Origin of the sequence: Tatumella terrea (assembly GCF_039523755.1) — a bacterium.
In the GTDB taxonomy this organism is placed as follows: domain Bacteria; phylum Pseudomonadota; class Gammaproteobacteria; order Enterobacterales; family Enterobacteriaceae; genus Tatumella; species Tatumella terrea.
The window spans coordinates 1-57,093 of sequence record NZ_BAAAFX010000025.1 but is presented as its reverse complement, the minus strand read 5'-3'; the positions used below and the strand labels follow the sequence as shown (position 1 = coordinate 57,093).

Below are 57,093 nucleotides of genomic sequence, written 5' to 3'. Positions count from 1 at the left end.
GCAAATGCAAAGTCTTTTCCTTCCGGCTTATTCAGGAAACCGGACTGGCCGGCAGCAGACATCACCAGGGTCGCATCCAGCCGCCCTGCTACCATATCGTTATAGACCTGGTTCTGATCCTGATAAGAGATAACGTTGACACCCTGAGTTTCCCAGTGTTTTTTGGCGTACGCTTCCTGAATCGATCCCTGTAATACGCCAATATTTTTCCCTTTAAGCCCCTCCGCGGTGACCTGCAGATCCTGATCTTTACGGGCGACCAGCATGCTTGGAATACGGTAAACCGGCACCGTAAAATCAATGACTTTTCCCCGCTGTGCGGTGATATTCATTGCCGAGTTGATGGCATCAAACTTTTTGGCTTCAAGCGCCGGGATCAGGGCATCAAAACTGCTCTCTACCCACTGACACTTCAGGTGTGCGGCCTGACATACCGCATTCCCTAAATCAATATCGAATCCGACCGGTTGTCCCTGCGTGTTCCGGCTTTCAAAAGGCGGGTACTGAGATTCCAGGCCAAAACGTAACGTATCCGCGGCGAATACCTGAAATGCGGAACACAGCCCTGCGGCTATCCATACTGCTTTTATTTTTTTTTGCATGTTATCTCACCTGAATGTCACTGTTATGAGGGGATTTGCCGGGGGGCTTCCCCCGGCCCCCGCAGACTGTTGCTCTGCTCCGGTCGGGGTCAGACAGTAAAGCGGCATAATGCCTCTGCACCGGCCTGTAGCGTTGTATCATCTTTTGAAAAAGAGAGACGAATAAATTTATTATCTGTGCCGTCGGTATAAAACGCAGACAGCGGGATCGTCGCTACGCCGCACTCCGTAATCAGCCGCTTCACAATTTCACTGTCGGATTGCTGGCTGAGATGTCCGTAACCGGCCAGCATAAAGAATGAACCGGCTGAGGGCTGTAAACGGAAGGGCGAGTCAGCCAGTAATGTTGCCAACCGGTCCCGCTTCTGCTGGTAGAACGCCGATAATCCAAGATAATGCTGCGGATGACGTAAGTATTCTGCAAATGCCCACTGCATGGGGGTGTCTGCGGCATACATCATAAACTGATGAATGCCGATAATTTCTTCCATGATGGCTGCCGGCGCCAGGCAATACCCTACCCGCCAGCCGGTCACGTGAAAGGTTTTGCCGAACGAAGAGACGATCACACTGCGTTCCGCCAGCAATGGTTCTGTCGCCATACTCAGGTGTTGCCGGCCATCAAAGATCACATGCTCATAGACTTCATCCGACAGGATCACGATATCCGTGTTTTTCGTCAGTCTGACCAGTTGCTGCAGATCATCAGCGCTCAGGACCTGTGCTCCGGGATTGTGCGGGCTGTTCAGAATGATCATCCGGGTTTTGGGGGTGATCGCCGCCGCCACCGCCAGCCAGTCGATGGTAAATGCCGGAACATTCAGCTTAATCCCGACCGGGGTCGCGCCCTGCAAACGAACGACCGGTGCATAGCTGTCAAACGCGGGTTCAAAGAAGATCACTTCATCACCGCGATGAACCAGCGCCGAGATCGCCATAAACAGCCCCTGGCTGGCGCTGCCGGTGACCAGTATTTCGCTCGCCGGATCATACTGCTGGCCATACAGCTGCCGGACCTTGCCAGCAATGGCTTCCCTCAGCGGGAGTAATCCAGCCATCGGCGCATACTGGTTATGACCGTTTTGCATCGCACGGGTCACTGAGTCGATCAGAGCCGGGTCGCAGGGGAAATCAGGTGCCCCTTGTGACAGGTTGATGGCCTGGTGTTTAGCGGAAAGCTCACCAATGACACTGAAGATAGTGGTTCCGACATCCGGAAGTTTCGAGGGTAAAGCCACTGAAGAATGGATAGACATCACTGCCCCTGAGCGTAAGTGTATAAATAATTCATTGAACTGTGGTTTATTCAACGGCGGGGGGCATAGGAGAACAATCGAAATGTTGTCATAATAGCCATGACTTTTACGCATAGCTGGGGGATATATGGCGCGACGTGATTTACCGGTCAATGGACTACAGACGTTTCTGGTGACCGCACGGCACCTGAGTCTGACCCATGCAGCCACCGAACTCTGTATCACTCAGGGGGCAGTAAGCCGTCAGATTCAGGCACTGGAAGCCTGGTTCGGGTTCCCGTTATTTCGCCGCCATGCCCGCGGACTTTCCCTGACCCCGCGTGCGGAACAACTGTTACCGGACCTCCGTCTGCAACTGGAACAACTCTACCACCTGACAGAAAGGATCCGCCAAAGTCCGGACCAGTTGCGCCTGAAAGCCCCCAGCTGTGCAATGCGCTGGCTGGTCCCCAGGCTGGTCGCGTTTGAACAGCATGCCCCCGATGTGCATGTCGCCCTGACGACCACACTGGACCACCGGCGTCAGCTGGAAGATTTTGATGCTGCCATTGTTTACGGTACCGCAGATTCAGGCGGAGAAACGCTTTTTGATGAAGAGCTGATCCCGGTCATGGCCAGTCATCTGCCCCGGCCGTCAGAGATGAGTGACCTGCAACATTACACCTTTCTGCACCCCACACCCGATACGAAAGACTGGCTTTTATGGCTGAACCAGCATGATTTACCGCTTATCCGGGGACGTAACCAGCATTTTGCGACCATGGATTTGGCACTCAATGCTGCGGTACAGGGGTTCGGGATCACCGTCGCGGATATTCACCTCGCGGCGGAGGAAATTGCCCGGGGCAGGCTGGTAGTCCCCTTTCACCTTACCGTCAAAACCGGCGCCGCCTACCGTTTATTACATCGCGCCGATAATCTTCCGGAAAGCGCATTACACTCACTGATCAACTGGTTACACCGGCCTGATCCGCCGATACCCAGCGCCGGATAATATTTCGGGTCGCGTCCACCTGCACCGGGTGACCGGGGACAGTCAGTCCGGCCCATACCTCGTTATGGTGGCAGATTAATTGCTGTGCGCTGACAAATGTTCTCTCTGCCGTGGTGTGAGCATCTCCGGCCACGGTGATGTCATATCCCAGACTGGCACCGGCTTTAATGGTGGTATCTACACAATAATCCGTTGCACAGCCACATACCGTAAAAGCACGTTCGCCACAGGCGTTCAGTTCACGGGCAAGGGTGGTCTGAAAGAAGCCATCACAGGCGGTCTTACTGACATAACGTGCATTTTCCGGCTGAATGATTGCCGGAGCAATTTGCCAGGCCAACGTGCCAGGCTGCATCTCCCCTTCGCAGTGCCGGATAAAAATGACCTCATCGGCGGCGTCAATAAGCTGGTTAATCAATGCGATTTTTTCGTTAACCTGAAACCGCTCCACGGCCAGTACTCCGGACTGCATATCGATCACCACCAGTACATTTTTCATCAGTGCTCCTGTCAGCAGAATTGTCTGTCATGACAGTAGCCTGTTTCCGTCCAGGGGTCAGCCCTATTTTTCCGGCAGCACGTCCCGGGAAACAGGGTAACTGCTTGCAGAAATCGCAGAGAGCCTGAACGAGTCAGTAAAGCTCTCTGTGTTTCATAAGCCGTGGCCGTTTAACGCACCACAAAACCCGCGTACCCAACGCTTTCTCAGTAACTTCCGCGGTTAGCATAAAAAAGGCCCCCGATGCTTTTCAGCAGGCGGGGGCCTTGCGTTATCTCAGAACCGATTACGGGTGGAAGGCATTATTCAGGATAATCGAGGTAATAACCCCGGTCGCCACCGCTACCAGCACATAATTGCCGTCGATGTAGGACCAGCGCTGACCATACGGCGGCGCCGGCAGACCCCGTCGATGCCAGTCGTCTACACGATAGCGTGGCCCGTGGAAATCATGCGGAAAGCGCTGACCAGGCTCAAAACGGTGTCCCTGCCAGGCGAATGAATTACCTCTGCCAGGTCCGGGGCCACCAGGGCCTGGTCCGTAAGACTGATAACCGCCATGAGGGCCACCGTGAGGGCCTTCCGGTCCGCCGTGTGGACCCGGGCCTCCCGGGCCTCCGGGACCACCACGGCCAGGTCCTTCCTGATGACCGCCGCCATGCGGCTGCCACGGACCATGATCATCTGCGCGGACGGCAACTGAAGATACCAGGCTGCCCAACAGAACAGCAGAAATCAGGTATGTCATCCGTGTTTTTTTCATCTTGTTCCTCCGGAAAACCGATACCGGTTAAAATTTCCCGTTTAGCGGGATAATGCACTGTTCATAATGATTGACGTGATAATACCGGTGGTCGCCGCCATTAATACGTAATTACCGTTGATGGCTGCCCAGTAATGGCCCTGTGGTGGCTGAGACAGTCCACGGGCACGCCAGTCATTGACGCGGTATTTATCACCGCGGAAATTTTTCGGTGCCGCATGGCCTCTGCGGAAATCGTTGCCATGATAAGCGAAGCGCTCAGCCTGCTGACCATGAGGTTCACCACGTCCACGATCCCCCCCCTGCTGACGGTGAGGTTCATCATGTCCGCCACGGTTCCCCCCCTGCTGAGGACGATTCTGACCGTTCCCCTGGTGGTCAGGTCCATTGCCTGGACCCTGTTGCGGGCCATGCCCCTGAGGCTGACCATTCTGCGGATGAGGGATCACCTGCCCGCCCTGGTTATCACCAGGGGCCGCCATCGCAGAGGACGCTGCAAACCCGTTGGCAATCAGTAAAGTCGTTAATAATGTTATCGCGGTACGTTTCATAGTTATGTTCCTCACAGGAAATATATGCCTGTAACTATGGCGAATAATCATAAATATTTAACGAAGATTATTCCTGGTTTAAGACCGCAGAGTGTGAGCAGTCATTGCATCGGTTATTTTCTTTAACGTAATCCTTACACTACTGTGTAATTGGCGGAATTTTATGCACAGTCCGGAATAAATAACCTACTGTTAAATCATGAGGAAATAGCTGAAATTGGTCACCGGTTTGCCCGGCGCACGTTCCCGGGGAACGGATTTTCATATCAATAAACGGTCCTGAAAAACATAATTCAGTGCTGCTTATCTGTTAAGCACTGCTCCGTAAACCCGCTACCGGCTTGCCTTGTCCGGTGAAAGATACAGTGATCTGATCCGGCACCTGACAATACTGACACATTTATCCGTTAGGAATATCTCCCCGTTCAGGCAGACAGATAGCGAGGCTGAAGGTGCAGAACCTTTCCGGGGCGGTGCTCATCCGCGAAGTATTCCGCCGCAGGCTGCCTGCGTGGCATAAAACGACATTTTATCTGCGGGGATACGATGCTGAGGATCCCCGCAGACAGAGAGAGTACAGGCGGGAAGCAGGAAGAGACCGGGGGCGCCACCGAACGAAAATGAGCCGGCAATGCCTCTGGCCGGCTCATCAATTCCCTTTCAGTCTGAAGTCACAGAGGCCCGTTGAGTGGCATCATGCACGCAGTGTATCGTCACCCCAGGCCACCCACTTATAGGTAGTCAGGGCTTCGAGCCCCATCGGGCCACGGGCATGCAACTTCTGCGTACTGACCGCTACCTCAGCGCCCAGTCCGAACTGTGCGCCATCGGTAAAGCGGGTGCTGGCATTGACATAGACCGCGGACGAATCCACTTTATTGATGAAGTCTTGTGCGTTTTTCAGGCTGCGGCTAAGGATCCCGTCGGAATGCTGTGTGCCATGTTCACGAATATGCGCGACCGCGTCATCCAGAGAAGCTACCGCTTTGACATTCAGGTCCAGAGACAGCCATTCATCATCGTACTCACCGTCTGCAACAGGCTGCACATCCGCCTGATAACGGCGTAACTCAGCGATAATATTCTCATCGGCATGGATGATGATCCCTTCGCGGGACATCCGTTGACAGAACTGAGGCAAAAACGCCGCCATGATATTTTCATGAATCAGCAGAGTTTCCAGAGAATTACAGGCGCTCGGCCGCTGCTTTTTCGCATTGACGATCACGTCCAATGCGGCTTCTGTTTCCATCGTCTCATCGACAAACAGATGACAGACCCCGATCCCGCCGGTGATCACCGGGATGGTGGACTGCTCACGGCAGAGTTTATGTAAGCCCGCCCCGCCGCGCGGGATCAACATATCAATGTAGCGATCCATCTTTAGCATTTCAGCCACCAGCTGACGATCCGGATTATCAATCGACTGGATAGCCCCCGCCGGTATACCATGCCGGGCCAGTGCCTGCTGAATAACACCGACGGTTGCCGCATTCGTTTTACAGGTTTCTTTGCCGCCACGTAAAATGACGGCATTCCCGGTTTTCAGGCACAGCGAGGCCACATCGACCGTGACATTCGGACGGGCTTCGTAAATAACGCCCACCACACCAAGCGGTACACGGCGGCGCTCAATACGCAACCCGCTGTCCAGTAAGCCACCGTCTATTAACTGCCCGACCGGATCGGCCAGACGGCAAACCTGACGCACATCCTCCGCAATTCCTTTCAGACGTTCCGGGGTCAGTGTCAGACGATCGAGCAGGGCTTCACCCATCCCGTTCTCACGGGCAGTGGCCACATCCAGGGCATTGGCTTCAAGAATTACCGCAGACTCTTCTTCAAGGCGGCTGGCAATGGCCAGCAATACCTGATTTTTTTGTTCCGTGCTTAATGTTGATAACTGATATGAGGCAGCCCGTGCTGCTTTACCCATCATTTCCAGCATGACTGCTCCTTAGCTGACAATCATATCGTCGCGATGAACAGCGACAGAACCGTATTCATACCCCAGTATTTCACTGATCTGCTGGCTGTGATGCCCGGCAATCATGCGAAGGGCATCGCTATTATATCGTGAAACACCGTGTGCGAGATCCCGCCCTTGCTGACTGCGGATAGAGATCACCTCACCCCGCGAGAAATCTCCCTGTACATGGGTGATCCCTTTAGGTAACAGCGAACTGCCCCGCTCCAGCAATGCGGCCTGAGCACCGTCATCGATGGTGACCGCGCCAGCCGGAGGTGCACCGAAAATCCAGTGCTTACGGTTTTCCAGCCGGTTTTTCTGGGCATGAAACAGGGTACCTGCCGGTTTCCCGTTCAGAACTTCATTGATAAGTTCCGGCTCATTACCGCTGGCTATGATGACATCAATACCGGCCCGGCACGCAACATCGGCCGCCTGCAATTTGGTGGCCATCCCGCCTGTCCCCAGCCCGGAAACACTGCCACCGGCGATCATCCGCAGTTCGTCATCAATCACATGCACATCAGTGATCAACTCTGCCTGTGGATTGCTCCGGGGATCCGTACTGAACAGCCCGCGCTGATCGGTCAGTAATAATAGTTTGTCCGCACCGGAAAGAATGGCAGCCAGTGCCGAAAGGTTATCGTTATCCCCCACCTTAATTTCGGCGGTGGCAACGGCATCATTTTCATTAATGACAGGGATGATCCGGTTATCGAGCAATGCATGCAGCATGTCGTGCGCATTGAGGAAACGTTCACGATCTTCCATATCGGCACGGGTCAGCAGCATTTGTCCGACATGGAGTCCGTAAATGCCGAACAGCTGTTCCCATACCCGAATCAGCTGACTTTGCCCCACAGCGGCCAGCAGCTGTTTTGAGGCGATGGTGGGGGGCAGTTCGGGGTATCCCAGATGCTCCCGCCCGGCAGCAATCGCGCCTGAGGTCACAATAACTATCCGGTGGCCGGCGTTGATCGCCTGTGAACACTGCCGGACCAGTTCAAGGATATGTGCACGATCTAACCGGCGAGATCCTCCGGTGAGCACGCTGGTTCCCAATTTGACCACAAGGGTCTGACTGCCACTCATATTTCCTGCCATTTATACATTAAACAAACTTCCCTTTTATCAGGTGTCGCCGCGGAATCCAACCCTTTATCTGCGCTTATCTGCAGATAACATCGGTCCATCGATAAAATCACTCTTTTCATTTTTTTTCACTAATTAACGGTATGTCATAAATCGTTCACCGTTCTGCAGTAAAACGTGGCTGCGCTTTCAGAGTTTTTGAAAAACAACATTTGATAACCGGGATACCGAACAATGAAAAAGAGCACCTTAGCACTCTTATTATGCGGCCTGACATCCGTCAGCCATGCTGCTGAAGTTTATAATAAAGACGGCAATCAGCTGGATTTTTATGGCAAGGTAAAAGCGGAACATTATATCACGGACAATACCAGTGCTGACGGAGATCAGTCATATGCCAGGCTTGGCTTTAAAGGGGTCACCCGGATTAATGATCAACTGTCCGGTTATGGACAGTGGGAATATCAGTACAGTCTGAAGAATTCAGAAGGCAGTGATGCCAGCAACGGTAACAAAACCCGTCTCGGTTTCGCCGGTCTGCGTAACCCGACCCTGGGTTCTATTGATTATGGCCGGAACTATGGTGTGTTATATGACGTGGAAGCCTGGACCGATATGTTCCCGGAATTCGGTGGTGACGGCACAGCACGTGCGGATAACTATATGACGCAGCGCTCCACCGGCCTGCTGACCTGGAGAAATAATGATTTCTTCGGTCTGGTGAACGGATTACGTTTCGCCGTTCAGTATCAGGGTAAAAATGATGATAATACCGCGAACTCCCGCACCGATATTACCCGCCAGAACGGCGATGGTGTCGGTGCCTCGCTCGGGTACCGGATTGCGGACACCGGCATCAGTCTGATGGGAGCCGCCACCAGTTCTGACCGCACACAAAGTCAGGAAGCAGCCAGCTATGGTCACGGTGATAAAGCGACCTCCTGGGGTACCGGTATCAAATATGATGCGAACCAGATTTATCTGGCCGCTATCTATACCCAGACCAGCAATATGACCCCCATCAGCGGTACTAACCGTCTGACCGGGACGAAGGTCACCGGTGCTGCGAACACCGCACAAAACATTGAGCTGGTAGCACAGTATCAGTTCGAAAACGGCCTGCGTCCTTCACTAGGGTACGTGCAGACGAAAGGGAAAAATATCGAGAACGGGATCGGTGATGCGGATTTAGTCAAATACATCGATGCCGGAGCCACTTACTACTTCAACAAGAATATGTCTGCGTTTGTGGACTATAAAATTAACCGCCTGAATAATGATAATCGCCTGTCATTGAATACCGATGACATTGTGGCCTTAGGCCTGACATACCAGTTCTGACGGTAAGGTAAGTACACAAAGGGACAGGCTATCGCACTGTCCCTTTATCTTGTCCGCTTGTTTGTCAGACCGGCTTTACCACCCCTTCCGCCGGTTGCAGGGTAATATCCTGCTGGGCCAGCTGGGCTTCCAGTCGCTGAAAGAACGCCTGCAAGGTTTTTTCAACGCTGGCTTTATCTTCGTCCTTTTTGATCGGCATTTCCTGCCAGTGACCTTCTTTATCAAACAGTCCGAACGCATATTGATAAGAAAAATGCGTTTCTTTTGCATCCAGCGTCAGCCACCATCCCCAAAACTCTCTTTTTTCCGGGGCCGGTTTGACATTGACGCAAACAGCCAGACAGTCAAAAAAGAAACGCTCAGTACCACACTTATCCTCTCTCAGATAAGGGCCTAACTCATGCAAACGCTTCAAAATGCGTCCCCTGGAATGTCCGCCAGGTAATGTCATAACTGATCCTCCTTAATAAGATAGGTTAATTTTTAACAAACCTGACAATAATCGCAACTTATCTTTTAAGTTGTTTTTCGAGCCAGTCACTGATTTGCTGCAGGCTGTCCACCAGCGACTTCATAGCCGGTAACGCCGGTATACGCAGTAGTTTGCCCTGCACGGATGAATTAACGATTAACTGAGATTCTTCTTCCGGACTGTAGAAGTCATTTTTACGGAAGGCCGATAACATCGGTACCGGGGTCCGTCTTCCCAGTAAGCCCTGATTCTTTAAGGAATAAGCACTGATTTCCGCCGCCAGTGTAGGATAATCCAGGGTGTTTTTCCCCATCCTGCTGGCCAGGATGTCCAGAAACATATCCGGCACCCGGTGTTGCAGTGATTCTTCAGTCAGCAGACTATGGACGACAGGCGAATGGCAGGCCACCGCACGGAGTAACCCGCTTTCGAGATACGCCAGCCGCACCGCCACGTTGGCACCGAAACGCTGCCCCCATAATCCTACCCGGCGATGATCTATCCACGGCACATCCGCCAGTTGTTTGAGTACCTGTTGATGTAACATGCTGGTATCCTGCGTCAGTCGCCAGCGGGCGCTGTAACCTACCGACGGCATATCCATGGTTAACATCGCAATCCCCCTCGGGGCCAGATAGTCATGGAACAACCGGAAATAGTCGAGCTGTAATGTGTCCAGCCCTCCGCAGACCAGCACGGTAGGAAAAGGAGCGTTACCCTGCTCCGGCAGATGCAGAAAGGCATCGACCGTTTTACCGTCATCCATACGGAATTTTAACGGCCGGAGTTCACCTCTCAGGCAGGTTGTCGCTTGTTCATACGCGCGGTACGCCAGTACCCGGGCCTGGTCCGCGAGCTCATCTTCGTTAAGATGCGGATAGGCGGCGATGCTGAACAGATTCGCCGCATGCAGCCAGGACTCACCTGCCAGGGCTCCCGTCTTTGACTTCGCCTTCTCCTGCCATCGGGCGGCCTGTACCGACCACTCATAAATCCAGTTGCCGTTACGATAGCCCCGCACGGTATCCAGTAACTGTTCATTGCTGCGGGCCAGCGGACTGGCAGCAATGCGCGACAACACCTCATTAATTTCTATCGGTGAGATACCGCGCCAGCTCCAGAGCAGAGGCGTTAACGTCCGGTACCAGCAATGGGGCGATCGGTTATCAGCGAATGATCCGGACCCGGGGGGGCAACCGGCGATACGGCGGACTAATGCGGAGGTTTCAGGGTGTTCAAAGCGGGGTTTAAACAGTTCTTCACTCAGATTTTTTGTCTGCATGCTCATAACTCCGGAACCGGAAGATGATGAGAGAGTGTACCTGAAGGACGATAACGAGGGGAAAGGAAAGTAGCATCCTGTGAGACGGATGCTACTTAAAGATTAATCAGTCTTTGACGATAGGCGGAACGTAAGCCACACCCATATCCCAGGGTTGTTCGATCCAGGTGTCCTGAGGAATATCAATTACATAGTCATCTACTAACGGACGGCCTGCCGGCTTGGCAAAAATGGTCACAAAATGTGCCTTGGAATACATTTCACGGATAGCCTTCGCGGTACCGCCGGTATCCACCAGATCATCAATGACGATGAACCCTTCTCCGTCACCTTCGGCACGTTTGACGACTTTCATCTCACGCTGATGATCATGGTCGTAACTGGAAATACAGACCGTATCGACATAACGGATCCCCAGTTCACGCGCCAGCAGGGCTGCAGGAACCAGACCACCACGGCTGACGGCAATGATACCTGTCCACTGTTCTACCGGCAGTAAACGCCTGGCGAGGGTACGGGCATGGATCTGTAACATGTCCCAGGTGACAACGTATTTTTCGCTCATTTTTTAGGAATCCCGGCCAATCAAAAAGCCTAATTTAAGTGCAAGGTGAAAAAGTTTGCGCGGGATTATAAGGATATGATGAGCTAAAAACCAGCATCCGCTGCATCCTGAGGCTTTTTTTCCTGCCCTGTTCCTCCCCCGGCCGGTAAACAGTGGTATTCTGGAGGTATGCCGAAAGCCTCTGTTTTCGCTTTTCTTAACCCTTTTTCCTGCCGGATCTTTCTTTGCCGGCGTCAGCACAGGAGACTGAATCATGTCAGATCTGTCTAAGCTCACCCCGCAGCCTTTGTGGGATATTTTTGCAACCATCTGTTCTATCCCGCATCCGTCTTACCATGAAGAAGCGCTGGCACAACATATTCTGGCCTGGGCTGATGAACGTGGTCTGTGGAATGAACGTGATGCCGTAGGCAATATCCTTATTCGTAAAGCGGCCACGCCGGGCATGGAGAACCGTACCCCGGTGGCACTGCAGGCACACCTCGATATGGTGCCACAAAAAAATAATGATACCGTCCACGACTTCACGACAGATCCTATCCGCCCTTATATCGACGGTGAGTGGCTGAAAGCCCGGGGAACCACCCTGGGCGCCGATAATGGCATTGGTATGGCTTCGGCTCTGGCCGTGCTGGCCGATGACAGCGTTGCCCATGGCCCGCTGGAAGTGCTGCTGACCATGACCGAGGAAGCCGGTATGGAAGGCGCCTTCGGACTGCAGGCCAACTGGCTTCAGGCCGATATCCTGATCAATACCGACTCTGAAGAAGAAGGTGAGATCTATATGGGGTGTGCCGGTGGGATTGATGCCGTCACGACCTTACCTGTGCAGCGTGAACCCCTGGCGGAAGGCAGTGTCCGGGTAACCCTGACGCTGAAAGGACTGCGTGGCGGTCATTCCGGTGCCAATATTCATATGGGCCTGGGCAACGCAAACAAATTGCTGGCCCGTGTTCTGGTCACCCTGTCAAAAAGCGTTGATTTCCAGCTGCTCGGCTTTAACGGCGGTACTCTGCGTAATGCCATTCCGCGTGAAGCGGTCGCTACTGTGGCGTTCAGTCCGTCACAACAGGCAGAGTTTGAACAGGCCGTGAATGCCGCCCGTCAGTTACTGAAAAATGAAGCCGGTCCGAAGGATGAAAATGTCGTCCTGCTGACAGAAACGACCGACAGTGAGCACACAGCGCTGACCCGCAACAGCCGTGATACATTTCTGCGATTACTGAATGCCACGCCAAACGGTGTTGTCCGTTTTTCTGATGTCGTGCCGGGCGTCGTCGAGACCTCGCTTAACGTCGGGATCGTCAGTCTGAATGACTCGCATGCTGAGATACTGAGCCTGATCCGTTCACTGATTGATAGCGGAAAAGAGTACGTTGTCGATACGCTGACATCGCTGGGGGATCTGGCCGGCGCCACGACCGAGGCCTCAGGCAGCTACCCGGGCTGGGAACCGGATAAGGATTCACCGATCATGGCCAGAACCCGTGAAATTTATCAGTCTCTGTTCGGTAAAATGCCTGATATCCAGGTGATCCATGCCGGTCTGGAATGCGGATTATTTAAAAAACCGTACCCGCATTTGGATATGGTGTCTATCGGGCCAACCATCACCGGGCCTCACTCCCCGGATGAGCAGGTACATATCGGTAGCGTTGATCTTTACTGGAAGTTACTGACCGGACTTCTGAAAGAAGTGCCTGTCAAATAACTCTCCCCTTTCCCCTCAAAACCAGAGCCTCGTCTCTGGTTTTTTTTCATCCCTGCTCCTCACTTACCCCGGGCATAGCGTAACGGATTAAGTGTAAGCTCAAGGCAGAATGACAGCACTTATCGCTACCTAAAGATTCTCACACAATGTTTTCTACCACCACACCGGCTGAGGCAGGTGATTTCGACTTATATCACCGGACTTCTGGATGGCTAAATGTCTTTTGTGATAGTTTATGCCCCCTGCCTGCCCGATGATAAGGGCGACAGAAGTCCCAGGGAACTTTCCGTAGCAATAACTAACCAGGTAGTGACATAACTATGGCTGAAGTTCATCGCCTCGAGATGCGCAATATCTCGATTAATTTTGCCGGGTTCGCCGCACTGGATAATGTCGATTTTTCCATTGAAGGTCATTCAGTGCATGCTCTCACCGGCGCTAACGGTGCCGGAAAATCGACCCTGATGGCGGTGTTATCCGGTGCTCATCACCATTACCAGGGTGAAATCCTGATGGACGGGCAGCCGCTGAATATCCGCAGTCCGCGTCAGGCGAAAAGTGCCGGTATTCACCTGGTTCAGCAGGAAGTGGATAACGGATTAGTGCCTGCGCTCAGTGTGGCTGAAAACATCATGCTGGACAGCATGGCGGATACCGGTCATCTCTATCGCCGAAAGGACGTCTATCGTCAGGCCGCAGCATTGCTGGAACAACTGAATGTTACGCTCGATCTGCGTCAGCCGGTCGAACGGTGTACGCTGGCAGAAAAACAGCAGATTTTACTGGCCAGAGCGCTCTCTCATGATTGCCGTTTCCTGATCCTGGATGAACCTACGGCACCGCTGGATCAGCATGAAAGTGAGCAGTTATTCCGGGTTGTGCGTCATCTGCAACAACAGGGGATCGGTATCGTTTTTATTTCTCACCGTATCCACGAACTGAAAAGTATCTGTGACCAGCTGACGGTGCTGCGGGACGGACAATTAATCGAAACCTGTCCGATGAATGCCCTGAGCGGGGAACAGATCGTCGAGAAGATGATCGGCCATACCCTGACCGACCTGTACCCTCCCCGTCGTCCGCCCCACGCCGCCGAAGAGTTACTCAGGGTCGAAGGCTTACATGACCACGGTTTATTACAGGATATCGACCTGACGTTACATAAAGGCGAGATTCTGGGGATCGCGGGGCTGGCCGGGGCCGGTAAAACTGAGCTTTGTAAAGCGTTGTTCGGGGCCAGTAAAAGCCGCCTGAAAAACGGCCGCCTGCATGGCAAGCCCTGGAAACCCAAATCTCCTTACCATTCCGTCACGGCTGGGATCGCGCTGGTTCCCGAAGAACGCCGCAAGGAAGGTATCTTTATTGACGAAACGATTGCCATGAACCTCTCGGTCAGTGCCGATGACCGTTTTTCCCGGTATGGCTTTTTCAGCGTCGGTCAGTCGGTGAAATGGGCACAGGAGATCATTGGTAAATTATCGGTCCGCAGCCGCGGCCCTGAACAGGTATTACGTCGCCTTTCCGGCGGTAATCAGCAAAAAGTCGCTATCGGGAAATGGCTGGCCAGCGAATCCGACCTTTTAATTTTCGATGAGCCGACCAAAGGTGTCGACGTCAAAGCGAAATCCGATCTCTTCCTGCTGGTGGATGAACTCGCCCGGGAAGGCAAAGGCATTATCTATGCGTCCGGTGAGTTTGCCGAACTGGTCGGGCTGTGTGACCGTATCTGTGTTTTATGGGATGGCAGGATTGTGGCCGAAATTGACGGCAGACAGGCCAGCGAAGAATTATTATTGCTTTATTCAACCGGAGGTACCCCTGCGTGAGCAGCAACCCTAACTCATTAACTTCATCCCGGGCCTGGCATCACCGGTTATTCGATTTCCTGTATAAATGGGGCATGCTGCTGACTGTCGTGCTGCTTCTGGCCGGATTCGGACTGACCGCCGATGGCTTTCTGGAACCCGACAACCTGCTGAACATCCTGCGCTCTATCGCTATCGTGACGGTGATCGCGATGGCAGTGGCCATCTCGCTGACCGTCGGTGGCTTTGACCTTTCCGTGGGCTCCACGGCATCACTGGCTAATGCGCTGGTGATCTCCATGTTCGTCTGGCATGGCTATGGCACTGCGACGGCAATCATTATCACCCTGGCGCTTTGTCTGCTGGTCGGACTGTTCAACAGCTTTCTGATCGTCGTTCTGCGTATTCCGGATATGCTGGCCACGCTGGCGACCCTGTTTGTGGTTCAGGGTGTGGCGATGACCTACAGCTTTGGCGGTTCGATCACCCAGAATATGGTGATGCCAAGCGGAGATATGGCAGAAGGGATCATCCCGGCGAATTTTAACTGGCTGGGCGAAATCCCGGGCATCGTTATTATCATGCTGGTGGTGACGGTACTGACACAGATTGGTCTGTCCCTGACTAAGCACGGGCGCAGAATGTATGCGCTCGGCGGAAACCCCGAAGCCGCCCGCCTGTCCGGTATCCGTACCACCCGCTATCGGGTGATCGCCTATCTGCTGGCGTCATTACTGGCCGGATTAGGCGGGATACTGCTGGCATCAAGGATCGGTTCCTCACAGGTCAATGCCGGCAGTGGTTATCTGATGGATGCGGTAGCGGCCGCCTGGATTGGCCTGTCACTGGCAGGATCCGGTAAGCCTAACGCGCTGGGGACGCTGATCGGTGCGATTATCCTGGGCGTATTACAGAATGGCCTGGTGATGCTGTCCGTACCTTACTACGCCATGGATATCATTAAAGGCCTGGTGCTAGCCCTGGCTCTGGCGCTGACCTACTTCCGGGGAAGGCAGGCCTGATCCCCCGCCGGGAGCATATTCTGTCTTCCCGGCCTCCCGCCGGATGTGCCGCCCCGCGGCCGTCCGGCGTGTTTTATTCTGCGGTGACAGTCCCGGCCCTTAACACGGTTTGTCCCGATCACACCCGATACAGAACTGGCTTCGGCAGTGACCGGTTGCCGTCACAACGTTAGCTGTAATTGCCGCGCGGTATCCGGATCCGGCAGGGTCACATGTAACCCCACCAGCCTCACTCCTCGTCCTGCCCGGCGTTGCTGCCAGGTCTCATGAGCGATCATCAGTAAATCCTCTTTATTCAGAACAGACCAGATATGCTCACGGGTGGTTTGCTGAAAATCGGAAAAACGTAGCTTGACGCCCTGACGCAATATTCGAAGATCCGGCCGGACATTCCGCAGTCGTCTTTCCAGCTCCGGATAGAGTCTTTCAAGCACCTCAAGACATTGCTCCCACTGATCAATATCCTGCGCGAGGGTGGTTTCAACACCGACCGATTTACGTAACCGGTCAACCACGATTTCGCGTTCATCTATACCGTGGCTTCGTTCCCATAACACCCTGCCAAACTTACCGAACCTTTTCAGAAGTAAGGACAAATCCGTCTGCCGGACATCAGCACAACTCTTCAGCCCCATATCGGCCAGCTTTCTGGCTGAGACCTGACCGACGCCCGGTATTTTTTCAAGGGCCAGCCGATGGACAAAATTATCCATTTCCGCCGGTGTTATCACATATTGACCGTCCGGCTTATTCAGGTCGGAGGCGATTTTCGCCAGAAATTTGACCGGGGCGATGCCGGCGGATGCGGTCAGTTTCAATTCCTGACGGATAGCCTGACGAATATCCTCCGCAATCAGCGTGGCTGACCCGCGAAAATGGGTGCAATGGGTGACATCCAGATAAGCCTCATCAAGCGAGAGCGGTTCAATCAGCGAGGTATAGCGTGAAAAAATCTGCCGGATATGGCCGGACACTTCCTTATAGACCTCAAAGCGACCAGGGACCAGGGTCAGAGAAGGACAAAGTTTAAGTGCGGTCGCGGTCGGCATGGCACTGCGGACGCCGTATTGCCTGGCAAGATAGTTTGCCGTGCTGATCACCCCCCGCCGCTCACGACTGCCGCCGATGGCCAGTGGGATGTCGCGTAACGACGGATTGTCACGCATTTCGACCGCAGCATAAAAACAGTCCATATCGACATGAATGATTTTACGCATCGATGACAGCTCCGCAGAAAGAAACCTCAACACTGTATAAATAATCAGTGCAAAGATCAATCACCGGAACATGATCGTGACAGATGATCCCTGTTTTGTGCGGGCGTTCACTATCACTGAGCGTAACGGATAAATATCTTCACCGCTCTCTTGCTAAAAAGACAGACAATGCTAAGGTTGCGCTAAGCCTTCGCCGTGCGGTGGATATCCGCACGATAAACGAAGTTACGTTCTTTTCCACCCTCATTTTCAAGGTATTTGCAGCATGCGTAAAATCGCACTCTTACTTGCGATGTTTTTACTCCCGGCATATTGTCTGGCCGCGTCTCAGAACTCAGTCAGCCTGTTGCCCCCCGTGAGTAAACAGCTCAGTCAGCAGTTACCGGGGCTGCCGGTATTTATTCAGATCTTTAAGGAAGAACGGACACTCGATTTATACGGTAAAGTCGGCAACGAATACCGTTTACTGAACAGTTTCAAAATCTGCAAGTTTTCGGGCGGACTCGGCCCGAAGCGTGTGGAGGGTGATTTCAAAAGTCCGGAAGGGTTTTACTCTGTAAAACTGAATCAGCTGAATCCCGACAGCCATTTTTACCGGGCCATCAACATCGGCTTTCCGAACGAGTATGATCGCGACAATGGTTACAGCGGGAACTACCTGATGATCCATGGCAACTGCGTGTCCATTGGCTGTTATGCCATGACCAACGCCTATATGGACCAGATTTATACCTTTGTGAATGCTGCCCTGCGTAACGGACAGTCAGAAGTGGAAGTCGATATTTTTCCGTTCCGTATGACAGCACAGAACATGCAGCGGCATCAGGATTCCGCCTATTACAGTTTCTGGAAACAACTGAAACCGGGTTACGACTATTTTCTGCAAAATAAACAGCCGCCTGCGGTCTCAGTAGAAAACGGCCAGTATGTGCTCCGCAAAAATCCGTTCAGCGGTAACAGCGAGACTCCCTCAAAGACCTTCCTGACGCTCACCAAGACAGAATAACACCCACTCTCCTGGCACAATCCTGTGCCAGGTTTCATTACCGGTTAACGGCTGTGTCGCCACCACACTGACGATGTCCTGAGGCGTCGTGTGCTGCTGGAAATCGATTTCAACATCCTGATCCAGCAATGTGGCTTTACCAAAGGGCGCACGCCGGGTGATCCAGTGAAGATGGGTGGAACAATAGGCCATCAGGTAACGGCCATCCGACAGCAGCATATTGAATACCCCCTTCTCCCGCAGTTCCGCCGCCAGTGTCGCGATATAACTAAACATCGCCGGCCAGTCTTCCGGGGGGGCCGGATACCGGGTGGCCAGTTTATGCAGGATCCAGCAAAAAGCTTTTTCACTGTCGGTTTCCCCGACCGGGCGGAAGGACCCCGTATCCAGGTCCTCATAATCACTGAGTTGCCCGTTATGGGCATAGGTCCAGTGACGTCCCCAGAGCTCACGGGTGAAAGGATGAGTATTTTCCAGCGAGACATTGCCGCGGTTTGCCTGCCGGATATGGGCCACCACGGAATGTGACTTGATGGGATATTCCTGGACCAGTCTGGCTATCGGCGAGTGGATACTGGGAAGCGGGTCTTTAAAAGTACGGCATCCTTTACCTTCATAAAAGGTGATGCCCCAGCCATCTTTGTGCGGCCCAGTGCCTCCCCCGCGCTGAACCAGCCCGGAAAAACTGAAACAGATATCAGTCGGTATGTTGGCGCTCATCCCGAGCAATTCACACATCAGTTATAACCTCTCACAATCCCACGGTCCGGCGTTTTTAGCCGTGATAACCGAAAGAAATAACACGCGGTCGGCGGTCTGGCAAGTCACCATCGCCTGCCCGCCCGCGTATTTTTCGTGAAAGTCATACTCTGATTATTTTTCCATCTCTTTTTCGATCAGTAAAATCAAAATATGAATGATTTTAATGTGTATTTCCTGAATACGGTCAGCAAAACCAAAATGCGGTACCCGGATTTCCACATCGGCACTGCCGGCCATTTTGCCGCCATCTTTTCCGGTCAGGGTGATCACTTTCATCCCCTGGCGGCGGGCAGCCTCAATGGCTTTAATAATATTAGCGGAGTTTCCGGAGGTGGAAATACCTAACAGCACATCCCCCTGACGGCCGACCGCTTCGGTATAGCGGGAGAAGACATAGTCATAGCCGAAGTCATTACTGACGCAGGAAATATGGCTGACATCCGAAATCGCGATCGCCGGATATCCCGGACGGTTCTCACGGTAGCGTCCGGTCAGTTCCTCCGCGAAATGCATAGCATCACAGTGAGACCCGCCATTGCCGCAAGAAAGTACCTTTCCGCCCGCTTTGAAACTGTCCGCCAGCAACGTCGCCGCCTGCTGAATGGCATGAATATTGTTTTCATCTTTCAGGAAGGCATTAAGCGTTTCTGCGGCTTCATTCAGTTCTGAACGAATAATATCCTGGTACATAGGGGATGTCCTTACATCGGAAAATTAACGCCGCCAGTGTAGCCCAATCGTCGGGCAGCGCAAGCCTCTGTCACAGGATCCTGCACACTGTGCTACAGGGATCCCGTCTTAACCCTGAAATATTACTCATGGACAGCCCCACTGTGGTCTTTTTTTTGGGGGGACCTTACCTTGTCCGGTCACCAGGGCGACAGATAAGCTGACGGGTGCCCTATGACGGCGTTATCATGATGGGATGACGTGCAGGTATATAAAGGCTGTTACGTCAGACGCATCCACGTCTATGAGCGCATTCCGGCCGCAAGTCATGCCACGAGTGTGGCATGACTTGCTGATCAGGCCACCTGACGGATTCGGGCGACGAGGGATTCGGCATCACTGATATGGCCGGCGGCCAGAATCAGAGTACGTCCCAGTGTGATGGCATGACGCAGACAATCAGTACGCATCATATCGTCGGCAATGCTACTGATATCGGCAACATGAGACATGCCGACCGTACGGCGGATCAATTCCGTCCCGCAGAACCCGATCGCGTCGCACCAGACTTTCTGCAGAAACTTCTGTGCATATCCCGGCACTGCCAGCGCAACATCCCGGGTGGACTGTTCGCTGCGTGTCAGGAATTCATCACTGAAGGTCTGCCACAACGTAATGATCTCAGCGAGACGCTGGTCGCGGGCTTCTGCCGCTTCTCTCGGGGCCAGCAGACCGGGGACGCCGCAGTAGTTCAGCAGTAAATTCCCCATCGCGGTGCCAAGGTCAAAGCCCATCGGACCGTAATAACCGAATTCCGCATCGATGGCTTTCAGCCCGCTGTCGGTTACAAAAACCGATCCGGTATGAATATCGCCGTGCAGCAGGGCTTCAGCATGGGTCAGAAAACGGTGTTTCAGTTCCGCGACGGCAATACGCAATTCAGCATCTTCACGCAGTGAGGCGACTAATGGCTCCAGGGCCGGCGGATAATCATTACGCGGATGCTCAATGTAAGGGTCGTTAAAGAACAAATCCTCGGTAATTTCGCACATCTCGGTATTGATAAAGCGAGCCACCTGCGCCTTCTTTTCGTGAGGGTGCAGGGCGAAATCAGAGGTAGAAAACAGAACACTGGCCAGGTAATGGCCCAGTTGACGGGCAGCCTGCGGATAGGATTTTCCCGACACCAGCTCTCCCCGCCAGATTTTATACTCAGAGAGGTCTTCCATCACCATCACCGCCAGGCTGGCATCAAGATGGGTCACATGAACCGTATGCTCCGGGCTATATTTATAATGCTCAATCAGCGTTTCAGCTTCCAGACGGGCCCGGTCAAGCGTCAGCGGCCAGGACTCACCGACACAGCGCACATAAGGGAGGGCCTGTTTAACAATGACACGACTTTTACCTTGCTGATCCAGAATTTTAAACACCAGATTCAGATTACCGTCACCCACTTCCAGCGCCTGTGTCAGTTGTTGCGGGTTTTCCAGCCCGGAAAACTGCCTGGCGTATTCCACAGCATCTGTGGCGGTGAAGGTTCGGTATTGTGACATTGCCTTTTCCTCTCTTATTATTCTCTGCGCCTGAGCCTTTCAGACGTCTACACTTCTATTCTGCCCCGCATATTGGCATACTATTCCTCAGTGAAGCAACCCGGAAATAATATTGATGCAAACTCTGCAAACGACCAGCCTGAAAATTACCGATAACCAGCTCTGGATCCTTGACCAGCAGGCCCTTCCGCAACAAAAAAACTGGCTCAGTGCCGGCAATACCGACGCACTTGTCGGCCATATCCATGCCTTACGTGTCAGGGGAGCGCCACTGATTGGCCTTTCGGCTTCACTCCTGCTGGCCCTGCAGGCTGAGCAGGGAATGTCACGAGCCGATCTTCAGGATTCATTACTCACGCTGCGCGCCGCCCGTCCGACGGCCGTGAATCTGATGAATAATCTGGACAGAATGCAGGAAGCGCTGGCGGCAGAAGACTATGTCACCGCACTGGTCCGTGAGGCATTGCGTCTGGTCGATGAAGACAGGCAGCTCTGTGACAATATTGCGCTGGCCGGCACGCCGCTGATCACCGCGGGCAGCCGTATTCTGACGCACTGTAACACCGGGGGGCTGGCAACCGCGGGCGTCGGTACCGCACTCGGAGTAATAACCCGCGGCTGGCAACAGGGGAAAGTGGCCCATGTCTGGGTAGGTGAAACCCGCCCTCTGCTGCAGGGCGGACGTCTGACCGCCTGGGAACTGTCGGAATCCGGCATTCCCTGCCAGCTGATCACCGACAGCATGGCTGCGGCACTGATGGCCGACGGACAGGTCGATGCTATCTGGGTCGGTGCAGACCGGATTGCGGCAAACGGCGATGTAGCCAATAAAATAGGCACTTACAGCCTGGCGGTACTGGCCCGCTATCATGAGATCCCGTTTTACGTGGCAGCCCCGCACACCACTCTGGATCGTCACTGTCCGTCAGGAAAAGATATTCCGATAGAGCAGAGGGCGGCCGGGGAAGTGACCGGTGTCGCAGGGAGTTTCGGGGCCGTACAATGGGCCCCGGAAAACATCCGGGTCCATAATCCGGCCTTCGATGTCACGCCTGCAGCGCTGATCAGTGGCTGGGTACTGGATACGGGGCTTATCACGCCGGAGCAGGTGGCCGAAGGTATTTTCCGGCCACAGACGAACTAAACCTTGTCAGGCGAGGCGGGGATAATTTTCGGCAATCGGATCGCCGGTAAAGCGGGCGATCCAGCCTTCCGGATTATCAAAAATACGGATAGCCGTGAAGTTAGGTTCCGATCCCATATCGAACCAGTGGGCCGTGCCGGCAGGGACCGAGATCAGATCATTTTTCTCACACAGGATCTGATACACCTGTCCGCCCAGATGCAGGCAAAACAACCCCGCCCCTTCGACGAAAAAGCGGACCTCGTCCTCACCGTGGGTGTGCTCCGAAAGAAACTTTTCGCGTAATGCCTGTTTCTCCGGATGACTGGCACGCATGCTGATCACATCCCAGCTCTGGTAACCTTTTTCTGCCACCAGTTTATCAATCGCATGCTGATAGGCTTCAAGCACCGTCTCCGGCGTCGGATCGGCCCCCAGATCACGGTCGGCCGCCCAGCGTTCAAAACGAACATCCTGTTGCGCCAGTTTTTCACGGATCTGCGCTGCATCTTCACTCTGCCAGACCGGCTGGCTGGCGTCCTGATCACTAAAAATCGTTAATGCACTCATTTCAGAAGGTCTCCGGTGTAATCTGTTCAAAACTGCTCACCGCCGGATGCACGCTTTCCGGGTCAGCCTCGCCACGGATCAGCTGAACGGTTTTCCAGCCTGCAGCACGCGCGGCATCCAGCTCCTGATGAATATCCGATAAAAAGAGTAAGGCTTCGCCCGGCAGCCCCAGCTTACCGGCAATATTGCGGTAGGACTGCTCTTCCCGCTTGGCCCCGACATGGGTATCAAAATAGTCGCTGAAGACCCCGGTAATATCCCCGGCATCGCTGTAACCGAACAGCAGTTTCTGTGCAGCCACGGATCCCGAGGAATAGACGCACAGGGTCAGCCCCTGAGTCTGCCATTGTTTCAGGGCCGGTAAGACATCCGGATAGAGGTGTCCGGTAAAACTCCCGTTGACGTAGCCATCCCGCCAGATCATGCCCTGCAGGGCTTTCAGCGCGGTTGATTTACGGTCTTCATCCATAAACCGGTATAACGCTTCGATCAGCTGATCCGTCGTCGCCTCCGGCTGCGCCAGCTCGTGGCGTAAACTCTCCAGCGCCTGAGACACTGCCGGTGCCTGAGCGTTTTCACGGATATAGCTTTCCAGATGCTGACGTGCATAAGGAAACAGCACCTGGTGTACAAAGCGGATATCACTGGTCGTGCCCTCGATATCCGTCACAATTGCTCGAATCATTCTACCTCCGCAGCACAGCTGCCTGATATTTGCAGGAAAAACATTATTATTTCAGGATCTGCCGGCTGTTTTTCTGTTTAGCCATCTAAGTGTCTTGATTGCCAAATATTACCATCCTGTTTATAGTGGCATCAATAAAGGCTTTGGTCACACACACGATTTATCTCTTAATACAGATAGCCGTCGATAAGGCAGAGTAATAATGACGCAGCATACTTTCACTCCCGACAGTAAACTTCCGGCCCTGGGCACCACTATCTTCAGTCAGATGAGTGCTCTGGCACAAGAATATCAGGCAATTAATCTGTCACAAGGCTTCCCTGACTTTGATGGTCCGGAATACCTGCAACAGCAACTAGCCTGGCATGTCAGTCAGGGGGCCAACCAGTATGCGCCAATGACCGGGGTTCAGCCCCTTCGCGAAGCTATCGCTGAAAAAACACAGCGTTGCTATGATTACACGCCGGATGTGAACACCGATATCACCGTCACCGCAGGGGCCACCGAGGCACTGTTTGCGGCCATCACGGCGCTGGTCAGGCCGGGTGATGAAGTGATCTGCTTTGACCCGAGTTATGACAGTTATGCACCTGCCGTGGCACTGTCCGGTGGCGTGCTGAAACGTATTGCCCTTCAGCCCCCGGCCTTTCGCCCTGACTGGCAGGCCTTTTCTGAATTACTGTCTGATAAAACGCGCCTGGTGATCCTCAACACGCCACATAACCCGACCGCAACCGTCTGGCAGGCTGCCGATTTTGATGCACTCTGGCAGGCTATCGGCCAGCAGGAAACCTATGTCCTGAGTGATGAAGTCTATGAACACATCTGTTTTGCTGAGGGAGGACATTTCAGTATTCTGCAGCATCCGCAATTGCGCGAGCGAGGGGTTGCCGTTTCCTCCTTCGGAAAAACGTATCATATGACCGGCTGGAAAGTGGGTTACTGTGTGGCACCGGCGGCGATCTCTGCCGAAATCCGTAAGGTTCACCAGTACCTGACCTTTGCCGTCAATACCCCGGCACAGCTGGCGCTGGCAGATATGCTGCGTAAAGAACCGGAGCATTATCTCGATCTGCCGGCATTCTACCGGCAACGTCGTGACTTCCTGATCAATGCCTTACAGGAGAGCCGTTTCCGGGTCCTGCCTTGTGAAGGCACCTACTTCCTGTTACTGGATTACAGTGCAATTTCAGATCTGGATGATGTCAGCTTCTGTCAGTGGCTGACCAAAGAAGTCGGTGTGGCAGCGATCCCGTTGTCCGTGTTTTGTGACGGTGAGTTTCCGCATAAACTGATCCGTCTCTGTTTTGCGAAACAGGAGCCGACTCTGCAGGCTGCCGCGGAGCGCTTATGCCGGATTTAAAGATTAGCCTGCTTCAGCAGCCTCTGGTCTGGATGGACGGGGAGGCCAATTTACGTCATTTCGGGCAGGTACTGGAGACCGTTCCTGACAGTGATCTGATCCTGTTACCGGAGATGTTTACCACCGGTTTTGCGATGGAGGCCGCCCGGTCTTCTCTGCCGGAATCCGTCGTCATTGAATGGCTGGCGGCTCAGGCGAAAAAGTATGACGCACTGGCCGGTGGCAGTGTGGCACTGCAAACGGATCAGGGCGCGGTCAACCGCTTTCTGCTGGTCACCCCCGCAGGAGACATCCATCGTTACGATAAACGCCATCTGTTCAGAATGGGTGAAGAGCATCACCATTACGAGGCGGGCCGTGAGCGGGTCATTATCGAATGGCGGGGATGGCGAATTCTTCCGCAGATCTGCTATGACCTGCGCTTTCCGGTCTTTTCGCGTAACCGGAATGATTACGACCTGGCGCTGTATATCGCCAGCTGGCCTGCGGCACGCAGCGCACACTGGCAGGCACTCCTGCTGGCCAGAGCGATTGAAAACCAGACGTATATCGCGGGATGTAATCGCGTCGGCCAGGACGCTAACGCATTGAGCTACAGTGGTGATAGCCGCATTATCAGTCCGACCGGCGAACTGCTGGCGACCGCAGCTGCCGATACGCCGGAAGTGATCTCAGCCACACTCTCTCTGCAGGAACTTCAGGCTTACCGTCAGCGCTTCCCGGCCTGGCGTGATGCGGACAGCTTTACGCTGGAATAACCGCCATGATGGCGGGCGGTGTAACCGTCCGCCATCACCGCCGCCGGGTTAACTTCCCCGATAGGTCGACCAGGACCAGGGGGTGATCAGAAACGGCAGATGGTAGTGACTGCCGGCTTCCGGGATCACAAAATCGATCTGCGCCGTCAGATACAGCGACTGCCGCCCGGATATTGCAAAATAATCCCCGATTTCCGCCGTCAGCCGGTAATGACCAGGAGTCACCGGTTCCGGTGTCAGGGTTTTCAGACGCCCGTCATCGTCCGTCTTACCCTGCGCCAGTTCAGCCCAGCCTTCTGTCGATTGCTGCTCCAGCGTAATGCGGACGTCACGGGCAGGTTTACCCAGCGCCGTATCCAGAATATGTGTGGTGATGGTACTCATGACAATACCTCCTGTAATCGCAATAACGTGATTTCACGCAATTGCGCCAGGGTCTCCCCCAGCTCTTCACGGTCATCATTATGCAAACGCCGGCGGAGTTGCTCCAGAATCTCCTGTGGCATACGCCCTTTGGCACGGATCAGGAAAATCCGGCCAAAACGTGCTTCGTAAGCCTGATTCCCCTCGGCTATTGCCTGCCGGACCTGACTGTCAGCCGTCAGTACCGCCGCCTGTTCACTGCGGGAAGCCTGCTGATGTGCCCGCTGCCCTGAGGCTCTTTCACCAATCCGCGGGTGGGCACTGAATGCCTGCGCTAATTCAGTCTGCTGCCACTGCCGGGATAAACCATCCGCATAGTCCAGCGCCTGTTGTACCGACAGGAAAGGACGCGCAGCCACCAGTTGCTGTTGCCACGCAGGAATAGCCACACAGCTTTCGATCGCCGCCCTCGCCTCTGCAGGCGGCAGCTGATTAAACTGTTCGATATCCATCAGACGTTCTCCGCATTACGTGAGTTCACGCTACCGGCCGACTCCGCCACCTTAATAATAGCCTGTAAATAGGCCTGTATCGCCAGCGACACATCCGCCGTGGTCACTGATTCCGCCGGATGATGGCTAATCCCCCCGGCACAACGGACGAATAACATCGCCACTGGCCAGCATTCCGCGATAGCAATGGCATCATGTCCGGCTCCGCTGGGTAACAGGAGCGACTGCCCCTGAACCTCAGTGACCGCTTCACTGAAAGCATTACGCAGTGCCGGATCGCAGGTCGTTGCCTGAATGCCATAATACTCTTCTGCACGAAAGGACAGCCCGCGCCGTGCCGCAATCTGATCAGCTTCCTGCAACAGCGTGGCCAGCAGTTTTGCCAGCGGGTCATCTTCCGGCCCGCGAATATCCAGAGAAAGCCTGACCTCGCCCGGGATCACATTGACCGCTCCCGGTTCACAGGTCAGGGTCCCGACCGTTGCGACTAATAACGGGTCGGCCTCGCACGTAGCCTTTTCAATAAAGACCATCCACTCCGCCGCTGCGGCCAGGGCATCTTTCCGGTGGGTCATCGGCACCGTACCGGCATGGCCCGCCATTCCGGTAAAGGAGCAGTTCAGACGTCGTGCGCCGTTGATCGCAGTCACCACCCCCAGCGCCAGTCCGGCCTGTTCCAGACAGGGACCCTGTTCGATATGTAATTCAAGGTAAGCGATAAACGCGTCCCGGCGCCTGGCGGCCCGGGCAATATTCTCCGCCTGCAGGCCGACAGACTGCATCGCCTGCGCGACGGTGATCCCTTCTCCGTCGGGTTGTGCCGGCCAGCACGCGGGCCAGCGTCCGGTGATGCCTTTACTGCCCAGCAACGTGATCCCGAAACGTGTCCCTTCTTCATCGGCAAAGCCGATAATCTCGATAGCGACCGGCAGGCGGATTTGCTGCGCATTCAGCCAGCTGACGGTTTCTATCGCCGTCAGTACGCCCAGCGGGCCGTCGTATTTTCCCGCATTACGCACGCTGTCCAGATGAGAGCCCAGTAAGATGGCGGGGGCATCCGGTGTCTGCGCTTCGTAACGCCCGCAAATATTCCCGACCTCATCCTGCCAGACGTTCATACCGGCTTCTTTCATCCACTGACCGGTCAGATGATTAGCCCGGAGATGTTCAGCCGAGAGATACACCCGGGTCAGCTGCCCTTCGGTTTCACTGATCATCGCCAGAGAATCACAGCGGGCCATCGCCCGCTCTCCGGCCTGTTGCGCCTGCAGGACGCTCATTTTATTCTGCATGAGGTGCTTCCGTCAGATAGTGATCCCACGCGGCCTGCATCGCGGCCCCCTGACGGGTGATAAAGCCGAGGCGATTCAGCACCGCTTCCAGCGCCGTCAGGGTTTGCAGAACGCACTGCTTACGCGCGTTATATCCCATGGTGCCGATACGCCAGACTTTGCCATGCAACGGTCCGAATGAGGTGCCTATCTCGATCCCGAAGTCGTTCAGCATCATGCTTCGCACCTGATCGCCATTGACCTGTGCAGGGATCATGACGCCCAGCACATTATTCATTTTATGACGGACATCGCCAAAGACCGTCAGCCCCATGGCCCGGATCCCTTGCAGCATCGCATCACCATGCAGCTTATGCCGGGCAATCCCTTCGCTGATCCCTTCCTGCAGAAGGATCCGCGCACATTCGCGGGCGGCAAACAATGCACTGGTCGCTTCCGTATGATGGTTCAACCGTTCTGCCCCCCAGTAATCCATGATCATGCCAAGATCGAAATAGTTGGAATAGATCATTTCATCCTCTCCGTCCTGGTGAGCGTCCGTCCGGATCCCCTGCTCAACACGCTTGCGCCGTCTGATCACCTCTTCCATTTGTGCGCTGAGAGTCACCGGGGACGTGCCCGAAGGCCCGCCCAGGCATTTCTGCATCCCGGCCGACACCGCATCCAGCCCCCAGGCATCCGTTTCCAGCGCATTTCCACCCAGCGAGGCGGTCGCATCCGTATAGAACAACACACCATAACGCCGACAGATCTCACCGAGTTCCGCCAGCGGCTGTAACATCGTGGTCGATGTGTCACCCTGGACCGTCAGTAACAGACGCGGTTTAATGCGGCGGATGGCATCTTCAATCTGATCTGCCGTGAACACCTCTCCCCACGGGACGTCAATGGTATGTACTTCTGCACGGCAGCGGTGGGCGATTTCACACAACAGGTGTCCGAAACGCCCGAACACAGGCACCAGCACTTTGTCGCCAGGTTTAATGGCGGATAACAGAATCGCTTCAATTCCGGCACGCGACGTCCCGTTAACCAGCAGTGTCCACTGGTTTTGAGTGCAAAAGACCCCACGGTACAGCGCCATCACCTCATTCATGTAACCGGTCATGGCGGGATCGTATTGTCCGATCAGCTGACTGGACATCGCCCGCAGTACCCGTGGGTCGGCATTGATTGGACCGGGGCCCATCAGTAATCGTTGAGGCGGATTGATGGAAGAAATCTGACTGAGATCCATAATGCGTTCCTTAAAAGAAGTGATTACAAACGAACCGTAGAGATAAACTGTTTAAGTTCTGCTGTCTGCGGATGCGTAAAGAAGGTTTTGCTGTCCCCCTGCTCGCGGACTTTCCCCTGATGCATAAACACCACCCGATCCCCGACTTCTCTCGCAAAGTTCATTTCATGGGTCACCAGGATCAGGGTCATGCCATCAGCAGCCAGTTGTTCCAGCACCCGTAACACCTCCCCGACCAGTTCGGGATCCAGCGCTGAAGTAATTTCGTCACACAGCAGCACCTTCGGTTGCATCGCCAGTGCTCTGGCAATAGCAACACGCTGCTGTTGCCCGCCGGAAAGGCTGGCGGGGGAATAGTTCAGCCGCTCTCCCAGCCCGACCTTCTCCAGCATACGGGCGGCCAGATCGCGGCTTTCCGCACGACTCTTTTTCAGCACCAGTCGCGGAGCCAGCATGACATTTTCCAGCGCTGTCATATGGGGGAACAGGTTAAAGCTCTGGAAAACCATACCAATGGACTGGCTGATGGTTTTGGCCTGACTGTCACTGGAGGTGATCGTCATGCCGCCCAGTTTAATACTGCCTTCCTGATAGCTCTCAAGGCCGTTAATACAGCGTAACAAGGTGCTTTTTCCTGAACCGCTACGCCCGATGATAGAGACCACTTCACCGGCATCAATATCGAGATCGATCCCTTTCAGAACATGGTTATCACCGTAGAATTTCTGCATCTGATTAATGGTGATGAGAGGCATCGAATTTCTTCTCCAGATAGAGGCTGTAACGGGACAGCGGATAACACAAAATAAAATACCCCAGGGCGACCAAAGCAAAGACCCTGAACGGCTCAAAAGTGACGTTAGTCAGCATGGTGCCGGCTTTGGTCAGTTCGACGAAGCCGATAATAGAAGCCAGTGCGGTACCTTTAATGACCTGCACCGCGAACCCGACGGTGGGTGCCAGCGCCACGCGGAATGCCTGAGGAACCACGACATGGATAAGCGTTTGCGTAAAAGTGAGTCCGACACAACGGGAGGCTTCCCACTGTCCTTTCGGTAGCGAACGGATACTGCCGTACCAGATATCCAGCAGAAATGCACTGGTATACAGGGTCAGTGCCACGGACGCCGCCGTCCAGGGGGAGACATCGATCCCGAATAACGCCACGCCGAAAAATGCCAGGAAGAGCTGCATCAGCAACGGGGTTCCCTGAAACAGTCCGCAATAGGCACGCACCAGCAGGTGCAGCACACGGAACCGGCTCAGACGCATCAGCAACAGAGGGATCGTGGTCAGCGTGCCGCCGAAAAAAGCCACCAGCGATAACAGGATTGTCCAGCGCCCGGCGAGCAGTAAATTGCGGACAATGTCCCAGTCAGTAAATGTCATCATTTTGCGGAGACTCCCAGCCAGCGGCGACCGATCAACATTAAGAGCTGACGCATGGCAATGGACAGCAACAGATAAATCGCTGTGGTGACCAGATAAACCTCAAAACTCAGAAAGGTGCGCGACTGAATAAGGCTGCTCTGAAAGGTCAGTTCCTGATAAGAAACCTGAGAAACGACCGACGACCCCAGCATCACGATAATGCATTGCCCAACCAGCGACGGATAAATACGTTGTAATGCCGGAGGCAGGATGACCCGTAAAAAGGTCTGCAGCCGCGTCAGGCCCAGCACCCGGCAGGCTTCCCATTGTCCTTTCGGAGTGACCTGGATCCCTGCACGAATAATTTCCGTACTGTAGGCCCCGAGGTTAATGATCATGGTTAACAATGCGGCTTCCCCGGCCGTCAGACGAAAACCGATATTTGGCAGGCCGAACACAATAAAGAATAACTGGACCATAAACGGGGTATTGCGGATCACCGCCACATACCCTCCCCACAGGCGGCTAAGCAGGGTGGTTTTACCGCTACGGATCGCCGCCCCCAGGATCCCCAGGCCCACGCCTCCCAGGGTGGCGAGTACACTCAGCTGAAGGGTGACCCACAACCCGGAGAGTAATTCCTGCCGGTATGGCCAGAGGGCCGGAAAATCGAGATGTCCTGTCATAAACGAATCTTAGCTCCCCAGGCTGGCCGGCAGAGGAGCTTTCATCCAGGTTTCAGACATCTTATTCAGGGTACCGTCTTTAATACCCTCGCCAATCAGCGTATTAACTTCATTTTTCAGGGCAGGCTCATCTTTTTTCAGACCAATAAAGCAGGGAGAATCTTTCAGGGTAAACTGAGAGGTCAGGGCTGCTGACGGGTGTTCACGGTTAATCGCCGCCACAACGAGGTTGCCGGTCGCCACATACTGAACCTGACCGGAGAGATAAGCAGACAACGTGGTATTGTTATCTTCATAACGCCGGAGGGTGGCATCTTTAGGCGCAATCGCCGTCAGTACCATATCTTCAACGGCACCACGGGTGACACCGATAGTCTTACCACTCAGTGCCGCCGGGTCCTTCAGTTGCTGTCCTTTCGGACCAAACACCCCCAGGAAAAACGGGGCATAAGCGCGGCTGAAATCGATGACTTTTTCACGCTCTGCATTTTTCCCGAGGCTCGAAATGACCAGGTCGACTTTATTGGTTTGCAGGTATGCCACCCGGTTAGCACTGCTGACCGGCACCAGCTGTAACTTTAGTTTCATTTGCTTCGCGAGGTACCCGGCCATATCAATGTCATAGCCTTCCGGCTGGAGATCGGTGCCGACCGATCCAAACGGAGGAAAATCCTGTGGCACGGCTACCCGCAGAACCCCCCGTTTCTGGATATCCTGCAATTGATCTGCGAGTACTGCGGTGCTCTGGGCTGCCAGTAATGCGACTCCCGCGAAAACCATTAATAACTTTTTCATATTTTCCCCTGAACGGTCATGAAACAAAAGATTCTTTAATCTCAATAACTGCAACTAATGTGCCAATCACACACGCCGGGGAAAAGTCAGGAAATAACCGTATTAAAGAAGAATTCTCGCGGAGGGTATTCACAGGTGCGCAAAAACTGCGCACCGTAATAATGCAAAGCACCAGCATGGTGCCCCGTCATCGACGTTCCAGCTCCTCAAGTTGCTGATAAAGATCGGCTATCTGATGAATACGCTGACGCCCGCTGGCCAGTAGTTCGTGCAGCAGGGCATTCGACAGTAGATTAATCAGACTCATGGCGGCGCTGTAACTGTCAAACGCCGACACACTTTCCAGAGGACAGACCAGGTGCCAGTCCACCAGCGCCTGCAGAGATCCCACATTCGGCTCACTGATCATCAGTACCGGGACGGACTGACGCTGTAGCTGTTCCAGTAATGACCGGATAATGGCCGGACGCCGGCGAAAGGCTACCACCACCACCAGGTCTTCCGGCGCCAGGTCGACCAGTTCTTCAGATAACGTTTGCCCGGGCGTCGGTAACAGTTGTACCTGCCCGCGAACCTGCATCAGCTGTAACCGCAGGTGCATCGCCACCGGATAGGCATTACGCAGACCGAAAACAGCGACCCGACGGGCACGGCTTAATGCGTCAATGATGCGGGTAAACTGCTGTGCATCCAGCGTGCCGGACCAGTGCGCCAGGTTAGCCAGTTCCTGCTTATAGTGTCTGGCCAGCAGCGTATTGCCCTGCACCGCATCGCGGTTATCCGTTAACGGCATACCTGTCTGGCGAAGGGTGCGCAGCTCATCGTGCATATCTTTATATTTTTCATACCCCAGACGCTTAAACAGGCGACTGACGGTGGCTTTCGATACCCCGCTAAGACGTGCCAGTTCAGCACTGTTGTAACTGATCACATCATCAAAATGATCGATCACAAAATCAGCAACCCGCCTCTCCTGAGGTGAAAGCTGGTCATAATGGCCTTCCAGCCGTTGGTCCAGTGGTTTCATCATCCCTCCTGCAACATTCGTTACAGCAGAAGCTAGCATAATTCGATCCATTGTTACGTCCCGGCACAAAAAAACCAGAAACGGAACAAAAATTGCTAGGTAGACGGTATCACTGTAAGACCCGTTCTGAGGAAGAGATGATACAAAGCAATATTGCGCCTAACGGTATGGCGGTAACCCCGCACCATCTGGCCAGTGAAAGTGCCTTAGCCGTGCTGCGAAAAGGAGGCAACGCCATCGAAGCGATGGTCGCCGCCGCCGCCACTATCGCGGTAGTTTATCCGCATATGAATGGTCTGGGCGGTGACAGTTTCTGGCTGATTGTGCCCCCGGAAGGTGAACCGATCACCATTGATGCGAGCGGTGCTGCAGGCAGCCTGGCAAATCACGAGTTTTATCAGGGGATGGACCGTATCCCTTACCGCGGGCCGAAAGCGGCCCTGACGGTCGCTGGCACCGTCAGTGGCTGGCAGGAAGCCCTGACAGTGTCAGAGACGCTGGGTTATGCACCGGCGAGTGTGGCTGAATTACTGGACGACGCCATTCATTACGCGGCTTCGGGTATGCCGGTATCCGGATCTCAGTCGGCGGCCAGTGCCGCGAAACAGCAGGAGTTGCAGAATCAGCCCGGGTTTGCAGATATTTATCTCCCCGGGGGACAGGCACCCGACGCCGGCAGCCGCTTTACCCAGCCTGCGCTGGCAGATACCCTGAAAACGCTGGCCTCTGAAGGACTGGATAGCTTTTACCGGGGGGCACTGGCCCGCCGGATCGCTCGCGGAATGGAATCACTGGGGATGCCGGTTACCTTGAATGATCTGCAGGCGCATCATGCAAAACAGAAAGCCCCGCTGTATTTAAATCATAGCGCGGGTACCCTCTACAATCTGGCCCCGCCGACGCAGGGGCTGGTTTCACTGGCGATTAACGGGATCACCGACAGGCTCGGCCTGCCGGAGGCCGGTGAAGTCGATACCATTCATCGTATCGTTGAAGCCACCCGGCAGGCCTTTACGCTTCGGGATCACTGGCTGACCGACCCGCGGGAAATGCAGACAGAAGCACAGGACCTGCTGTCAGCAGAGATGCTGGACAGCTTAGCCTCGGCGATAGATCTGCAGCACGCGGCTGCCGATGCGGGACAGCGCGATCCCGGAGATACCGTATGGATGGGGGTTATCGATAAAGACGGTATGGCCGTCTCCTTTATCCAGAGCATTTACCACGAATTTGGCAGCGGTGTGGTGATCCCTGATACCGGGATCCTGTGGCAGAACCGCGGTGCCGCGTTTACGCTGCAAAAGGATCACCTGCTGACCCTGGCGCCGGGTAAACAACCCTTTCATACCCTGAACCCGGCTGCGGCCCGTCTGAAAGACGGCCGCGTGATGGTCTACGGCTCCATGGGTGGCGATGGCCAGCCGCAAACCCAGGCAACGCTGTTCACCCGCTATGTCCTGCAGAACCAGCCTTTACAGCAAACAATTACCGCACCGCGCTGGTTGCTGGGCCGCACCTGGGGAGATTCGTCTGAGTCTCTTAAACTGGAAAGCCGTTTCAGTCACGACACCGTTGATGCACTGAAAAAAATGGGCCACGACGTCGAATTACTCAGCGATTTCAGTGAAGCCACCGGCCATGCCGGTGCCATTGTCCGCCATGTGAATGGCATGCTTGAAGGTGCATCCGATCCACGCAGTAACGGCAGTGCTGCCGGCTTCTGAGGAGAAAACTATGACACAATCCGATACCTGGTCAGCCTATCTGACCCTGATGGAGCAAATTCTTGACCTGACACTGACCGACGAACGCAGGGCTGAACTGCTGGTACAGCTCACCCGTATTGCCGGTATGGCTCAGCCCTTAATGGACTACCCGCTGGATGACCGTCTGGAAGTTGGCGGGGTTTATACGTTATGACACTCAACGGATTAAACATCACTGAACTCCGTCAGGCCCGGTTGCGTGGTGAACTAAGTGCTACCGATATTGCCCGGCAGACATTACAGTCCATCGCCACCTTCAATCCGCAACTGAATGCCTGGACCGAGGTCACCGGAGAGCGCATGTTGCGGGAAGCCGCCGCCGTAGATAAACAGTTTATGGCAGGTCAGCCAGGCAGTCCGCTGGCGGGGATCCCTTATGCGGTAAAGAACCTGTTCGATGTTAAAGGCTACGCAACCGTGGCCGGGGCGAAACTGTTTTGCAACCGTCCGCCGGCGACGGCCGATGCCACGGCCGTCACCAGGTTACACCAGTCGGGCGCCCTGCTTTCCGGCATGCTGAATATGGATGCCTATGCGTACGGTTTTACCACCGAAAACACGCATTACGGTCCTTGCCATAACCCGAGAGATTTACAGCGTATTGCCGGCGGTTCCTCCGGAGGGTCCGCTGCCGCCGTGGCCGCCGGCCTGGTCCCTTTCGCCCTCGGCTCTGACACCAATGGTTCGATACGGGTGCCCGCTGCGCTCTGTGGTATCTTCGGACTGAAACCGACCTTCGGCCGGCTATCCCGCCACGGTACTCATCCTTTTGTCGGCAGCCTCGATCATATCGGTCCCTTTGCCCGGACCGTCGACGATCTGGCTCTGGTTTATGACCAGTTGCAGGGCCATGATCCGCAGGATGCATTTCAGTCCGCACGTCCCGCTGACGCCGCAACACCGGCACTGACTCAGTCCGTGTCCGGGTTACGGGTCGGTGTTCTGGGCGGTTATTTCTCTCAATGGTGTGATGATGAGGCCCGGGGGGCCGTCGCCACCGTCGCGCGGGCATTGAATGCCACAGAAGCGACGGAACTTCCCGGGGCGGAACTGGCCAGGCAGGCCGCCTTTATCCTGACTGCCTGTGAGGGGGGTAACCAGTATCTGCCGGCCTTGCGGCAGTCGCCGGAACTGTTTGAACCTCACTCACGTGAGCGTCTGCTGGCCGGTGCAATGCTTCCCGCCAGCTGGTATGTGCAGGCCCAGCGTTTCCGCCGTCACTTCCGTGATCAGGTGCTGCCATTATTCGATAATGTGGACATTTTACTGGCTCCGGCGACCCCCTGCAGTGCAACCGTCATTAATCAGGATACGATGCGGATAAATCATCAGGACCTGCCGGTCCGGGCCAGTATGGGGATGCTGACGCAGCCCATCTCCTTCCTTGGCTTACCGGTGTGTACCGTGCCACTGGCCGCAGCAAACGGCCTCTCTGTCGGGGTACAGATTATTGCCGCGCCGTTTAAAGAAGCGGTCGCCCTCCGCGCAGCGCGTGCCCTGGAACAGATGAATATTACCCTGCCGCCCTTTTCATTAATGGATTCTCATGCATGAATACACCGGTCATTAACCAGCCCGATGTGCTGGAAGAAGTCACCAGGCAGTTCTGTCGCTACGAAAAAGCCCTGACGACCAATGATATCAAAGTGCTGGATGAATTATTCTGGCACAGTCCCCATACCGTCCGCCTGGGTGCCGGCGAGAATTTGTACGGCATCGAACAGATCCAGGCATTCCGTGCCGGCAGGCCTTCAGCTAACCTGGAGCGGGTACTGCAGAACACGGTGATCACGACCTATGGCGATGATTTTGCGGTCTGCAGTACAGAGTTCACCCGCAGCACGACCGATAAAATCGGCCGGCAACAGCAAAGCTGGGTGCGATTCCCCGAAGGCTGGCGGATAGTGGCGGCTCAGGTGAGCCTGATGTCGTGATATTGGGTCACTGTCCCGGCCGGGACAGTGACCCGACGGTTAAGGTGCAGGGTGATGGGTCGTCCAGTGCTCTGCGATCTGCTGGCGGGTACAGACCCAGACATCCGGAAAGTCTGCGATATAATCAAGAAACTTCTGCAGGGCACGGAAGCGCCCCGGCCGGCCAAGAATACGGCAGTGCATACCAATCGACATCATTTTAGGCGTGGTCGCGCCTTCCTCATACAGCACATCGAAACTGTCCCGCAGATAGGTAAAGAAATGCTCTGCGGTATTAAACCCCTGCGGCGTGCAGAACCGCATATCATTACATTCCAGAGTGTAAGGGATCACCAGATGCTGGCGGGTTTCTCCGCTGCTGCACGTGACCGGGGTCCAGAAAGGTAAATCATCCCCGTAGTTATCACTGTCATAATGAAAGCCGCCTTGTTCCACCAGCAGGCGCCGGGTGTTCGGGCTGTCACGCCCGGTATACCAGCCTGTCGGCCGCTGACCGAATAACTCTGTCAGCACCTCAATGGCCTGCTGCATATGCTGTCGCTCCTGTTCCGGCGACATATCCTGATAGTGGATCCACCGCCAGCCGTGGCTGACCACGTCAAAATCCGCCGCTTTTATGGCTGAGACGATTTCAGGGTGACGGGCCAGCGCCATCGCCACCCCGAATACCGTCAATGGCAGACCACGTCTGACAAACTCCCCGTGAATACGCCAGAACCCGGCCCGGGAGCCATATTCATACAGCGAATCCATCGACATGTGCTGAGAGGGATAACTGGCTGCGCCAATAATATCTGACAGGAACTGCTCTGATCCCGCATCGCCATGCCAGATATGGTTCTCGGCGCCCTCTTCATAGTTAAGGACGAACTGAACCGCTATCTTCGCACCACCAGGCCAGGCCGCCTTTGGCGGAGTACCGGCGTAGCCTTTCAGGTCGCGCGGGTAATGTTCTGCCAGACCATATTGCTGGCAAGGGCTCTTTTTCATCGTGGCTCTCCTGAATCAGGGGGAGCTGGCCTCCCCTGCTAATTAATCAGCTATTCCGATGCAATCCTTGTGCCAGAGCACGTTATTCTCAACGATAGTCCCTCAGGTCGCCTTCCCTGCCTTTCAGTGAAGACCGCAGACGTGGCATACTTTCTGACGCAACGTAAATCAGTCCTTCAGGAACTGCAAATGACGATAAAACTTCGCCCGCTGGAGCGGGAAGACCTGCATTTTGTCCACCAGCTGGATAACAATGCCAGTGTAATGCGCTACTGGTTTGAAGAGCCGTATGAAGCCTTCGTGGAGCTGACCGACCTGTATAATAAGCATATTCATGATCAGACAGAGCGCCGGTTTGTGGTCGAGCATGCGGGTGTAAACGCAGGACTGGTGGAACTGGTCGAAATCAATCATGTCCACCGGCGCGCTGAGTTTCAGATAATTATCGACCCGGCTCACCAGGGGAAAGGGCTGGCCAGTCAGGCCGCCAGGCTGGCGATGGAATATGGCTTTTCGGTGCTGAATCTCTATAAACTCTATCTCATTGTTGATGAGGAAAACGAGAAAGCGATTCATATCTATAGCAAGCTGGGGTTCGAAACCGAAGGGGTGTTGAAACACGAGTTTTTCATCAACGGGGAATACCGAAACACTATCCGTATGTGTATTTTCCAGCATCAGTTTCTGGAGAAATTTAAACCTCACCGGGCACCGATGGTTAAGCCGACGGCACAGTGAGTGCGGGGTGACAAACAGCCAGGCCCCGGGCTGTTTGTCACTGCCGGTTGTATCACCGCTTATCCAAAGACGCCACTGAGATAGCGTTCCAGGGCCATTCTGGAACTGAACCCATGAGGGATACCGTAATGTTCCTGCTCGTCTGTCGACAGGTAGAGCGGAAACTCTTTATAGTGATCACTGGTTTTGATGTCTGATGCCGGTTCAGCAAAATGCTGGCTCTTTTCTTTTAATGTCGGATGAATGACTAAAGCCGTTCTCCCTAACCGGGCTTCCCGGTTGACATAGACATAGTTTTCACCCCTGCGGTACCCGTAAGTTTTAGGTGTCACCAGATCCATTTCAAAACCCGCTTTTTCCAGTACACGGGCCACTTCATCCGGACGTAAATACATAGTAAATCCCCTCAATTCTTATCATGCCGGCTCACTGTAACGCAGCCACCCTGCCTTGTGGCTCGGATCATTCGGAATTTTCCTTAACTGACAGCATAGTCCAAATCCCGGGCTATGCTTATTAACAGGTTGATATAACACGGAGAGAAAAAATGCCAACGAAATACAAAAAGTCTGAAGCCGAAGAAAGTGAACTGGAAGTGGGTGAACTCGCAGACAGCCTTGAAGCATTACTGAAGTCTTATTCTGATGATGCTCAGGATGGTCTGGAAGAGGCACAGAAAAATGCTCAGCAGTTACTGAAAAAAGCGCGTGCCACCCTGAAGGGGGATGACGGTGAAACCTGTTGCGCAGGTAACTGGATCCGTGAAAATCCGCTGCCTGCCGCCGGTATTGGTGCTGCTGTCGGTGTGGTCTTCGGAATTTTGTTAGCGAAACGTTAATATCAGTTCCGGGATCTCTGCTCCCGGTTAACGGCAGTCGTCCCGTTAACCGGGAGCTTGTTACCGATGTATTCCGCTACTCTCATGACAATCTGTGTCAAAAATTTACCCGTCTGCGGCTGCCGTTATTTCCCCTTCGCATGAGCCTTATCACTACTGATATTTCCCTTGTACCCTCTGTTGTTAGCCGGATATTTCCGGTCACGATCACAGCGTCAAACCCTGCTAATCTCCTGGCCGAATTTCGTCTGCGTTCCCTCGCGGAACTACCCGATATTTTCCGGTGATGAAAAAAAATATCGATGAACCCCGGCAACCTGTCAGCGCCCTATATTTACCTTATCTGCCTCAATGACAGAAAATAATAAAGATAACATTCTGGTAATATCCACTCATTATCGCCATCACCGAGACGGGGCTGTTTTTATGGAGATTCCATTAACAGCAGGCAGAATAAACATCTCTGCCGATGAGACTGACTGATATTACTTCGACCTGCTTCCTGCGAATACCTGCGGCCTCAGACCTGCCGGAGCGAAAGGCGGAAAAACAGAAAAACAGAGCAGGCCCCCCTGCCCGCAACAATATTAAAAACCACAAAACAGGCTAAACTCCAGCATAAAAACACATATTAACAACAAAAACACGGAACAATAAACCACCAGAAACAGAGTGAACACGGGTTATATAAATCATTCCATCGCTGCAGTGTTATTCCCCATCAATACCAGGGTATTCACTCAATTATCTGTCGCATAGGTCATAAATAGTATACAGAAGGCGAAAATGACTTACGGTTAAAATAACGTCTTTTTTTAATGATGAATTTCAGCCAGTTGGATCACACTCCCGGTTTATTATTCTCAAAGAATGACGTAGCAGAGGTAAATAATCTGATAACTTACCGGATGCCATGTATCCCTTGTCAGTACTGCGCTGACGGGAAATATCACGCCCGATATCCACCGGAATTAACAAAGTCAAGGGTTGTCAGATATTCTGAGTATGGTACGGTTATATAAGTACATCACCCTCCGGACAATATAAATCCATGAAAAAATAAATATAACCCAGGAAAATACGACCGAATGGCAATTAAACTTGAAGTAAAAAATCTATATAAAATTTTTGGCGATCATCCGGGAAAAGCCTTCAAATATCTGGAGAAGGGGCTCAATAAAGAGCAGATTCTGGATAAAACAGGGCTTTCAGTGGGTGTCAACGACGCCAGTCTGGCCATTGAAGAAGGCGAGATTTTTGTGATCATGGGATTATCCGGTTCCGGAAAATCCACCATGGTTCGCCTTCTCAATCGTCTGATCGAACCCACCCGGGGTCAGGTTCTCATTGACGGTCTGGATATCGCGAAGATACCCGAATCTCAGCTGAGAGAGATCCGCCGCAGCAAAATCAGCATGGTCTTCCAGTCTTTTGCACTGATGCCCCATATGAACGTCGTGAATAATACGGCCTTTGGTATGGAGCTGGCCGGGATCCCGCCAAAAGAGCGTGAAACCAAAGCGATGGATGCCTTGCGTCAGGTGGGCCTGGAGAAATATGCACACTCCTTCCCTGATGAACTCTCAGGCGGCATGCGTCAGCGTGTCGGTCTTGCCCGTGCACTGGCGATTAACCCTGATATCCTGCTGATGGATGAGGCGTTTTCTGCACTCGACCCCTTAATTCGTACTGAAATGCAGGATGAGTTGGTCAAACTGCAAACCCGTCAGCAACGTACCATCGTGTTTATCTCTCATGATTTAGACGAAGCGATGCGTATCGGGGACAGAATTGCCATCATGCAAAACGGTGAAGTTGTTCAGGTCGGTACACCGGACGAAATCCTGAATAACCCGGCCAATGACTATGTGAAAACCTTCTTCCGGGGGGTGGATATCAGTCAGGTCTTTAGTGCGAAAGACATCGCCCGCCGTGGTGCGGATGGACTCCTGCGAAAAACACCTGGTTTTGGCCCGCGTTCAGCATTGCAGTTGCTGCGGGATAAAGACAGAGAATACGGTTACGTGCTGGACAAACAGAAGTTTGCCGGGATTGTTTCCGGTGATTCGTTACAAAAAGCTCTGGAAAACGGGGCCCCTCTGGAAAGCGCATTCCTGGAAAGTCCTGAACCGATTCCGGCAACGACACCATTGAATGAAATATTTTCGCACGTTGCCGCAGCACCTTGTGCTGTCCCTGTCACTGACGAAGATAACCAGTATGTCGGCATTATTTCAAAGAGCAGTCTGTTAAAGGCTCTGGATCGCGAGGGTAATCAGTAATGAGTAAACCAGACACTAATCCATGGGGTGATTCTGCAGCGACCAGCAGCGCAGCACCGGCACATACCGCGGCCCCGGCGGCCGACAGCAGTGCCAGCGATCCCTGGGGCGCAACCTCTTCTGCACCAGCCAGCAGCACACCCGATAGCAGCAATGCCGGGGATGCGTGGAGCAGTGGCGGTGACAGCAGCAGCCATGCAGCCGCGTCCAATGACAGCTGGCTGAATGCACCTGCAGCCCCTGCCCATGAACATTTTAATATTATGGACCCGTTCCATAAGACGTTAATCCCACTGGATAGTTGGGTGACACACGGCATTGACTGGGTGGTCAATAATTTCCGTCCGGTGTTCCAGGGGATACGTGTCCCCATCGACTACATACTGAGTGCATTTCAGCATTTACTGACGTCGATGCCTTCACCTGTGGCCATCCTGATCTTCACCCTGATCGCCTGGCAGATGACAACCGGCGGGATGGGCATTGCGACCCTGATCTCACTGGTGGTAATCGGGGCTATCGGTGCCTGGGGCGATGCGATGGTCACGCTCTCACTGGTACTGACCTCCCTGCTGTTCTGTATTGTCATCGGTTTGCCGCTGGGTATCTGGCTGGCACGCAGTGACCGGGCGGCGAAAATCATCAGGCCGATCCTGGATGCCATGCAAACCACCCCGGCGTTCGTCTACCTGGTGCCGATTGTAATGCTGTTTGGTATCGGTAATGTGCCGGGCGTCGTGGTCACCATTATCTTCGCCCTACCTCCGATAGTCCGTCTGACCATCCTGGGCATTAAACAGGTGCCGGCTGACCTGATTGAAGCGAGTGAATCATTCGGTGCCAGCCCGCGTCAGATGCTGTTTAAAGTTCAGCTGCCTCTGGCTATGCCCACCATCATGGCCGGGGTGAACCAGACGCTGATGCTGTCTCTGTCAATGGTCGTTATTGCGTCCATGATCGCCGTCGGCGGACTGGGTCAGATGGTCCTGCGGGGTATTGGTCGACTGGATATGGGACTCGCCACCGTCGGCGGTGTCGGGATCGTGATTCTGGCGATTATTCTCGACCGCCTGACGCAGTCTGTGGGTAGCAGCAAACGTCATCGTCTGCAGCGTCACTGGTATCTCACCGGGCCTGTCGGATTACTGTTACGTCCTTTTGTTAAGCATTCAGCGACCAAATAATCAAACGGATACCCGCCCCCTGCGGGTATCCCGATAACTGAGGAAAGACTATGCGCAAACTACTCACAGCGACCACCCTCACTCTGCTGATGGCAGGTCAGACCTATGCTGCCGATCTGCCGGGTAAAGGGATTACCGTTAAACCGGTACAGAGCACCATCAGCGGCGAAACCTTTCAGACATTACTGGTCAGCCGCGCGCTGGAAAAACTGGGTTATACCGTCGATGCTCCGGATGAAGTGGACTACAACGTGGGTTATACCTCGATAGCCTCTGGCGATGCCACCTTCACCGCCGTTAACTGGCAACCCCTGCATGATGATATGTATCAGGCGGCGGGCGGCGATAAAGTCTTTTACCGTGAAGGGACTTATGTCACCGGGGCGGCTCAGGGCTATCTGATCGATAAGAAAACTGCCGATAAATACCACATCACCAATATCGCTCAGCTCAGAGATCCTAAGCTTGCGAAATTATTCGATACCAATGGTGACGGGAAAGCCGATCTGACCGGTTGTACGCCTGGCTGGGGTTGCGAAGCCGTGATTAATCATCAGGTCAACGCTTACTCTCTGCAGAATACCGTACAGGCGAATATGGGTAACTATTCCGCCATGATGGCCGATACGATTTCCCGTTACAAACAAGGGAAACCTATCCTTTACTACACCTGGACACCTTACTGGGTGAGCGACATTCTGAAGCCGGGCCGCGATGTTGTCTGGTTACAGGTTCCGTTCTCGTCATTACCGGGTGCACAGAAAAATGTGGATACCAAATTACCGAACGGTGCCAACTACGGGTTCCCGGTCAACACCATGCATATTGTGGCAAACAAAGCATGGGCATTAAAAAACCCTGCCGCAGCGAAACTCTTCTCTGAGATGCGCCTGCCACTGGCAGATATCAATGCTCAGAATGCCCGTATGTATGCAGGGGAAAGCAGTGATGCCGATATCAACCGTCAGGTCGACGGATGGATCCATGCGCATCAGGCCGTGTTTAATCAATGGGTAAGCGATGCTTTAGCCGCCGCGAAATCCTGATTTTATCCTGCTAAAAAGGGACAGCCTCGGGCTGTCCCTTTTTTTATCTGAACCCGCTCCGGTCCGGGGATCACCGCCGGATAATTTGCCTTTCTGAGGCTGCCCGTCCCTGCCCTGCCTGACTCTAACCTCCGGGTTGTACACATTTGATGCGTTTTCGTCATCATTCCGATTATAAACCAACAAAAAGTCCTTTCCGGACTATTAACTCCCTGAGGGGTTTGCTATCGTTAGCGGCATATTCTTTTAGTCATGTGACTTTCCCACAAGTAATTATTAGCCTCAAAAAATTACCGGGTCACTCTCTGCCACGGGGTATGAGAGTGGTCACTGACTGGAATGGAAACCAAAATAATTATTATCAGTGAGGTAATTCCATGGGAAGTTCATTCTCTCCGATTGAAAAAATGCTCGATGTTTTGGCCGAGCGCCACACCAACTATCCCGTTCATGAAGTCCTGCTGACACGTCTGTGTATGCATATTCAGGGTAAACTGCTCGATAATCGTAATAAAATGCTGAAAGATCGCGGCATCAATGACACCCTGTTTACTGCGCTGATGACGCTGGATGCGCGAGAAAATCAAAGTATTCAACCCTCTGAGCTCAGCTCTGCGCTGGGGTCGTCCCGCACCAACGCCACACGGATTGCGGATGAACTGGAAAAGCGAGGCTGGATTGAGCGTAAGGAAAGCGATAACGACAGACGCTGCCTTCACCTGCATCTGACCCAGAAAGGGTATGACTTCCTGTGTGAAGTGTTGCCACCACAACACGAAAGCCTCAAGCATTTATGGAGTGTGCTGACGGCAGAAGAACAGCAGCAACTGGAAACGCTGTCCAGAAAATTACTGGGCCGCCTGGATGAAATGGACAGTAAAGCCTGAGATGTGGTTGAAAACACGTAAAATGTCATGAAGTGCTAAATCAGTTATTTCAGTTTTGGTTATGCTTCCGTGCCTTTTCCGGCTGCGGCGTCTGTCATCACTTCAGAAAAGCGGGGCTGGAACTTCAAATTTTATCATAGGTGGAGAATTCTATGAGTGCAGGTGAGGAAACTCTGCAGCCCCAACGTAAGAAAAAGAAAGCGCGTAAAACGTTATTAACGCTTCTGGCCGTTCTGTGTGTTGTCATTGCCCTCGGATATTTCGCCTACTGGTTTCTGGTCCTGAGTCATTATCAGGACACGGACGATGCGTATGTCGCAGGGAATCAGGTGCAGATCATGCCGCAGGTCTCCGGGAGTGTGACTAAGGTCTGGTTCGATGATACCGATTACGTTAAACAGGGCGACGTTCTGGTCACTCTGGACAAAACTGACGCCGGGCAGGCTTACGAAAAATCGCTGACTGCACTTGCCACCAGCGTTCGTCAGACCCGCCAGGCAATGATCAACAGTAAACAGTACCTGGCCAACATTACCCTCAAAAAAATCGCCCTTTCGCAGGCTCAGGAAGATTTACAACGCCGTATCCCTTTAGGGAAAGCACAGTTGATCGGTCGGGAAGATTTACAGCACGCCCGTGATGCAGTGACCAGTGCGCAGGCTGCCCTGGATGTGGCAACACAACAATACAATGCTAATCAGGCCATATTGCTGAACACCTCTCTGGAAAATCAGCCGGCCGTTCAGCAAGCCGCGACAGCGGTTCGCGATGCCTGGCTGGCACTGCAGCGGACCGATATCCGCAGCCCGATTGATGGGTATATTTCACGCCGTGCAGTTCAGGTCGGCGCACAGATTACCCCGTCAAGTTCACTGATGGCGGTAGTGCCGGATAAGCAGCTATGGGTTGATGCTAACTTTAAAGAGACTCAACTTGCGGGTGTCCGTATCGGACAACCGGCGACCATTGTTTCTGATCTCTACGGCGATGATGTGGTCTATCACGGTAAGGTCGTCGGTCTGGATATGGGGACCGGTAGCGCCTTTTCCCTGCTTCCGGCGCAGAATGCGACCGGTAACTGGATTAAAGTGGTGCAGCGTTTACCTGTCAGGGTGGATATCGACCCGGCTGACTTAGCAAAACATCCGCTGCGTATCGGCCTGTCCACGCTGGTCACCGTTGATACCAGTGACCCGCAAGGGGCGGTATTGGCCAGTGCCGTGCGTAAAACACCGGCCTATCAAAGTAACGCGCTTGAGTTACAGCTGGATCAGGTGAACCAGGTGATCGCTGGCGTGATCAGGGCGAATGCCGGTTAATGGCCGGGGATAACGTCATGCCACAGAAACCTTTGGAAGGACTTCCGCTGGTCCTGATGACCATTGCCTTATCACTGGCAACGTTCATGCAGGTACTGGACTCCACCATTGCGAACGTTGCTATCCCTACCATAGCAGGGAACCTGGGCGCCTCAAACTCCCAGGGGACCTGGGTTATCACCTCCTTCGGGGTCGCGAACGCTATCTCGATTCCGCTGACCGGGTGGCTTGCCAAACGCTTTGGTGAAGTCAGACTGTTCATGTTATCGACCATCTGTTTTGCTATCGCGTCCTGGGCCTGTGGTATGTCAGGCAGCCTGTCTACCCTGATTTTCTTCCGTGTTATTCAGGGCGTGGTTGCCGGCCCCCTGATCCCGCTATCTCAGAGTCTGCTGCTGAACAACTATCCGCCAGCAAAACGGAGCGTCGCCCTGTCACTTTGGGCGATGACGGTGATTGTGGCCCCGATTTGCGGCCCTATTCTCGGGGGATGGATCAGTGATAATTATCACTGGGGATGGATCTTTTTCATCAATGTGCCGATCGGCATCGTGGTCATTTTACTGAGTCTGCAAACGATCCGCGGCAGGGAGACGCAAATTACCCGGCAGCCGATAGATATTGTCGGACTGGTCAGCCTGGTGATCGGTATCGGTTGTTTGCAGGTCATGCTGGACAGGGGAAAAGAGCTGGACTGGTTTAGTTCGGATGAGATAATCATTCTGACGGTCTTGTCGGTGGTCGCCTTGCTGGTCTTGCTCATCTGGGAGCTGACTGATGACCATCCTATCGTGGATTTATCGCTGTTCCGCTCGCGAAATTTCACTATCGGTTGTGTATCGATCAGCCTGGCCTATATGCTCTATTTCGGTACCATCGTTTTACTGCCCCAGTTGTTGCAGGAGGTCTTCGGGTATACTGCTACCTGGGCCGGGCTGGCCTCTGCGCCGGTCGGAATTTTACCGGTTATCCTGTCACCGATTATCGGACGATTCGCCCATAAGCTTGATATGCGAATGCTGGTGACCTTCAGCTTCATTATGTATGCCGTCTGTTTTTACTGGCGTGCTTATACCTTTGAACCGGCAATGAATTTTGCAGCCAGTGCGTGGCCTCAGTTTATTCAGGGATTTGCGGTCGCCTGCTTCTTTATGCCTCTGACAACCATTACCTTGTCCGGGCTGCCGCCTGAACGCATGGCGGCAGCGTCCAGCCTGTCAAACTTTCTGCGGACACTGGCAGGTTCGATCGGGACTTCGGTCACGACCACCCTCTGGAGTAACCGGGAGTCATTGCATCATAGTCAGCTGGCAGAGTCGGTGACTCCCTATAATCCGAATGCCCAGCAGATGTATCAGAAACTTGAAGGGTTGGGGATGACCCACCAGCAGGCCTCTGGTTACCTGGCGCAACAGATCACCAATCAGGGGTTAATCATTTCTGCCAATGAGATATTCTGGGCGGCAGGTGGCATTTTTATTCTGTTACTGGTGACTATCTGGTTTGCCAGACCCCCGTTTGGCAGTAGCGGCAAATCCAGTGACGGTGGCGGTGCCCATTAGTCCCGGGATATTTCGCAAAAAAAAGCGCCGACCGGCGCTTTTTTTCTGTGCGGCTTAGTGGTTCTGACGCCACCACTCGGCCAGCAGGATCCCTGTGGCTACCGAGACATTCAGACTTTCGACATGGCCGGTACCATCAATCGACAGACTGATGTCGCCCTGTTTCAGCGTTGATTCTGTCAGCCCGTCGCCTTCCTGACCGAGTACCAGTACCATCTTCTCCGGCAGTGTGGCCGCCGACAGAGGCTGACCGGCATGGCTGGAGGTGGTAACGATGGTGTATCCCGCCTGACGGAAAGCCTCCAGGCCCTGCTCAAAGTGACTCGCCGTGATGGCCTGGACATGTTCAGCCCCGCCTTCCGCCGTACGGACAGCTGCACCGGATTCCAGCAATGAAGCATCATCCACCAGAATACCTTTTGCGCCGAAATGCGCACAGCTACGCATAATCGCACCCAGGTTATGCGGGTTACCCACATTTTCTAATGCGAGTACGCACTCTTTTTCAGCAGACTGCGCCAGCCATTCGCTGACATCCTGTCCCATATGTTTCTTGATGATGAAACAGACGCCACCATGGTGCTCGGTGCCCGCCGCTTTTACCAGCTCAGCCTCTTCAACCACATGATAGGCTTTACGGTTAGCAGCCAGCCAGCGCAGGGTTTCACGAAAACGCGGGGTAACGCTCTGTACAAACCATGCACGGACGATGGCTTCAGGGCGGCTCTGGAACAGCGCCTGGCAGGCATTTTCACCATAAACGCGTGTTTCTTCCTGACGCTGCTTACGAATAACTTCAGGATCGATAATATTTCTGACAGGAGAATCCGCATTCGGGGCGGCAGTCTTCGCCGTCGCGCCCTCTTCAGATGGTGCCCGTGAGACCGTGCGCCACGGAGAACGGGATTTCTCTTCCTGACGGCGACCTGGCTCCTGCTGACGTGACGGAGAACGACCTCCTTTGCCTGTTCGCGGATTCCCTGTACGTTGACGGGTATCATCCTCGTTGCGAACATACATCACTTTAACTTTATTGCTTTTGCCTTTTAAATCGTCGCTCATTCTTTCCTCCTGTTCTGGAGCGCGAAGATTACCTGATGTCACGCAGCTAATCTATTAACTTTGCCCATTAATACTGCTATCTATTATAGCTATTGATGGATCCTTCTGGCCCGTAAACGCAGTATGGCAGATAATCAACGATATAATTTGCCTTACATTTATCAGAGGTCATCATGAATACCGTATGCAGCCAATGTCTTGCCATCAACCGCCTGCCTGAAGAAAAGAAAGACGACCACGCGAAATGCGGACGCTGTGCTGAGCCTCTGTTTAGCGGAGAGATTATCAATGCGACCGCGGCCACACTGGATAAATTGCTCCGGGATGACTTACCGGTAGTGATTGATTTCTGGGCCCCCTGGTGCGGTCCTTGTGTCGGATTTGCGCCGGTATTTGAGGATGTCGCCGAAGAACGGGCAACAGAGATGCGTTTTATTAAGGTTAATACGGAGAACGAAGCCGAACTGAGTGCCCGTTTCCGCATCCGCAGTATTCCGACCCTGATGCTGTTTAATCAGGGAAAACATATCGATACTCTGGCCGGTGCATTGCCGAAAGCCGGTTTTGAACAATGGCTGGATGAACCTCGCGGATAACCGCCCCCCTCCGGGAAAATTACGCAGTGATCACCTTTTTGATTTACACTGCAGTTTTCCCGGATAACAAGATACCTATGCCAGATAATGCCGTACTGACACTCAGGGCAAACCGCCTTGCGCGATCCACCCGCCCCTTCCTTGCCCGGGGCAACCGGGTCGTCCGGTGTCAGCGTTGCCTGCTCCCCGTTCCCCGCTGTTTATGTCACACCATCACTCCCGTCCCGGCACGGAGCCAGTTTTGTCTGGTGATGTTTGATACCGAACCGATGAAACCGAGCAATACCGGACGACTGATTGCCGATATTCTGCCGGAAACCACAGCCTACGAATGGTCCCGCACCGCGCCTCCGCCGGCATTGCTGGAGACGGTAAATAATGACCTGCTGCAGCCGCTGGTCGTCTTTCCCGGCCACTATGCGGCCCCCGGCAGAGAAGTTATCACTACCCCGCCGCGCGAGGGGAAGCCGCCGCTGTTTATTATGCTGGATGGCACCTGGACCGAAGCCGCAAAAATGTTTCGAAAAAGCCCCTGGATGGACCGGTTTCCGGTAATGTCATTAAATGTCACCCGTCCATCCCGTTACAGCCTGCGGGAATCACCGGGGGCCGGACAGCATTGCACCGCGGAAGTCGCTATCGCATTACTGGAACAGGCCGGTGATGAAGCAGCAGCGACCGGGTTACTGAACCATTTTGAATGTTTTCGTGAACGTTATCTGGCTGGAAAACCTTCTCACCAGGCGTACCTCACAGAAAAACAGCAACAACAGGAATAAACTGCAGCAGGATATCTCAGGAGAAATATAATGAGCCAGCGTGGCCTTGAAGCATTACTGAAACCCGCCTCGGTCGCAGTGATCGGTGCTTCGGAGAAGCCTGGTCGCGCCGGTCACCTGATGATGCGTAACCTGCTTGCCGGGGGCTTTAAAGGTCCGGTACTGCCGGTCAACCCGGGCTGGACCTCGGTCTGCGGCGTACTGGCTTATCCCTCAGTGGATAAGCTCCCGCTGATCCCGGACCTGGCCGTTATCTGCACGCATGCCTCACGTAACACAGATATCCTGCGACAACTTGCGGCCATCGGCTGTAAAGCCTGTATTATTCTGTCCGCTCCCCGCGATCAACAGCCCGGACTGAAGCGGCTGGCGGGTGAATTGGGTATGCGTATTCTCGGCCCGAACAGTCTGGGACTGCTGGCCCCCTGGCAGGGGATCAACGCCAGTTTTTCTCCGGTGCCGATACGCCGCGGCAGGCTGGCGTTCATTTCACAATCTGCCGCCGTCTCCAATACCCTGCTCGACTGGGCGCAGCAACGACATCTGGGATTTTCGTGGTTTATCGGGCTGGGAGACAGCGTTGATATTGCCGTCGATGATGTCCTCGACTTTCTTGCCAGGGACAGCAAAACCAGTGCAATCCTGCTGTCGCTGGAAAATCTGCAGGATGCCCGGCGTTTTGTGTCAGCCTCCCGCAGTGCTTCGCGTAATAAGCCCATTCTGGTGATCAAAAGCGGTCGCTGTTATGAGGCAAGAGAATTGCTGGATGCCACAGAAAGTCTGGATGCCGCCTGGGATGCCGCCATCCGCCGTGCCGGGATGCTGCGGGTCAAAGATACACATGAACTTTTTTCTGCCGTCGAAACCCTGAGTCATATGCGCCCCCTGCGCGGTGAACGGCTATTTATTATCAGTAACGGTGCGGCCCCCGCGGCCCTTGCGCTGGATGAACTTCATACCCGAAAAGGCGTTCTGGCTCCGATGAGCCCGGAGCTGACACAAGCGTTACAATCGGTGTTGCCGCCCACCGTTCGTACAGGTAACCCGCTCAATCTGCAGGATGATGCAACCACGGAACGTTACCTGTCCGTGATGACCCCGTTACTGGACTGTCAGGATATCGATGCGCTGATGATCATCCATGCGCCCAGTGCCGTCTCTCCGGCCAGTGAATGTGCCATGGAGATCATCCGCCGGGTGAGGGAACATCCCCGCGGCAGGCGGTTAACTCTGCTGACCAACTGGTGCGGTGAATACTCGTCACGGGAAGCACGGGAAGCCTTTACTCAGGCGGGGATCCCGACCTGGCGTACTCCGGAAGGAACGATTACCGCATTTATGCATATGGTGGAATACCGGCGTAACCAGCAGCAACTCCGCGAAACGCCGGCCCGGCCGGCCGGTATGCCGCAACGGCATCTGAATCTGCGTCAGCGGTTACAGCAAACACTGTCTGCCGGGAACAGGCATCTGGATACACACGAAGTACAGACGCTGTTTCGCGGGTATGGGCTGAATACTCTGTCTACCTGGGTGGCGGCCGACAGCCAGCAGGCGGTCAGGGTTGCCGAAAATATCGGATACCCGGTCGCGCTGAAATTACGTTCTCCGGATATTCCCCATAAATCTGAGATTCAGGGGGTAATGCTGTATCTTCATACCCCGGCCGATGTTCGCCGGGCGGCAGACGCTATCCTGAGCCGGGCCCGCCAGGCCTGGCCGGAAGCAGATATCCGTGGTCTTATCGTTCAGAGTATGGCGCGGCGGGCCGGTGCTGAAGAGCTGAGAATTTCCGTACAGTCAGATCCGCTTTTCGGACCCGTAATCCTTCTGGGCGAAGGCAATGGTGAATGGAAAAGTGATCTGCCCCTGGCGGTAGCCCTTCCGCCGCTGAATATGACTCTGGCAAAAAACCTGGTCGAGCGGGCCATCACGCTGGGCGCCATCCGCGGAAGAAATGCCTTGCAGGCTCTGGATATTACAGCGGTCAGCGAATGCCTGGTGCGGATTTCGACAATGATTATCGACTGCCCTGAAATTGAGTGGCTGGATATCCATCCGCTGCTGGCGGCAGGAGACCAGCTGACCCTGCTCGATGCCACGGTGTCGCTGGCACCGTTCAATGGCGAAAGTGAATCACGCCTTGCCATCCGGCCCTATCCGCAACGCCTGGAAGAGCAGGTGATACTGAAAAACGGTCAACAGGTACTCTTCCGGCCTATCCTCCCGGAAGATGAACCGGGCCTGAAGGCCTTTATTTCAAAAGTCACGAAAGAAGATCTCTATTATCGCTATTTCAGTGAGATCAATGAATTTACCCACGATGACCTCGCCAACATGACACAGATTGATTATGACCGTGAAATGGCTATAGTCGCTGTTCAGTCTGTCGGTGATCAGGAAGAGATTATCGGAGTGACCCGCGCGATTTCAGATGCTGATAATATCGATGCGGAATTTTCCGTGCTGGTCCGTTCAGATCTGAAGAATATCGGGCTTGGCCGCCGGCTGCTGGAGAAGATGATTGCCTACACTCGCCAGCATGGACTGCATCGCCTTAACGGCATCACACTTCCCCGTAATCAGGGGATGATGACACTGGCAGGAAAGCTGGGGTTCAGCGTGGAAAGACAAGCGGATGAGGACGTCGTTACACTCCGCCTTCCGCTACGTTAAGGTTTGAAAAGCGTACAGAAAAGTAAAATTGCCACGACAGGACATGGTTAATGTTACACTTGCCCTTCAGACCATGACTTTTTCGGTTAAAACGTACATTGAACAGAGAAGAAGCGCATTGTGATATTGTCAAAATTTAAACTCAATAATCACCAACAGTACCTCGCGCAACTGCCCGGACTCGCCCAATCTGCTGCTGATTTCACGATGCTGTATTCTGCAGTAGAGTTTCACCAGACCTTACTGAAAAAAATTTCGGCGGCAACGACCCGTATTTGCCTGGTCGCACTTTATCTGGAAAATGATGAAGGCGGCCGGAGTGTGATGGATGCCCTGTATGCTGCTAAACGCGCTAATCCTGACCTCGACATCACTATTTGCGTTGACTGGCACCGCGCACAGCGTGGTCGTATCGGTGCCGCCCGTGGAGTGACCAATGCCGACTGGTATTGCGAAATGGCTGCAGCTCAGCCGGATATTGCGATCCCTGTTTACGGCATTCCGGTGAATACCCGCGAAGCACTCGGGGTACTGCATCTGAAAGGCTTTATTATTGATGACTGCGTGATCTACAGTGGTGCCAGTCTGAATAATGTCTATCTGCATCAGGAAGACCGCTATCGTTATGACCGTTACCAGGTTATCCGTAATGCCGCCTTAGCCGATACCATGTCTGAATGGATTGATATCAATCTGAAGCAGGCCGAAGCGGTTCACCGTCTGGATCAGTCTGAACGCCCTTCCAGCCCGGAAATTAAGAGTGATACAAAGCAATTCCGTCAGGAATTACGCACTTTTAATTATGAATTCGAAGACCAGTCTGCCGAAGGGCAGCTGACCGTGACGCCTCTGGTCGGCCTGGGTAAGAATAACATTCTCAACCAGACTATTTTTCATCTGATGCCCTGCGCAGAATACAAATTAACTATCTGTACTCCGTACTTTAATATGCCGGCGATCCTGGTCAGAAATATCATCCGGCTGTTACGTCAGGGTAAGCAGGTTGAGATTATCGTCGGTGATAAAACCGCGAATGATTTTTATATTCCGCCGGAAGAGCCGTTTAAAATCATCGGTGCACTGCCTTATCTGTATGAAATTAACCTGCGACGTTTCGTCAGCCGGTTGCAATACTATGTCGATAATCAGCAACTCACCGTGCGTCTCTGGAAAGACGGAGAAAACAGCTATCATCTGAAAGGGATATGGGTCGATGATGAGTGGATGCTGTTGACCGGTAACAATCTGAATCCCCGGGCCTGGCGTCTCGATCTCGAAAATGCCATTCTTATCCATGATCCTCAGCAGCAACTGCTGGATCAGAAAGTGAAAGAACTGGCATTGATCCGTGAACACACCACGATCCTGAATCACTACAATGAGCTGGAAAGCATTGCTGAATATCCGGCCAGGATTAAAAAACTGATCCGTCGCCTGCGCAGGATCAGAATCGATCGCCTGATCAGCCGTATCCTGTAATTTCCCTCAGCCCCGGTCCCGGGGCTGTCTGATAGCCCTCTTCGGTTTTTTCCTGTGTGCATACCAACGATAACATCAGACGCGTGCTGAACATCGGTGTCAGAACGACCTGCGGCTATCTGCAGGTAGTCACCGGTCAGTCAGGGAATTGCCCCCACACCCCGCATAGCCACATTCGGCCGGATACGGTACCTGAAAAGCATCCTCATCACAGGGCTGTCAGACGGCTCTCTTCGGTTTTTTCCTGTTTGCGTACCAATGATAGCCTCAGAAGCATGCTGAGCATCGGAGAGAGAACGACCTGCGGCTGTCTGCAGGTAGTCACCGGTCAGTCAGGGAATTGCCCCCACACCCCGCATAGCCACATTCGGCCGGATACGGTACATAAAAAAACAGCCCCTTGCGGGGCTGTTCTGACGCACTACAGCTTTATTTCTTTTCCTTTCCGGTGCAGCCCCAGCGCTATCAGGAAACTGATGGCTCCCATGGCCGATACGTACCAGAAGAAACTACTCTCAATACCGCTATCTTTTAGCAGCAGCGCAACATACTCCGCAGAGCCACCAAAAATCGCATTGGCTAATGCGTAAGGTAAGCCGACACCCAGAGCACGGATTTCCGCCGGGAACATCTCAGCCTTCAGGACGCCGCTGATCGCGGTATAGAAACTGGTGATCAATAGCGCCAGCACAACCAGCACCAGGGTAAAGACGGTGCTGCTGCCAGGTGTTTTCAGCAATGTCAGTAATGGCACGGTGAAAAGGGTCACCCCGGCACCAAAAATCAGCATAGATGCCCTGCGCCCGATTTTATCTGACAGGGCACCGATCAGAGGCTGCAGGATCATAAACACCAGTAATGCCCCGGTCATGATCAGGCTGGCAGTTTTTACATTCAGTCCTGCCGTGTTCACCAGGTACTTCTGCATATACGTCGTGAAGGTATAAAAACTGAGTGATCCCCCCGCCGTAAAGCCAATCACCATCAGGAAAGGACGCCAGTGATTTTTCAGTAATCCGCTCAGACTCCCGGCATCTTTGTGACCACGGGTTTCACTATCAGAAGTCTCATGCAATGAACGGCGCAGCCAGACAGCGATAACTGCCAGCACTGCACCGAGAAAGAACGGTATCCGCCATCCCCAGGCGCGCAATTCTGCATCGGACAGGATCATCTGCAGGATAACGACGGTCAGCACTGCCAGCAGTTGTCCGCCAATCAGCGTGACGTACTGAAATGATGCATAAAAGCCCTTACGGCCTTCGACAGCGACTTCACTCATATAGGTGGCACTGGTACCGTATTCACCGCCAACAGAGAGCCCCTGAAGCATACGGGCCAGCAGTAATAAGGCCGGAGCCATCACCCCGATAGAATCATAGGAAGGCAGGCAGGCAATCACGAGGGAACCAAAACACATCATACAGACAGAGATGAGCATGGAGTTTTTGCGACCATAGCGATCCGCAACATACCCGAAGACCCAGCCTCCAATAGGACGCATCAGGAAGCCGGCAGCAAAAATACCCGCCGTTTTTAACAGCTGGGAAGTGGTATCTCCTTCAGGGAAGAAGATATGGGCAAAATATAAGGAAAAGAATGAATAGACATAGAAGTCGAACCATTCGACCAGGTTTCCTGAAGAAGCACCGACTATAGCTTTAATGCGATCTGTGTTAGTCATTGGTGGTTGTGTATCTGCAGAAGCGGCCGCAGAAAGATGACTCTTTGACATGAATGGCCTTAATCGTTATTAGACATTTATTGGTCATTCCAGCATAAGTATCACAGAAGTAAAGTAAAGCTCATTTATCATTTTTCGTTATATCAAAAGACGGCTTTATAGAAAAATAACAGAAGATAGGAAAAACTGTGCATTTTTCAGTCATTAAAACCAGTTTTGCAAACAAATCTGGTATCTATCGCTGGGTTATTTTCAAAAAATGGAATACTGAATCACGCGTTATACTGCCTCTTTTAGTTAAGACCGACTGATATAAGGTGACGGACTGATGACGTAATCCTCGTTATTACTGATGTACAAGAGGATGAATGTAAGACTTTTCGGTAAGACGGCCATTCTGCGGCCTCAGGACGGGATAAATCCGCATTTTTACTAGGGAGGCCAGGACTCAGTAAGCCTTCCTGGAGACGACTTCCCCTGCGTATTAGCGCCGGTTTTTCCTTATTACTCCGGCAGAAATAGCGACTCCGTACAGTATTCTGCCGTCTGAGTCAGGACTGCGGCGATCTTACGGAGCCTTCTGTGCCCGTTTTACCAGCCCGGAACGCAAAAAGGCCGCCCGTCAGGGCATAGTAAGCCTTCAAAGACACTTTTCTCCCCGCGTATTAGCGCCGGTTTCCTCATCACTGCAGCAGGACTTACCATTCCGTACAGTATTCTGCCGTCTGAGTCAGGACTGCGGCGATCTTACGGAGCCTTCTGTGCCCGTTTTACCAGCCCGGAACGCAAAAAGGCCGCCCGTCAGGGCGTAGTAAGCCTTCATAGAGACGATTCTCACCGCATATCAGTGCCCGTTTTTCCTCATAACTCCAGCAGGAATTACCGTTCTGCACAGTATTCTGCCGTCTGAGTCAGGGCGGCGATCTTACGGAGCCTTCTGTGCCCGTTTTCCCGCCCCGGAATGCAAAAAGGCCGCCCGTCAGGGCGGCCTCTGCCTTTTCTCACCGCCGGCACCGGAGGTTTCCCTTCCTGCACCGCAGTTACGCTGAAGTATTCTGTTCTGCCGTACCGCAGGCGGGCCTTCCGTACGGACTTTCCTGATAACGCGCCATAACAAAAAGGCCATCCGTGAGGATGGCCTGTCTGTTTTATTGGATGCCTGGCAGTTCCCTACTCTCGCATGGGGAGACCCCACACTACCATCGGCGCTACGGCGTTTCACTTCTGAGTTCGGCATGGGGTCAGGTGGGACCACCGCGCTCTTGCCGCCAGGCAAATTCTTGTGCTGTGTCCTGTGTCTTTTTCACTGATACTGCGTTGGCTGCCTTTGTGCTGTTCAGTCACATACTCATGTA

The 57,093-nt window shown here is 53.7% G+C and carries 54 protein-coding genes and 1 rRNA gene (1 of these 55 only partly in view); 25 read left to right on the top strand and 30 right to left on the bottom strand.

Features of this window, described 5'->3' with window-relative positions; translation table 11 throughout:
• A protein-coding gene (locus ABD035_RS16680) for an ABC transporter substrate-binding protein (protein ID WP_343871250.1) crosses the window boundary here: on the bottom strand, nt 1-602 show its 5' portion. The gene continues 181 nt to the left of window position 1, outside the view; 602 of the gene's 783 nt are visible here — the first part of the coding sequence; its start codon is at nt 600-602; the stop codon falls past the left edge of the window.
• Between the two features lie 89 nt (nt 603-691).
• Nucleotides 692-1,858, bottom strand: a complete 1,167-nt coding sequence (locus tag ABD035_RS16675) for a methionine aminotransferase (RefSeq protein ID WP_343871249.1) — start codon at nt 1,856-1,858, stop codon at nt 692-694.
• A gap of 127 nt (nt 1,859-1,985) precedes the next feature.
• On the opposite strand from ABD035_RS16675, the gene ABD035_RS16670 reads away from it, so the two are divergent.
• A complete protein-coding gene (locus ABD035_RS16670) occupies nt 1,986-2,852 on the top strand; it encodes a LysR substrate-binding domain-containing protein (protein WP_343871248.1) in 867 nt (288 codons plus the stop codon).
• Here the strand turns inward: ABD035_RS16670 and ABD035_RS16665 are convergent.
• From ABD035_RS16665 to proB, 5 genes are all read right to left on the bottom strand, one after another.
• Nucleotides 2,806-3,351, bottom strand: a complete 546-nt coding sequence (locus tag ABD035_RS16665; protein ID WP_343871247.1) for an isochorismatase family protein — start codon at nt 3,349-3,351, stop codon at nt 2,806-2,808. The genes ABD035_RS16670 and ABD035_RS16665 overlap by 47 nt on opposite strands.
• 286 nt (nt 3,352-3,637) lie before the next feature.
• Nucleotides 3,638-4,114: an RcnB family protein gene (locus ABD035_RS16660; protein ID WP_343871245.1), complete on the bottom strand. Its 477-nt coding sequence runs from the start codon at nt 4,112-4,114 to the stop codon at nt 3,638-3,640.
• A gap of 41 nt (nt 4,115-4,155) precedes the next feature.
• Nucleotides 4,156-4,665, bottom strand: a complete 510-nt coding sequence (locus ABD035_RS16655) for an RcnB family protein (protein ID WP_343871244.1) — start codon at nt 4,663-4,665, stop codon at nt 4,156-4,158.
• A 694-nt stretch (nt 4,666-5,359) separates the two neighbouring features.
• Nucleotides 5,360-6,613: a glutamate-5-semialdehyde dehydrogenase gene (gene proA / locus ABD035_RS16650; RefSeq protein ID WP_343871243.1), complete on the bottom strand. Its 1,254-nt coding sequence runs from the start codon at nt 6,611-6,613 to the stop codon at nt 5,360-5,362.
• Between the two features lie 9 nt (nt 6,614-6,622).
• Nucleotides 6,623-7,726, bottom strand: coding sequence for a glutamate 5-kinase (gene proB, locus ABD035_RS16645; protein WP_343871242.1), 1,104 nt, complete (start codon nt 7,724-7,726; stop codon nt 6,623-6,625).
• A 234-nt stretch (nt 7,727-7,960) separates the two neighbouring features.
• Between proB and ABD035_RS16640 the strand changes: the two genes are divergently transcribed.
• On the top strand, nt 7,961-9,067 hold the full coding sequence (locus ABD035_RS16640; protein ID WP_212714613.1) for a porin: 1,107 nt from the start codon (nt 7,961-7,963) through the stop codon (nt 9,065-9,067).
• Nucleotides 9,068-9,131: 64 nt separating this feature from the next.
• On the opposite strand, the gene crl is transcribed toward ABD035_RS16640, so the two are convergent.
• The 3 genes from crl to gpt form a co-directional block, all read right to left on the bottom strand.
• Nucleotides 9,132-9,518 carry a sigma factor-binding protein Crl gene (gene crl / locus ABD035_RS16635; protein WP_343871241.1) on the bottom strand — a complete coding sequence of 129 codons (387 nt, stop codon included), beginning with the start codon at nt 9,516-9,518 and terminating at the stop codon, nt 9,132-9,134.
• Nucleotides 9,519-9,576: 58 nt separating this feature from the next.
• Nucleotides 9,577-10,821, bottom strand: a complete 1,245-nt coding sequence (gene frsA, locus ABD035_RS16630) for an esterase FrsA (RefSeq protein WP_343871240.1) — start codon at nt 10,819-10,821, stop codon at nt 9,577-9,579.
• Nucleotides 10,822-10,927: 106 nt separating this feature from the next.
• Nucleotides 10,928-11,386 (bottom strand): xanthine phosphoribosyltransferase, encoded by a 459-nt coding sequence (gene gpt, locus ABD035_RS16625; RefSeq protein WP_212714610.1) that lies wholly within the window; start codon nt 11,384-11,386, stop codon nt 10,928-10,930.
• 253 nt (nt 11,387-11,639) lie between these two features.
• On the opposite strand from gpt, the gene ABD035_RS16620 reads away from it, so the two are divergent.
• From ABD035_RS16620 to ABD035_RS16610, 3 genes are all read left to right on the top strand, one after another.
• Nucleotides 11,640-13,097 (top strand): aminoacyl-histidine dipeptidase, encoded by a 1,458-nt coding sequence (locus tag ABD035_RS16620; protein ID WP_343871239.1) that lies wholly within the window; start codon nt 11,640-11,642, stop codon nt 13,095-13,097.
• Between the two features lie 320 nt (nt 13,098-13,417).
• Complete coding sequence (locus tag ABD035_RS16615) at nt 13,418-14,923, top strand: sugar ABC transporter ATP-binding protein (protein ID WP_343871238.1); 1,506 nt, start codon at nt 13,418-13,420, stop codon at nt 14,921-14,923.
• Nucleotides 14,920-15,924, top strand: coding sequence for an ABC transporter permease (locus ABD035_RS16610; protein ID WP_343871237.1), 1,005 nt, complete (start codon nt 14,920-14,922; stop codon nt 15,922-15,924). Before ABD035_RS16615 ends, ABD035_RS16610 begins: the two co-directional genes overlap by 4 nt.
• Before the next feature lie 161 nt (nt 15,925-16,085).
• Here the strand turns inward: ABD035_RS16610 and dinB are convergent, their stop codons facing one another.
• Nucleotides 16,086-17,141 carry a DNA polymerase IV gene (gene dinB / locus ABD035_RS16605; protein WP_212714607.1) on the bottom strand — a complete coding sequence of 352 codons (1,056 nt, stop codon included), beginning with the start codon at nt 17,139-17,141 and terminating at the stop codon, nt 16,086-16,088.
• A gap of 265 nt (nt 17,142-17,406) precedes the next feature.
• Here dinB and dpaA point away from each other — a divergent pair, with 265 nt between their 5' ends.
• Nucleotides 17,407-18,147, top strand: coding sequence for a peptidoglycan meso-diaminopimelic acid protein amidase (dpaA, locus tag ABD035_RS16600; protein WP_343871234.1), 741 nt, complete (start codon nt 17,407-17,409; stop codon nt 18,145-18,147).
• Here the strand turns inward: dpaA and ABD035_RS16595 are convergent.
• From ABD035_RS16595 to mtnK, 3 genes are all read right to left on the bottom strand, one after another.
• On the bottom strand, nt 18,112-18,885 hold the full coding sequence (locus ABD035_RS16595; RefSeq protein WP_212714605.1) for a class II glutamine amidotransferase: 774 nt from the start codon (nt 18,883-18,885) through the stop codon (nt 18,112-18,114). The two genes, dpaA and ABD035_RS16595, sit on opposite strands and share 36 nt — an antisense overlap.
• 135 nt (nt 18,886-19,020) lie before the next feature.
• Complete coding sequence (gene lpcA / locus ABD035_RS16590) at nt 19,021-19,599, bottom strand: D-sedoheptulose 7-phosphate isomerase (RefSeq protein ID WP_343871232.1); 579 nt, start codon at nt 19,597-19,599, stop codon at nt 19,021-19,023.
• Nucleotides 19,600-19,934: 335 nt separating this feature from the next.
• Nucleotides 19,935-21,134 (bottom strand): S-methyl-5-thioribose kinase, encoded by a 1,200-nt coding sequence (gene mtnK, locus ABD035_RS16585; RefSeq protein WP_343871231.1) that lies wholly within the window; start codon nt 21,132-21,134, stop codon nt 19,935-19,937.
• A 115-nt stretch (nt 21,135-21,249) separates the two neighbouring features.
• Here mtnK and mtnA point away from each other — a divergent pair, with 115 nt between their 5' ends.
• Nucleotides 21,250-22,278 carry an S-methyl-5-thioribose-1-phosphate isomerase gene (mtnA, locus tag ABD035_RS16580; RefSeq protein ID WP_343871230.1) on the top strand — a complete coding sequence of 343 codons (1,029 nt, stop codon included), beginning with the start codon at nt 21,250-21,252 and terminating at the stop codon, nt 22,276-22,278.
• Between the two features lie 6 nt (nt 22,279-22,284).
• On the opposite strand, the gene ABD035_RS16575 is transcribed toward mtnA, so the two are convergent.
• A complete protein-coding gene (locus ABD035_RS16575) occupies nt 22,285-22,827 on the bottom strand; it encodes a 1,2-dihydroxy-3-keto-5-methylthiopentene dioxygenase (RefSeq protein ID WP_212714601.1) in 543 nt (180 codons plus the stop codon).
• 1 nt (nt 22,828) lies between these two features.
• Nucleotides 22,829-23,512, bottom strand: coding sequence for an acireductone synthase (mtnC, locus tag ABD035_RS16570; RefSeq protein ID WP_212714600.1), 684 nt, complete (start codon nt 23,510-23,512; stop codon nt 22,829-22,831).
• 202 nt (nt 23,513-23,714) lie between these two features.
• On the opposite strand from mtnC, the gene ABD035_RS16565 reads away from it, so the two are divergent.
• Entirely contained in the window at nt 23,715-24,875 is a 1,161-nt protein-coding gene (locus ABD035_RS16565) for a pyridoxal phosphate-dependent aminotransferase (RefSeq protein ID WP_343871229.1), read from the top strand.
• Nucleotides 24,863-25,633, top strand: a complete 771-nt coding sequence (locus ABD035_RS16560; RefSeq protein WP_343871228.1) for an amidohydrolase — start codon at nt 24,863-24,865, stop codon at nt 25,631-25,633. Before ABD035_RS16565 ends, ABD035_RS16560 begins: the two co-directional genes overlap by 13 nt.
• Nucleotides 25,634-25,681: 48 nt before the next feature.
• Here the strand turns inward: ABD035_RS16560 and uraH are convergent, their stop codons facing one another.
• From uraH to ABD035_RS16515, 9 genes are all read right to left on the bottom strand, one after another.
• Nucleotides 25,682-26,017, bottom strand: a complete 336-nt coding sequence (uraH, locus tag ABD035_RS16555; protein WP_212714597.1) for a hydroxyisourate hydrolase — start codon at nt 26,015-26,017, stop codon at nt 25,682-25,684.
• Nucleotides 26,014-26,508 carry a 2-oxo-4-hydroxy-4-carboxy-5-ureidoimidazoline decarboxylase gene (uraD, locus tag ABD035_RS16550; protein WP_343871226.1) on the bottom strand — a complete coding sequence of 165 codons (495 nt, stop codon included), beginning with the start codon at nt 26,506-26,508 and terminating at the stop codon, nt 26,014-26,016. The genes uraH and uraD overlap by 4 nt, the downstream gene beginning before the upstream one ends.
• Entirely contained in the window at nt 26,508-27,800 is a 1,293-nt protein-coding gene (hpxK, locus tag ABD035_RS16545; RefSeq protein WP_343871225.1) for an allantoate amidohydrolase, read from the bottom strand. Before hpxK ends, uraD begins: the two co-directional genes overlap by 1 nt.
• Nucleotides 27,790-29,037, bottom strand: a complete 1,248-nt coding sequence (locus ABD035_RS16540) for a pyridoxal-phosphate-dependent aminotransferase family protein (protein ID WP_343871224.1) — start codon at nt 29,035-29,037, stop codon at nt 27,790-27,792. Before ABD035_RS16540 ends, hpxK begins: the two co-directional genes overlap by 11 nt.
• 23 nt (nt 29,038-29,060) lie before the next feature.
• Nucleotides 29,061-29,792 carry an amino acid ABC transporter ATP-binding protein gene (locus ABD035_RS16535; RefSeq protein WP_025902327.1) on the bottom strand — a complete coding sequence of 244 codons (732 nt, stop codon included), beginning with the start codon at nt 29,790-29,792 and terminating at the stop codon, nt 29,061-29,063.
• A complete protein-coding gene (locus ABD035_RS16530; protein ID WP_212714594.1) occupies nt 29,773-30,429 on the bottom strand; it encodes an amino acid ABC transporter permease in 657 nt (218 codons plus the stop codon). Before ABD035_RS16530 ends, ABD035_RS16535 begins: the two co-directional genes overlap by 20 nt.
• Entirely contained in the window at nt 30,426-31,094 is a 669-nt protein-coding gene (locus ABD035_RS16525) for an amino acid ABC transporter permease (RefSeq protein ID WP_212714593.1), read from the bottom strand. Before ABD035_RS16525 ends, ABD035_RS16530 begins: the two co-directional genes overlap by 4 nt.
• A 9-nt stretch (nt 31,095-31,103) precedes the next feature.
• A complete protein-coding gene (locus ABD035_RS16520; protein ID WP_343871221.1) occupies nt 31,104-31,889 on the bottom strand; it encodes a transporter substrate-binding domain-containing protein in 786 nt (261 codons plus the stop codon).
• A 187-nt stretch (nt 31,890-32,076) separates the two neighbouring features.
• A complete protein-coding gene (locus tag ABD035_RS16515; protein ID WP_343871258.1) occupies nt 32,077-32,916 on the bottom strand; it encodes a MurR/RpiR family transcriptional regulator in 840 nt (279 codons plus the stop codon).
• A gap of 137 nt (nt 32,917-33,053) precedes the next feature.
• On the opposite strand from ABD035_RS16515, the gene ABD035_RS16510 reads away from it, so the two are divergent.
• From ABD035_RS16510 to hpxZ, 4 genes are read left to right on the top strand one after another with little or no spacing between them, the layout of a single operon-like run.
• Nucleotides 33,054-34,640, top strand: coding sequence for a gamma-glutamyltransferase family protein (locus tag ABD035_RS16510; protein ID WP_343871219.1), 1,587 nt, complete (start codon nt 33,054-33,056; stop codon nt 34,638-34,640).
• Between the two features lie 10 nt (nt 34,641-34,650).
• Nucleotides 34,651-34,836, top strand: a complete 186-nt coding sequence (gene hpxX, locus ABD035_RS16505; protein WP_212714590.1) for an oxalurate catabolism protein HpxX — start codon at nt 34,651-34,653, stop codon at nt 34,834-34,836.
• Complete coding sequence (locus tag ABD035_RS16500) at nt 34,833-36,236, top strand: AtzE family amidohydrolase (RefSeq protein WP_343871218.1); 1,404 nt, start codon at nt 34,833-34,835, stop codon at nt 36,234-36,236. Before hpxX ends, ABD035_RS16500 begins: the two co-directional genes overlap by 4 nt.
• Entirely contained in the window at nt 36,233-36,616 is a 384-nt protein-coding gene (hpxZ, locus tag ABD035_RS16495) for an oxalurate catabolism protein HpxZ (protein WP_212714588.1), read from the top strand. The genes ABD035_RS16500 and hpxZ overlap by 4 nt, the downstream gene beginning before the upstream one ends.
• 39 nt (nt 36,617-36,655) lie before the next feature.
• Here hpxZ and puuE read toward each other — a convergent pair whose 3' ends face one another.
• Complete coding sequence (puuE, locus tag ABD035_RS16490; protein WP_212714587.1) at nt 36,656-37,606, bottom strand: allantoinase PuuE; 951 nt, start codon at nt 37,604-37,606, stop codon at nt 36,656-36,658.
• Between the two features lie 189 nt (nt 37,607-37,795).
• Between puuE and speG the strand changes: the two genes are divergently transcribed.
• On the top strand, nt 37,796-38,344 hold the full coding sequence (gene speG / locus ABD035_RS16485) for a spermidine N1-acetyltransferase (RefSeq protein ID WP_025902337.1): 549 nt from the start codon (nt 37,796-37,798) through the stop codon (nt 38,342-38,344).
• 59 nt (nt 38,345-38,403) lie between these two features.
• Here speG and ABD035_RS16480 read toward each other — a convergent pair whose 3' ends face one another.
• A complete protein-coding gene (locus ABD035_RS16480) occupies nt 38,404-38,739 on the bottom strand; it encodes a DUF2002 family protein (protein ID WP_212714586.1) in 336 nt (111 codons plus the stop codon).
• Between the two features lie 152 nt (nt 38,740-38,891).
• Between ABD035_RS16480 and ABD035_RS16475 the strand changes: the two genes are divergently transcribed.
• The 7 genes from ABD035_RS16475 (at nt 38,892) to emrB (ending at nt 47,462) form a co-directional block, all read left to right on the top strand.
• Complete coding sequence (locus ABD035_RS16475; protein ID WP_212714585.1) at nt 38,892-39,182, top strand: DUF883 family protein; 291 nt, start codon at nt 38,892-38,894, stop codon at nt 39,180-39,182.
• 1,088 nt (nt 39,183-40,270) lie between these two features.
• Complete coding sequence (proV, locus tag ABD035_RS16470; protein WP_212714584.1) at nt 40,271-41,464, top strand: glycine betaine/L-proline ABC transporter ATP-binding protein ProV; 1,194 nt, start codon at nt 40,271-40,273, stop codon at nt 41,462-41,464.
• Nucleotides 41,464-42,648 carry a glycine betaine/L-proline ABC transporter permease ProW gene (gene proW, locus ABD035_RS16465; protein ID WP_212714583.1) on the top strand — a complete coding sequence of 395 codons (1,185 nt, stop codon included), beginning with the start codon at nt 41,464-41,466 and terminating at the stop codon, nt 42,646-42,648. The genes proV and proW overlap by 1 nt, the downstream gene beginning before the upstream one ends.
• A gap of 50 nt (nt 42,649-42,698) precedes the next feature.
• Nucleotides 42,699-43,694 carry a glycine betaine/L-proline ABC transporter substrate-binding protein ProX gene (gene proX, locus ABD035_RS16460; protein WP_212714582.1) on the top strand — a complete coding sequence of 332 codons (996 nt, stop codon included), beginning with the start codon at nt 42,699-42,701 and terminating at the stop codon, nt 43,692-43,694.
• Nucleotides 43,695-44,071: 377 nt separating this feature from the next.
• The gene (mprA, locus tag ABD035_RS16455; protein ID WP_343871215.1) at nt 44,072-44,581 is read left to right on the top strand and encodes a transcriptional repressor MprA; all 510 of its coding nucleotides are present in this window, start codon (nt 44,072-44,074) and stop codon (nt 44,579-44,581) included.
• Between the two features lie 152 nt (nt 44,582-44,733).
• Entirely contained in the window at nt 44,734-45,900 is a 1,167-nt protein-coding gene (emrA, locus tag ABD035_RS16450) for a multidrug efflux MFS transporter periplasmic adaptor subunit EmrA (protein ID WP_212714580.1), read from the top strand.
• 17 nt (nt 45,901-45,917) lie between these two features.
• On the top strand, nt 45,918-47,462 hold the full coding sequence (gene emrB, locus ABD035_RS16445; protein ID WP_425579735.1) for a multidrug efflux MFS transporter permease subunit EmrB: 1,545 nt from the start codon (nt 45,918-45,920) through the stop codon (nt 47,460-47,462).
• A 54-nt stretch (nt 47,463-47,516) separates the two neighbouring features.
• Here emrB and ABD035_RS16440 read toward each other — a convergent pair whose 3' ends face one another.
• A complete protein-coding gene (locus ABD035_RS16440) occupies nt 47,517-48,524 on the bottom strand; it encodes a tRNA/rRNA methyltransferase (RefSeq protein ID WP_343871211.1) in 1,008 nt (335 codons plus the stop codon).
• A gap of 173 nt (nt 48,525-48,697) precedes the next feature.
• Here ABD035_RS16440 and trxC point away from each other — a divergent pair, with 173 nt between their 5' ends.
• From trxC to pssA, 4 genes are all read left to right on the top strand, one after another.
• Entirely contained in the window at nt 48,698-49,120 is a 423-nt protein-coding gene (trxC, locus tag ABD035_RS16435; protein WP_212714577.1) for a thioredoxin TrxC, read from the top strand.
• A 77-nt stretch (nt 49,121-49,197) separates the two neighbouring features.
• The gene (locus tag ABD035_RS16430; protein WP_212714576.1) at nt 49,198-49,899 is read left to right on the top strand and encodes a tRNA-uridine aminocarboxypropyltransferase; all 702 of its coding nucleotides are present in this window, start codon (nt 49,198-49,200) and stop codon (nt 49,897-49,899) included.
• Between the two features lie 30 nt (nt 49,900-49,929).
• Nucleotides 49,930-52,575, top strand: coding sequence for a bifunctional acetate--CoA ligase family protein/GNAT family N-acetyltransferase (locus tag ABD035_RS16425; RefSeq protein WP_343871210.1), 2,646 nt, complete (start codon nt 49,930-49,932; stop codon nt 52,573-52,575).
• A gap of 123 nt (nt 52,576-52,698) precedes the next feature.
• The gene (gene pssA / locus ABD035_RS16420) at nt 52,699-54,054 is read left to right on the top strand and encodes a CDP-diacylglycerol--serine O-phosphatidyltransferase (RefSeq protein ID WP_212714635.1); all 1,356 of its coding nucleotides are present in this window, start codon (nt 52,699-52,701) and stop codon (nt 54,052-54,054) included.
• A 421-nt stretch (nt 54,055-54,475) separates the two neighbouring features.
• Here pssA and ABD035_RS16415 read toward each other — a convergent pair whose 3' ends face one another.
• On the bottom strand, nt 54,476-55,738 hold the full coding sequence (locus ABD035_RS16415) for an MFS family transporter (RefSeq protein ID WP_212714571.1): 1,263 nt from the start codon (nt 55,736-55,738) through the stop codon (nt 54,476-54,478).
• A gap of 1,157 nt (nt 55,739-56,895) precedes the next feature.
• Nucleotides 56,896-57,011: ribosomal RNA gene (rrf, locus tag ABD035_RS16410) — 5S ribosomal RNA — on the bottom strand.
• Between the last annotated feature and the right edge of the window lie 82 nt (nt 57,012-57,093).

Bases quoted from the DNA above. Each gene is read 5' to 3' on its own strand.
- ABD035_RS16675 (WP_343871249.1), bottom strand. From the start codon at position 1,858: ATGTCTATCCATTCTTCAGTGGCTTTACCCTCGAAACTTCCGGATGTC.
- ABD035_RS16670 (WP_343871248.1), top strand. From the start codon at position 1,986: ATGGCGCGACGTGATTTACCGGTCAATGGACTACAGACGTTTCTGGTG.
- ABD035_RS16665 (WP_343871247.1), bottom strand. From the start codon at position 3,351: ATGAAAAATGTACTGGTGGTGATCGATATGCAGTCCGGAGTACTGGCC.
- ABD035_RS16660 (WP_343871245.1), bottom strand. From the start codon at position 4,114: ATGAAAAAAACACGGATGACATACCTGATTTCTGCTGTTCTGTTGGGC.
- ABD035_RS16655 (WP_343871244.1), bottom strand. From the start codon at position 4,665: ATGAAACGTACCGCGATAACATTATTAACGACTTTACTGATTGCCAAC.
- proA (WP_343871243.1), bottom strand. From the start codon at position 6,613: ATGCTGGAAATGATGGGTAAAGCAGCACGGGCTGCCTCATATCAGTTA.
- proB (WP_343871242.1), bottom strand. From the start codon at position 7,726: ATGAGTGGCAGTCAGACCCTTGTGGTCAAATTGGGAACCAGCGTGCTC.
- ABD035_RS16640 (WP_212714613.1), top strand. From the start codon at position 7,961: ATGAAAAAGAGCACCTTAGCACTCTTATTATGCGGCCTGACATCCGTC.
- crl (WP_343871241.1), bottom strand. From the start codon at position 9,518: ATGACATTACCTGGCGGACATTCCAGGGGACGCATTTTGAAGCGTTTG.
- frsA (WP_343871240.1), bottom strand. From the start codon at position 10,821: ATGCAGACAAAAAATCTGAGTGAAGAACTGTTTAAACCCCGCTTTGAA.
- gpt (WP_212714610.1), bottom strand. From the start codon at position 11,386: ATGAGCGAAAAATACGTTGTCACCTGGGACATGTTACAGATCCATGCC.
- ABD035_RS16620 (WP_343871239.1), top strand. From the start codon at position 11,640: ATGTCAGATCTGTCTAAGCTCACCCCGCAGCCTTTGTGGGATATTTTT.
- ABD035_RS16615 (WP_343871238.1), top strand. From the start codon at position 13,418: ATGGCTGAAGTTCATCGCCTCGAGATGCGCAATATCTCGATTAATTTT.
- dinB (WP_212714607.1), bottom strand. From the start codon at position 17,141: ATGCGTAAAATCATTCATGTCGATATGGACTGTTTTTATGCTGCGGTC.
- dpaA (WP_343871234.1), top strand. From the start codon at position 17,407: ATGCGTAAAATCGCACTCTTACTTGCGATGTTTTTACTCCCGGCATAT.
- ABD035_RS16595 (WP_212714605.1), bottom strand. From the start codon at position 18,885: ATGTGTGAATTGCTCGGGATGAGCGCCAACATACCGACTGATATCTGT.
- lpcA (WP_343871232.1), bottom strand. From the start codon at position 19,599: ATGTACCAGGATATTATTCGTTCAGAACTGAATGAAGCCGCAGAAACG.
- mtnK (WP_343871231.1), bottom strand. From the start codon at position 21,134: ATGTCACAATACCGAACCTTCACCGCCACAGATGCTGTGGAATACGCC.
- mtnA (WP_343871230.1), top strand. From the start codon at position 21,250: ATGCAAACTCTGCAAACGACCAGCCTGAAAATTACCGATAACCAGCTC.
- ABD035_RS16575 (WP_212714601.1), bottom strand. From the start codon at position 22,827: ATGAGTGCATTAACGATTTTTAGTGATCAGGACGCCAGCCAGCCGGTC.
- mtnC (WP_212714600.1), bottom strand. From the start codon at position 23,512: ATGATTCGAGCAATTGTGACGGATATCGAGGGCACGACCAGTGATATC.
- ABD035_RS16565 (WP_343871229.1), top strand. From the start codon at position 23,715: ATGACGCAGCATACTTTCACTCCCGACAGTAAACTTCCGGCCCTGGGC.
- ABD035_RS16560 (WP_343871228.1), top strand. From the start codon at position 24,863: ATGCCGGATTTAAAGATTAGCCTGCTTCAGCAGCCTCTGGTCTGGATG.
- uraH (WP_212714597.1), bottom strand. From the start codon at position 26,017: ATGAGTACCATCACCACACATATTCTGGATACGGCGCTGGGTAAACCT.
- uraD (WP_343871226.1), bottom strand. From the start codon at position 26,508: ATGGATATCGAACAGTTTAATCAGCTGCCGCCTGCAGAGGCGAGGGCG.
- hpxK (WP_343871225.1), bottom strand. From the start codon at position 27,800: ATGCAGAATAAAATGAGCGTCCTGCAGGCGCAACAGGCCGGAGAGCGG.
- ABD035_RS16540 (WP_343871224.1), bottom strand. From the start codon at position 29,037: ATGGATCTCAGTCAGATTTCTTCCATCAATCCGCCTCAACGATTACTG.
- ABD035_RS16535 (WP_025902327.1), bottom strand. From the start codon at position 29,792: ATGCCTCTCATCACCATTAATCAGATGCAGAAATTCTACGGTGATAAC.
- ABD035_RS16530 (WP_212714594.1), bottom strand. From the start codon at position 30,429: ATGATGACATTTACTGACTGGGACATTGTCCGCAATTTACTGCTCGCC.
- ABD035_RS16525 (WP_212714593.1), bottom strand. From the start codon at position 31,094: ATGACAGGACATCTCGATTTTCCGGCCCTCTGGCCATACCGGCAGGAA.
- ABD035_RS16520 (WP_343871221.1), bottom strand. From the start codon at position 31,889: ATGAAAAAGTTATTAATGGTTTTCGCGGGAGTCGCATTACTGGCAGCC.
- ABD035_RS16515 (WP_343871258.1), bottom strand. From the start codon at position 32,916: ATGAAACCACTGGACCAACGGCTGGAAGGCCATTATGACCAGCTTTCA.
- ABD035_RS16510 (WP_343871219.1), top strand. From the start codon at position 33,054: ATGATACAAAGCAATATTGCGCCTAACGGTATGGCGGTAACCCCGCAC.
- hpxX (WP_212714590.1), top strand. From the start codon at position 34,651: ATGACACAATCCGATACCTGGTCAGCCTATCTGACCCTGATGGAGCAA.
- ABD035_RS16500 (WP_343871218.1), top strand. From the start codon at position 34,833: ATGACACTCAACGGATTAAACATCACTGAACTCCGTCAGGCCCGGTTG.
- hpxZ (WP_212714588.1), top strand. From the start codon at position 36,233: ATGAATACACCGGTCATTAACCAGCCCGATGTGCTGGAAGAAGTCACC.
- puuE (WP_212714587.1), bottom strand. From the start codon at position 37,606: ATGAAAAAGAGCCCTTGCCAGCAATATGGTCTGGCAGAACATTACCCG.
- speG (WP_025902337.1), top strand. From the start codon at position 37,796: ATGACGATAAAACTTCGCCCGCTGGAGCGGGAAGACCTGCATTTTGTC.
- ABD035_RS16480 (WP_212714586.1), bottom strand. From the start codon at position 38,739: ATGTATTTACGTCCGGATGAAGTGGCCCGTGTACTGGAAAAAGCGGGT.
- ABD035_RS16475 (WP_212714585.1), top strand. From the start codon at position 38,892: ATGCCAACGAAATACAAAAAGTCTGAAGCCGAAGAAAGTGAACTGGAA.
- proV (WP_212714584.1), top strand. From the start codon at position 40,271: ATGGCAATTAAACTTGAAGTAAAAAATCTATATAAAATTTTTGGCGAT.
- proW (WP_212714583.1), top strand. From the start codon at position 41,464: ATGAGTAAACCAGACACTAATCCATGGGGTGATTCTGCAGCGACCAGC.
- proX (WP_212714582.1), top strand. From the start codon at position 42,699: ATGCGCAAACTACTCACAGCGACCACCCTCACTCTGCTGATGGCAGGT.
- mprA (WP_343871215.1), top strand. From the start codon at position 44,072: ATGGGAAGTTCATTCTCTCCGATTGAAAAAATGCTCGATGTTTTGGCC.
- emrA (WP_212714580.1), top strand. From the start codon at position 44,734: ATGAGTGCAGGTGAGGAAACTCTGCAGCCCCAACGTAAGAAAAAGAAA.
- emrB (WP_425579735.1), top strand. From the start codon at position 45,918: ATGCCACAGAAACCTTTGGAAGGACTTCCGCTGGTCCTGATGACCATT.
- ABD035_RS16440 (WP_343871211.1), bottom strand. From the start codon at position 48,524: ATGAGCGACGATTTAAAAGGCAAAAGCAATAAAGTTAAAGTGATGTAT.
- trxC (WP_212714577.1), top strand. From the start codon at position 48,698: ATGAATACCGTATGCAGCCAATGTCTTGCCATCAACCGCCTGCCTGAA.
- ABD035_RS16430 (WP_212714576.1), top strand. From the start codon at position 49,198: ATGCCAGATAATGCCGTACTGACACTCAGGGCAAACCGCCTTGCGCGA.
- ABD035_RS16425 (WP_343871210.1), top strand. From the start codon at position 49,930: ATGAGCCAGCGTGGCCTTGAAGCATTACTGAAACCCGCCTCGGTCGCA.
- ABD035_RS16415 (WP_212714571.1), bottom strand. From the start codon at position 55,738: ATGACTAACACAGATCGCATTAAAGCTATAGTCGGTGCTTCTTCAGGA.